Raw genomic sequence first — 56,297 nt, 5'->3', positions numbered from 1 at the left:
AGGTACTTCAGCTTGATTTCTTCCGACTTCTTCTTTACCTTGGTAATTGAGCTGGTGAAGGCACCCTCTATAGCTGCTTGGAGCTCTTTTAACAGCTCTTCGTTGGAGGGGAACGCCGCGCTCATCATGCCACCCTCCTGCTCTGCAACTTACTCCTTATCAACTTCAACCTCACGAACTCCTCTCTATGTTGGTCGTCTAATGCTCTCTTGATGAACTTTATGTTGTTCTCTATTTCCGGTAGTATGGAGTACTTGACTGCGTTTATGAGCCTTTGCGTCCTCCTTAGCTCATCTCCGATTCTGTATATACTCATTTCCGAATTTATAGCCTTGTTCAAGTACTTCATCGCTTCTTCGAATTCTTTGGACGCTTTGTCAATGTAAGGTGAAGAGTAGATGTTGGATACAGCCCCGCTCTTGACTTCCGTTCTGGAGAACTCCACAACAGGAATTTTGACTCCGAAGGCCGTGCGGGCGTAGATCTTCGCGCTCAAGTCCTCCGGCACGTAAGCTACTTCTTGTTTTGTCGTGGCCTCGCCGCTCTGAACTTCGGCCATGAGTAGGTAGCTGTAAGCCCTCTCCAAGTGCTCGGAGTAGGCGTCGTAGTACTTCTGGTAGTCCGAGACGGCTTTGCGCAAGTACATTAGGAGGATGTCTCTCTTATCTTCCAAAAGCTTCCTTATCTTTTCTACTACCTTCTTCCTTTGCTTCAAGCGGATGAGGTTTATTTTGGTTGGTAAAACCCTCCTACTTCCCGGAAAGCTCAAAGCTTCACACCTCGCATCACTTTGTGGTCTTCGTCCTGTACTTGGGGTGGTACTTCTTTATGTACTCCGGCCTTATTTTAGTTAGTTCCTCTTCCGGTAATATCGAGAGGACTTCCCACGCCAAGTCCAGCGTCTGTTCTATAGTCCTCCTCTCGTGATAGTCTTGTTTCAAGAACTTCTGCTCGAACGCCTCGCCGAACCTCAAGTATTTGCGGTCTACCTCGCTTAGGCTCTCCTCACCAACTATAGCGGCCAGTCCCCTTAGTTCGACTGCCCTCGAGTAGGCCGCGAACAACTGGTTGGCTACGTCTGGGTGGTCTTCTCTCGTCTTACCCTTACCTATTCCGTCCCTCATTAATCTAGACAAGCTCATTAGTACGTTTATTGGCGGGTAGATGCCTTTGTTGTGCAAGTCCCTCGAGAGGACTATCTGGCCTTCAGTTATGTAGCCCGTGAGGTCAGGTATGGGGTGGGTTATGTCGTCGTTAGGCATAGTCAATATGGGCATTTGAGTTATCGAACCCTTACTCCCCTTTACCCTTCCGGCCCTCTCGTAAATCGTTGCTAGGTCGGTGTACATGTAGCCAGGGTAACCCTGCCTGCTCGGTACCTCTTCCCTGCTCGCGGAGATCTCCCTCAAGGCCTCACAGTAGTTAGTCATGTCAGTTATTATTACTAGCACGTGCATATCCTTCTGGAAGGCTAGGTACTCCGCGAGTGTGAGGGCTGCCCTGGGGGTCACTATCTTCATCATAGCGGGTTCGTTGGCCAAGCTGACGAACATCGCAGTCCTAGATATGGCGCCGGTCTCCTCGAACGCCTTCTTGAAGAACAAGAGCTCGTCATATTGGATGCCCACAGCGGCGAAGACTACGGCGAAGGACTCCTCTTCCCCTCTCACGGTAGCTTGTCTAGCTATCTGGGCTGCTAGCTTATTGTGGGGAAGTCCGGAACCGGAGAATATCGGCAGTTTCTGACCCCTGACCAAAGAGTTCATGCCGTCTATCGCGCTTATTCCGGTTTCAATGAACTCATCTGGATACTCCCTAGCATAGGGATTGATAGGCTCCCCCCACACGTTCCTTTTTTCTACTACCTTTATCGGCGCCCCTCCGTCTATTGGTTCCCCCAGGGCGTTCATTATTCGGCCCAACATGTCTTCGGAAATGCCCATCTCGAGTATCCTGCCAGTGAAGCGGACCTTCGTGCCGGCGGGCGATATGCCGGTGGTCCCCTCGAAGACTTGAACTACCGCCAACCCCTTTCCGGTCTCTAGGACTATTCCTCTCCTCTTCTCGCCGTTGGGCATCTCTATGTCTACGAGCTCGCCGTATCCGGCGTCGTTCACGCCCTCGACTACCAGCAGCTGGCCCCTGATTTCGTTTACGGACTCGTACTCTTTGCCCTTAACCGACGGTACTGCCAAAGTGACTCCTCCCTTGAAGAGACGAGGAGGAGTGCTTAAATTTTGAATTTTGGTGCGCGGCGCAGCTATTTCAAGAGCCCTTCTAGCTTAGCTTTAGCTTTATCTGAAATCTCCTTGTACAAGCTTCTTCCGTGCGAGTCCATAGCCACTATTAGCGGTCCAAACTTTTCTACTTCGAAGACCCACATCGCCTCGGGCACTCCGAGCTCCTCCAACCAGTACACGCCTTTAATCGCCTTTATCGCCCTGGCTGCCAAGAGGGCTGCGCCTCCTGGAAACGACAAGTAAGCGGCTCCGAACTTCTTGAAGAAATCCAAGAGCTCGTCCTTCATACCTCCCTTGCCTATAACGAACCTGGCGCCGGTCTTCTCCAACACTTGGGCTTGGAGGGCGTTCATCCTTGCGCTGGTGGTGGGACCTGCGGCCACCACTTTCCATTCGCCTCCTTCCTTCGTCACGACTGGGCCGCAGTGGTATATGGCCAGCCCCTTGAGGTCGAGCGGGGCCCCTTCTTCTATTATTTTTTTGTGCGCCTCGTCCCTCGCGGTGACCACCGTTCCGGTTAGGTAAACTACGTCCCCGGCCTTCAACTTTCTTACTTCTTCCTCTTCAACTGGGAGCCTTATTTCAATACCTTCTTCTGCCTCCAGAGGAGGGGTTCTCAAGTCATTGAGTGTCACGTTATCACTCACGAACTCCCAGTTCCCGTCGGATTCAACCCTTATCGCCGCTTCTCTGGCAGCCCAACAGTTAAACCTAACCGCTACCGGGAAGGACGCTGGGTGTCTGTATGCGTAATCTACCTTAACGGCGAGCGCAGTGGGTCCTCCGCCCAAGCCCATGGGGCCTAGGCCTAGGGAGTTCACTCCTTTCAATAGTTCCTCTTCAATTTTTGCCACCCTCTCCTCTTCATGACTTCCCGGTCTGTAAAGTGCCTCCTTCGCGAGCTTAACGGCCTCTTCTACGGTCCCCCCGAAGCCAACCCCGACTATTCCGGGGGGACAAGGCTTCCCCCCGGCCTCCAAAACGGCTCTTAGCACGCACTCCCTAACCCCGTCCAACCCTCTCGACGGAGGGATCATGCACAACTTAGAGGGGTACTCGCTCCCGCCGCCCTTCGGCCTTACTTTTATCAAGAGCGCGTCGCCCGGGACCACCTTTATGTCAGTAACGGGGACCCCCTTCCCCACGTTGTCTCCGGGGTTGTGCCCGCTGAGCGGGTCTACGCTGTTGGGCCTTATTGGAACCTCTCGCGTCGCCCTCTTTACGGCCTCGTTCAACAGTTCCTCAATTTCGTACGGTTTTAAGGGGAATTCGTCGCCTACGATCACTTCAAAAGTCATTAACCCAGTGTCTTGACACATAGGCTTCTTCTCTTTGACGGCCAATTCTATGTTGTTCAGTATTGCTGTCAGTTGAGCCTTCCCCAAGCCTTCGGAACGTTCGTACGCCTCTAACAATTTATTGTAAACCCACTTAGGCAATGAAGTCTCGGCCAGTCTTATGGCCTCCACCACAGCATTTATGATTTCATCCCTAAGCAAGCTGTGTACACCCAAGGAGGTCGTGAGGGATCGTTAATAACTTGCCAAAAGTCGCGCGTCCGGTGAGGCTTGAGGTGGCAAAGCTCGAGTTCAAGGTAGTAGTTAACGACCCGGGGGCCGAGCCCCGTCCCCTCGGAATAAAGGTAAAGGTCGTTGGTAAGGAAGACATCCCATTTGATAAAGAAGCCGAGCTCGACCGAAAGGTCCGCCTCCCGGTGGCCCGCGCCGGCCAAGGGCTGCTGGAGGCGGCGAAGGCGGAGTACAAGATAGTCACAATAAGGAGGAAAGTGAAAGAAGGCGACGAAATAAAGAAAAAAACTGTTCACGTCCTTGTCACCGTCGATAATAACGTCCCCGACGGCGAAATATGGATAAACAAGGACCTAGCGACGAATGTCTTCGGCGAGGAAAGCTTCGAGGGAGAGGTCTTCAGAACAAAGGCCTTCCAGATAACAATTGAGGGAGACAGCGCGAGGAAGTTTGTTGGCAGAAAGATAGGGGAGAGGGTCCCGGCCTCCGTGTTGGGCGTAGAGACCCTTAAGGGCCTTCAATTAGAGATAAGAGGGGGCTCGGACGAGAGCGGGTTCCCGATGAGGCCCGACATACCGGGCCCGGTCAAGAAGAGGGCTCTGTTAAGCGGACCTCCGGGGTTCTGGCCTCGCGAAAAGGGAGAGAGGAGGAGGAAGACTGTAAGGGGCAACACTATAAGCGAGGATATAGTTCAGATAAATACCAAAATAGTCAAGGAGTAAACTGCAGGAACCCGGTGGGGCACATTTAACCTTCGCTCGCCGTTCTCGCAGTGGTGTCGCGTTGGCAAAGAGGAAAGGTGCTCGAAGAGAAAAGAGCAAGGAGCTCGTCCTGCCGGGCGAAGGCGAGGTACTCTGCGTGGTAGAGAGGATAGTGTGCGCGGACCACGCGTTAATACGTTGCTTGGACGACCCCGAGCTGGTGAGGGACGGCAGGATACCGGGCAAGATGAGGAGGAGGGTGTGGATAAGAGAGGGGGATATAGTAATTGCAACAGTTTGGGACTTCCAGCCGAAGAAGGCAGATATAGTATACAGGTACTCCAGGGACGAGTTAAAGAGGTTGATCGTCAAGGGTCTGCTGCCCAAGGAGGTCGCGGAGCTGGCGGGCATAACTGAAGAAGAAATAGCCTTGACCGCCCAGCAGATGGCTCAAGAGGAGGCGGAGGGTGAGGAGGCATGAGCGAAGAGAAAGCCAGCAACGTCGAAAAGGTAGTAGAAGATGTTATGAAGAAGGTGGAGGAGGAAGTTAAGGCCCCTCAGAAGGAAGAGGTCGAGGAGCAGTTAGAGGAAGAAGAGATCGAAATCGAAGAGGAGGAAGTAGAGGAAGTGGAAGAGCCGTTACCAAAGGAGGTAGTACAGAGGAGGAAGTATTTGAAGAGGTACAAGGATAAAGACTTGTTCGAGACCGTAGAAGAAGTATTTGACATGGCCACACAGATGGCAGTGTACGAACTTGTCAGGAGGGGGGTCATAGGGGAGCTAAAGGGCGTCATATCAGCTGGCAAGGAGGCTAGGGTCTACTGTGGCAAGAGCCCTCAAGGCGAGGACGTGGCGGTCAAGATCTACCTAACTACCACCGCTGAGTTCCGCAAGAGCATAAGGAAGTACATTATAGGCGACCCCCGATTCGAGCAGATAGCCAACAGAGGGCTCCGCCACTTAATTTACGCGTGGGCGAGGAAAGAGTTCAGGAACTTGAAGAGGTTGGAACAAGCAGAGGTGAGGGTACCCTCCCCCATCGCAGTGTACAGGAACGTATTAGTTATGGAATTTATAGGCGAAAACTGCAAGAGAGCGCCCTTGCTGGTCGAGCTAGCGAAACCCGTCAACCAGCTAGACACAGAGGAGTGGAAGAAGGTATTTGAGAGAGTGTATGATTACATGGTTAAAATGTATCAGAAAGCCAGACTCGTCCACGCGGACCTCAACGAATACAACATAATGTACTGGAAAGGCGAGCCAGTGATAATAGACGTGAGCCAAGCAGTCCCGGTGAACCATCCCTACGCCTACGACTTCCTGATGCACGACATACGTCAGATACGCCGGTTCTTCTCCTCGGTGGGCGTGGAAGTGCCGAGCGTGGCCGAGATGTACACCCGCATAACCGGCTTGGAGTGACGGTCGACCCCTCCCTTCCGGCAAAGCGGCGCTTCGGCCGGCGCGGACCCAGTAGAAATTTTATTATTCCTCTCGCGCACGCGCGTGAAGAGTGCCTTTGCCCGCGAGGAGGATCATCGTCAAAGGCCTCGTTCAAGGTGTAGGCTTCAGACCCCAAGTCGCCCGCGCAGCTCGCAAGTTAGGGTTAAGGGGGTACGTGAAGAACGTCGCGGGCGGCGCAGCGGAGATATACGTTATCGGTGATGAATCTAAGATTTCCAAATTTGTCCATTTGATCAAGAACCTTCCTCCCCCCATAAGGGTAGATGGCGTTCAAGTGAGTGAGGCCGAGGAGAGGGAGTTTGACGACTTCGTAATTTTGAAGAGCGACAAGAGTTCGCACAAATACTCCCAGATACCCCCGGACTTGGGGTTGTGTGACGACTGCTTGAGGGAGATGCTTAACCCGTTTTCAAGGAGATATAAATACCCTCTGATTTCCTGCGCCAAGTGCGGCCCCAGGTTCTCCATGCTTCGTTCTTTGCCCTACGACAGGGAAAACACGTCCATGGCAGACTTCCCGCTCTGCGCGGAGTGCGAGCGGGAGTACGGAGACCCTCAAGACCCTAGGTACCACGTGCAAGGCTTCGCTTGCGCCAAGTGCGGCCCCAAGGTCAAGCTCTTAGACTCGGAAGGCCGTACGGTGTTGGTCAGAGATCCCATTAAAGAAGCTGCCAAGCTGCTCGACGAAGGCTTCATAATAGCGATCAAAGGTATGGGTGGTTACCACTTGGCCGCCAAGGCTACGGACGACGAAGTCGTGGCGACCTTGCGTAAGAGGAAGGAGAGACCAAGGAAGCCGTTCGCACTGATGGCCCTTAATTCGGAAGTGGCAAACAGAATTGTCGTAGTTGAGGACGATGACCTCTTTAACTCGCCGGAAGCTCCCATAGTCCTCTTCCCCAAAAGGGAGAACAGCCCCTTAAGCGAGTTGGTGGCGCCGGGCCACGCGCTCGTGGGCGTCATGAGGGCCTACACGGGCCTCCACTACTTGCTGCTCAACTACACGTCGGAGAAGTTCTCTATTATGACTTCTGCGAACTCTTCCGGGAAGCCGACGTGCATAACGAAGGAATGTGCTTTAAAGCTGGCTGACTACGTCTTGGATCATGATAGGGAAATAGTCCATCGGGTAGATGACAGCGTTGTCAGGAGGAGCGCGGGGACGACACTCTTCTTGAGGAGGAGCAGGGGCTACGCCCCGGCGTGGCTGGAAGCGGACGAGAAGCTCGCCAACGGCGTCGCCGTGGGCGCGGAGCTCCAGAACGCGGGAGGGGTTTCGTTCTCAAACAAAGCGGTGTTGACACAGTACATAGGCGATACGGACGAATACGACAACTTGAGGTTTATGGAGGAAGAGCTGAGGTGGTTAATGGAACAGTACTCGGTGACTCCGGAGTTCGTAGCGGCGGACCTCCACCCCCGGTACAGCAGCAAGGTCTTGGCCTCGAGATTAGCTGAGGAGTTCGGGGCACAGCTCGTCGAGGTCCAACACCACCACGCCCACGCAGTCTCCGTCATGGCGGAGGCCCGCTTGGAGGAGGCCGCGGCCGTTGTGGTGGACGGCACAGGTTACGGCTTGGACGGGAACTCGTGGGGAGGGGAAGTATTGAGGGTCACCAGAGAAGGGTTCGAGAGGTTGGCGCACATAGAGTACTTCCCCTTGCCCGGCGGGGACAGAGCGGTCAAGTACCCAGCGAGGGCTCTAATGGGACTGTTGTACGCAGCTGGTGAGGACTTAGAGAGGTGGAAGGGCGCCCTCGCCAAGGCCCTTCCGGGCGGAGGGGTCGAGTTCGAGGTGGCGCGTAAGAGTATAGGAAACAGCGTCTTGACCTCCTCGTTAGGGAGGACCTTGGACGCCTTCGCCGTACTTCTCGGAGTGGCTTACGAGAGAAGTTACGAGGGCGAGCCGGCCATGCTCCTCGAAGCCTCTTCCTTCGGGGGCGAACCCTTAGCGAAGCTCGAGATAATTGAGGGTAGCGTCATTAAAGTGACAGAGCTCCTAAGATGGGCTCTCGAGGCTCTCGAGGACGGCAAAAACTTGAGGGACGTTGCGTTCACGATTCAATACAACTTGGGCTATAATATGGCCCTCAAGGCGACGGAGATGGGCCTTCCGGTACTCGTCTCCGGCGGCGCGGCGGTGAACGAACCGTTCTTGTTGGGGGTCAAAGAGGTCGTGGAGCCCGTTTTGCCGCGAAAGGTCCCTCCGGGCGACGGCGGAATAGCCTTAGGGCAGCTGGTCATAGCTTCTAGGAGGCTAAAGTAGTTTTACCGTCCACTTAGTAAAGAAAGTCATTATAGCGGTCAAAACGAGCGAGGGGCAGGAGTGAGGCTTTGTCAGAGCACGTGGTCTTCTTGGGCGGGGGGGTGTCGGCCCTCGTCGCGCTGAGGCGGCTCCGCGAGGGGCCGCCAGAGATACAAGATAAGCTCAAAATAACGATAATAAACAAGGATGAGTGGCACTACATGCCTCCCCTCTTCGCGGACTTCGCCTTGGGCGAGGTGAGGGAAGACCAGCTCAAGGCCCCCGTCGCGAACATAGCCAAGAGGTACGGCGCCGACCTCGTCATTGACGAGGTCGTGGACGTGGACCCCTCAAGGCAACAGCTCAAGACGAAGGGCGGGAAGACAATAGAGTACGATTACTTGTTCATCGGTTCTGGCGTCAGTTACGACTACGAGGTCGTCCCAGGGCTCAGTCGCTACGGCTACCACAACTACAGCTTAGAAGGAGCTAAGAGGATGAGGAAGGCCCTCAGCGAGTTCAAGGGCGGTAGGGTCGTTATGTTGGTTCCGGGCCTCCCCTTCCGGTGCGGCTGCTATCCCTTCGAGATGGTCGGCAAATTGAAGTATTTCGCTATGAGGAAGGACCCGCGTTCGGAGGTCCACCTAGTCACCACGTTCGACGAAAGGCAAGTGGCACAGATGTTCAAGGACGTCTTTAGACAGTTCAAGAGGCTACACGAAAAGCTGGGCATAGTCTACCACATGGGTAAGGAGGCTAAGGAAGTTAGGGAGAATGAGATAGTGTTTAAGGACGGTAGCACGCTCAAGTACGATTTACTTATATACGTCCCCCCGGTCAAGGTGCCAGAGTTCGCAAAGGACAGGCCGGAGCTGATCTGTCCGAACAACAAGAAAGCGTTGGCAACCACTTATCCGGAGTTCCGCAACCCGAAGTACAAGAACATATTTGTGCCGACCGACGCCGCCATGCCTTGCGTCAATTTCCCCATAGCCGGCATCTTCTCCCACGCCGCGGCCGTCTCGGCGGCCGACGCGCTCATATCTGACCTAACCGGCGTGAGAGGCACTGTGCTCTTCCCCGACGAGATAGTGGCGGTCGCGGACTTCGGCCCCACCGGCATGATGGTTACCTTCGACATAAATCACAACGGCCCATCCCAGAAGATGTATGTAACTGTCCAGAACCCCATGATAAAATTCATGAAGCTAGCATTTTACTTGGGTTGGATAGATGCCTTGAGGTGATGAACATGAGCGGGGAATTGAGTAAAGTTTTGGAAAAGTTGGAAGCTGAAAAAGTAGAAGAGCTGGCGAGGGCAGTAGAGAGGCTGGCGGACGCGATCGCCAAACTACAAGAAACCGGCCTTCTAGGAATACTGATCGCCTTGGCAGAAAAGGGCGAGGAGGTGCTAGAGCTGGGGGCTAACGACAGGAGGCTTCACCACGCCATGGCGGCGGCAGACGGCGCGTTGAACGCACTCGAGGACGTTGACCCAATAGTATTCAAGGAAAACATCGAAGCTATGTCAGAATGTACAATGAAGGCGTTGAACTCTCCCGACTTCTTAAAGCACGCGAAGCCCGTCGGCCTCTTGGGCCTCCTAAAAGTTATGAAGGATCCCGACATAACGGCCGGGCTAGGAGTTATGCTGTACCTAGCTAAGGTTATGGGATCTTGCCTGAGACAAAAGATGGAACGGAGCTGATCTTTCGGTAAGAAGCATAATATTATTTTTTCCGCGCGCTGTGGGCCCAGGTGCCCCACGTGGAGGTAGTGGTCGTGGGCGGCGGGGCGGCGGGCATGAGCGCCGCCTCCCGCGTGAAGAGGATTCACAAGGACTGGACGGTTAGAGTTTTTGAAGCCTCCGGCTACGTCTCTTACGCGCCTTGTGGTCTCCCTTACTTCATTGTCAACAAAGTTAAGGAGCCCGACGACTTGGTCTACTACCCGGTGGAGGTCTTCAGAGAGAAGAGGGGCATAGACGTTCACACCCACGCCAAGGTAGTGGACGCCGACTACGACAAGAGGACCGTAACTGTCGTCGAGAACGGCGAGAGGAAGGAGTACAAGTGGGACAAGCTCATATTAGCTACGGGTGCCAAGCCCAAGAGCTTGGGCGTGGAGGGCGAAGACCTCAAGGGAGTAATAAAGTTACACACGGTCGAGAGCGGGATAGCGGCTAAGAGGGAGCTCGAGAACGCGAAGGAAGTGGTCGTGGTGGGCGCGGGCTTCACCGGCGTTGAGGTCGCGGCCGAGCTCAGAGACTCTGGCCGCGAGGTACACTTGGTGGTACGTTCGCGCGCCTTGAGGAGGAGCTTAGATCCGGAGATGAGCGAGTTAGTAGAGGATCACCTGAGCAAGATAGGAATAAAGCTCCACAAGGGCGTCACGGTGACCAAGGTCCTCGGGAGGGAGAGGGTCGAGGGGGTGGAGCTGAGCGACGGAGAGGTGATAAGGGCCCAAGCGGTAGTAGTCGCAATAGGCGTCGAGCCGAACGTGGACCTGGCCAAGAAGCTCGGCGTGAAGCTGGGGAAGTTCGGAGGGATCAAAGTAAACGAGTACATGGAGACCAACTTGCCCGACGTTTACGCGGCCGGGGACGTGGCCGAGAGCTGGTTCGTCCATACCGGGCACGAGGTTTGGTGTCCCTTCGCTCCCCCCGCCAACAAGATGGGGTTGGTCGCAGGCTTGAGCGCCTCCGGCAAGAAGGTTCCTTTCCCCGGAGTCGCTTGCACCGGAATAACCGTCGCCTCGGGGCTGGAGATAGGTCGGACCGGACTCACCGAAGAGGAGGCTAAGTCCTTGGGCCTCAAGGTTAAGAGCTCTTTTATAAAGGCGAGGACGAGGGCACACTATTACCCCGGCTCACAGTTCATCCACGTCAAGCTGGTGGCCGCGGAGGACGGGACGGTGCTGGGAGTACAAGCGGTAGGCCCCGAGGGGGTTAAGGGGAGGGTAGACGCGGTCGCTGCCTTGTTGAGTAATAAGGGCACCGTTAAGGACTTGTTCTTCTCTGATATAGGTTACGTACCTCCCTTGGCCCCCGTCTGGGACCCGCTGGTCACCGCAGCTAGGGTGCTCTACTCGGACTTGAGGTGACTCCGGGCGCGACTTCTGCCTCTCAGAACAACCCCCTACCTTAAAACTTACACTTCGTTGCCGTTACCGAGAGAGTGAGAGCGTGAAGATCGCGAGGAAGGGCGTGTCCCCCGTAATAGCGACCTTGTTGCTGATACTGATCGCCGTCGCTGCTGCGGTGCTCCTCTACACTTGGGTCAGCGGGCTGAGCGCCAACGTAGCTGGGAGCCAAGTCACCGGCAAGAGCCTGACGCTCATCCAAGCCACTTGGGCCAGGCCGGCGACAAACGCTACCGCAATAGACAAGGAATCTTTCGACAGAGCTAAGGCCGTGCTCATACTCAGCTTCCAGCCGCCGGCCCAAGTGCTCCAAGGAGGCCAAGCCATCACCATAGACGCCATCGATGTGATATATCAAGGCAGAGTGGTGTGCCACTACGACAGCTTCCTCATGACTGCCGACGACAAGTACCACATAGGACAGACCATAGGCGGACAGACAGCCAACGGTTTGCAGTTCTGGGGCTTCGCCGGCAACTACACTGGAGACTATGACTCCGACGACTTGTTAGTGCCCGGCGGCATTATTCACGGCAAGACCAGTGATGAAAATGCGCATGCCGCCGCGGGACAGCTGACATCTGGTCATAGTCCTGCTGGTAGTACTCTAATAGCGTTTGACAACCCGTTCGCCACCGTACTCGCCGGAACTTGGGAGGTCAACTACGTCAGCACTAACTACGTCGAGACCAACTTCGCCGAGACCAAAGCTGTAATAAAGTTTGACAGGTTCGTGAACACCCACTACAATGGCGATGTCCCGATATTCGACGTCGCCAGCGCCAGCCAGAGCAACTTCGCCGTCGTAATATGGTGCCCCAACGTGAACCCCAACGTCATGCAGAGCGTCGACGTTAAGATGGTCTTCAGTGACGGCAGCACGTGGGAGGCCAGCGTGCCTCTCAGCATAACGTAAAGTTTTTTCATTCCACACTTGTACGCGCTAGACGCGCTTTACTTCCATCATCTTTTACAGTCGACGCCTTACAGACCACACGCTTTAACCTCTTTTTTACTAACCCTTCTCCTCTCCAACCCCGGGGACACTAGTAATGATATATCTGGCAATAATAATCTCGTTCTTATTGAACTTCGTAGCATTCTCGTTCCCGCCCTTGAGATTAATGGCGCTTTCGAGCTTCCTCCCCGCAGCGGGGACGCTATACGAGTTCCTCAGCTGTAAGCCCTTCAGCCTAGAGGGTTGGTACTGGGCGAACTGCGGCCTTCCAGAGGTTCAAAGGATAATAGCGGCCCTCACAACTCCCTTCTTCACCATATCGTTGTTCTCTACAATATTGGTCTTAGTTGGACTTAAAGAGAACGATAAGAGGTTCTTCGCGTTTTCGTCGCTCTCCTTACTTTCGTTGTTGTTCCTCTGGTCCAATTACTTAAACTTGAACTACCCGCTCTCCTCGCCCCCTCCTCGGCTCCCCCCGTTGGGCTTCTCCGTACTCAGGGGGCAGTGGTTCTTCGTATTCTATCCTCTTTTGGCGACAGTAGCAGCACTGGTATTGGCATATTTTATGACGTTAAAGGATATATATGCCAAACTCAGCACCCTCTTCAGCTTCGCCGTCGCTCTATCCTCCGCGGCCCACGCTCAAGCGGCCTACGGCCTCCCTTTACCTCCGGACTCCTTCCACCTCTCGCTCGCCCTCCTCCCGGCCTCTGCAACGTTACTCTTCCACGCTGACGACAATGCCTCGAAGCTAACGGCCTTCTTCAACGTATTTGTAGCGTTCTCCCTCTTCCGCTTGTACCCGTTGCCTATCGGCAACGTGCCCAGCCCCTACTTTGGGATCCAAACTTCAACCGCGTTGGTCATGATCGCCATTTACGTGTACTCGTTGAAACGCGCGTTGAAGGGGCCCTTTCTGGACAAGCGCTTCTCTTTACATTACGTTTCGGTGGCCTTACTGACCGTCGCCTCTCTTTTAGACTTCGTCGACAATTACTTGTTCTTAAACGTTGTGACGCCGGAGGCCCTCTTGTGGGCTTTCTTAGCTGTACAGCTCTTGAGTGCCCTTAACTTCTCCTTGATAGTTTATATAAAGAATAAGGATAAACTGGGACTGCTAGGCCCTCTAATGCTCCTCGCGCCGGAGTCAGCGACTTTGGCGCCGGCGGTGCTAGCTGTCATAGACTTATTCAAGACGAAGAAAGCGTTTAGCGCTATTATGGTGTTAACGTCGGTTACTTTCGCAGTTGCGCTCCTCCACGCCTCTTGGCTGGAAGCGCGCTTCTACCAGCCCGTCGGGGAGGCGAAGTGGTTGGGGACCAAGACCGTTTCCACTTACTCGTATCGGGGTAACCTAACTGCTTATGAGCTGATCTCGACATTTGAGGTGAACGATACGCGGTACGAGGTCAAGAGTATAGTGAACGTCTTTATGGGTAAGTACGTACCCCCTAACGAGCCTGCCTTCTTCAGCTGGTCCGTGCCGCGCTGGGAGGGCTTGGGGAGCTGTGCCTTTAGCTTGAGGCCCTTGCCCCTGGGACAGCTGCGCTGTGCCCCGCTCGCGGCCTTCGCTTATCTGTACCCGGCTTTCGGGCTCTTGACGCTGTTGTTAGCTTATATTCTCCCTAACAAGCGGAGCTCACCCGGAGGAGCTGGTGAGGGGACAGAGCTCCATAGTGTCTGAACTAATATTGATAGCCATATCGATGGCGTTAGTAGCCACCGTGCTGGGCGTCGTCAACAAGGCCTTGGGAAACCTCGTCAGTCTTAAATTCCCTCTGAGGCCCCCGACGACCTTAGGCGTTTACGAACTGTTGCCGGGTTATGACTCGGCCAAAGGAAAGCTCATAGCCATCATCCTTATCGTTAGACAACCTATAACCATAACGGCAGTTCAAGTCTATTACGGCAAGGACGCGGTCTGTACGTTCGACTCGTTCGTGCTCTCCTCTTCCGTCGAGGCCAGCAGTTACGGCTGTAGGGCCCTCGTCCCCGCCGGCTACTACGGCCAAGAGAGTAAAGACGCGGACGATTACGACGCCCTCTGCCCCGGCGCTCTCTACTTCAAGGTAGGCTGTGACCCCCCAGTCAAGGCCGTAAGCGTCTTGGACGTTGACAACGGCTGGTACTCCCCAGAGGGGGCCCCTGGGTGGGCCACTGTAGGGACCTTCACTCCCTCCTTCGTCCCTCTCGGGAATTTAAAGTGTGAGACGTACTTAGCCAACACCAGCGGCACCTTAGAGTTCGTGCGTAGGATAGGTCTGCTACAAAAGGTCCTTTACAACGGCACTGATTGGCTCTACGCGGTCTCCTTCAAGGCAGTGAGACTTTACAAGGGCACGTTCACCGTGCTGTTGTGGTGTCCCTCGTTGGATCTACCCTTAGATGACTTGAAAGTGGTCCTCAGCACGGACGCGGGCGACCTCACCGTTCGCCCGCCCAAGGGCGGGCTCATCTGATAACTTCCTACGGCGACGAACGACTATACATTGCCCCTCTCCGACACCTAACATCACCCGCACGACAGTAGGGGCTCGCGGCTTGAGGTCGGCGCGGGCTCAGTAAAAACAAAGTGAGACGAGAGTTCGTATCACGACCGTCGCTCCAGTCCCCGCTCAGACGGTCATCAGCTTGGTAGGGCTGGGCGGACACAGAGACTAAAATAAAGTTAGTGTTACGTACCTAACTCAAGGCCCGCGCGTCTGCTGAACCAACCTTGGTGGGAGAAACTCGGTGTTGGAACAAAGCTATCGGTAGTGTTCCGAACCAAATGCTGCCTCCGCTTCAGCTTGGTGAAGGAGGTTCGGGCTTCTGGAGGGGAAGTTTTATGGAGAAATGAATTGAAAGCAGTCGGGCGCGGGACGGTAACACGCCCCTCGAAGGTCGAGCAGATCGCATGGTTTACCCCGGTAAGTCGGGCGATGGGAGAGTTAACTGGCCGTTAACTCCACGCCCGGTAGAGTTAACCCGAACTAAGTGAGGCGCCCGGCGGGCCCGGAGATCCACTTCGCTACGAAGAACGCCCGCCGGCCTCGCGAACGTAAATTCATATATAGGTTTCTGGGCCCGGGCCCTCCCCGGGAAAACCCCGGCGCCCGGGCGGCCGCCAAGGGCCCCTTTAGCCGTGCCTTGGCACGTCCCTCAAGACGCGCCCAGTTAAGCCCACTCCCCAACGAACGCCGCGGTCTCACAGAGGGGCTCGCCCTGGTGGACGTGATGGTTGCCGCGTACTGGTGGGACTTGAACCTCGAACGCTTTTAGCGCCCTTCTCGCAAGGACGGCATTTCCTCAAGCAGGCCCCTCTGGCAACGGCCTAGGACGGGGACGAACTTCTCGTCTAGGAACTATAGCGTCGTCAAAGCCACTCAAAGCCTCACAGCCTCGTTCGCCAAACTCGTCTAGGACACAAGCCTTCGGGCCCTTCCCAATATCGTTGTCGAGGGAAGGAACCAGCGACGTATTTAATGACTTTAAGCTCTTAGCGACGAAGGCCTTATCCACGTAACTGCTGAGCGCCACCAAGTTACCACAGCGCTTAACCTTGTTTATAAAGTTGGCCAGCGCGCTGTCCACCCTAGCGACGAGCGCCGTGAGCAGCTCGGAGACCCCTCGGGCGATACGCACGTCCATCCTCATAATTGAGTAATACTTCAATATCTTCTTCATTTTTTAATAAGTTGAGCGCGGCCCCTCTGCACGCAAGTTCCTCCTCGGGCTACCTCCCCTAGCTTTTCTGCAACCTTCTTCGCTACGAAAGAGTGACACACCTCATCTAACACGACTGCTAGGGTCACGAAATACATCTTCAACTCCAACGCCACGTTGGTATCGCCGTCGACGAGAGCGGCGAACAACGATCATCTCCCACCCTAGTAACCCCCCGGGACGTCGTAGAAATTACTGGGGGCGCTCGGACTAGGCCCTCCGCAACCCTAGTCCCCTCCGGGACGCAAGATGAAGATCACGGGGACCAAGGTATAGTAGTACGCAAGCTTAGGCGGGCATCCGAGATGAACCTCCCCTCTGGGGGAGGGGAATTACAAAAAGGCTTAAGGCCTCGTCACTGGCGTAGTCGCTCATCGCTCGCGTGGGTCGGGCTCACAACTCATCGGCCGAGGGAGCTCGAGCGACGGCCCTCTCTACCTCCGGCCAGACCTTCTTCTTGTACATGTTTACACAACGAGAGAAGGTGGCTTTCGCCGTCTTTAAGCCAGTGTACTCCTTGCCCAAGTACTGTTTAGCCCTATCTAAGGTCTCTTTTATCTTCTGCTCTATGGTGGCTAGGTCAACGGAGCCGCTCTTGAGCAACTCCGCCATTTCTTCCCTCCCCTTCTTGACCTCTTCGAGCGCTCTTGCTATCGCCTCCTTCAACCTCTCAGCGTCGTCGACCTTCTGCAAGTTCTTGGTTTCTATGTCTTTGAGTTTACTTTCCATGCGGTCATATATGGACATGACGAGCTCTTCCAGTCCCAACGCCGCCTCCCCACTCGGCGGGTCGAGTAGTACTGGAGCTTTTACGACGGTTAGAACGCACCTAAAGTGTCTTCACGACTCTCGTGTTAAGAAAACTAACAGGCGAGCGGCCGTCCTTAAAACCAGTGGTATGTGAATGCTCATTATTCATAATATTTTTAGCTAACAGTACGGACAACGTCGTGGGAGACGTTTTGGAGTGCTCTACCCACGTACTGAGCGTGGGCACCAGCACCCTCAGGAACTTCCAGAGGGTGTGCACCAACCAGAGCCTGGCAACGGCGCTGCTCAAGCTGGAGCGGGGGGAGCTCGAGCTTCGAGACCTAGAGAGGGTCTTGTCCGCTTCCGGCCTGTCGTTGGACGACTTAGTTGATAATATAGTAGGGTTCATCAAGAACGACCCAGTCCAAGCGTCGGCCGAGCTTAACGCTTTAATAAAGAAGGCCGAGAACCTCTCGGACCTCAATGTTGTACTCCTTTGTAGCGACACACACGCGGGCCAGCTGGTTTGTAAGGCTCTGAAGGTTTACTTAGAGGGAGAAGGGGCTGAGGCGTCGGCATACGTCATAAAAGGTTTGGGCAAACACGGGACTTTCTACGAAGGGTTGGTGAACCTAATGTGTGCGTATAAAAAGATATTGGACAAGGAAGTGGGCGACTGCAGCCGTTGCGTCTGCGTGAACCCCACCGGGGGCTTCAAGCCGGAGTCTGCGGTAACGTACATCCTAGCTTTAACCGACAAGAGGACCGCAGACATCTATTACATCCATGAAGCCTTTAGAGATGTAGTATCCTTACCCATATTCCCGTTAGTCCCTCTGAAGACGCTGCTCTCCGAGGCCAGGTGGCTCGAAGGCCATTTGAAGGTCTTGAAGGAGTGTCTGGAAGGTAAGTCTTACTACCCTTGGAAGCCCTTGGAATTATAATCGGGGCCTCTGAAAAACCTCCCGTGAGCCGACACAAGGGGCGCTAATGCTGGCGTTCGAAGTGCTAAAGAGGATAGTTTCAGTCTACTCGCCCAGCGGCGAGGAGGGCGAGGCGGCGGAGGCGTTGGCGGAAGCCTTGCGGGAGCTAAGCGGCGGGACCTTGGAGGTCTGGAGGGACGGCGCCGGTAACGTCTTGGCCGCTCCCAAGCGGAAGTCAGAGTACTCGCTAGCCTTGATATCTCACATAGATACCGTTCCCGGGTTCTGGGAACCCAAAGTTACGGAGAACTCCGTAAGCGGGAGGGGGGCAGTGGACGCCAAGGGACCCCTGTCGGCCATGAGCGAAGCCCTAATCAAATTGGCCGAAGAGGGTAAGGACGTGCTGTTGGGAGCGATGGTCGGCGAGGAGGACGACAGCCGCGGGGCTAAGTACTTAAGGGATCACGGTCCGAAGTTAAAGTACGTGATAATAGGTGAGCCCTCGAATACGCGCGACGTGGTTATTGGTTACAGGGGCTATGCGTGGTTGGAAGTGAAGTGCAAGGCTAAGGGAGGCCACGCCTCGTCCCCCGAGGTCGGGGAGAACGCCGTGGAGAAGCTCTGGGACCTATATCAGTTAGCTAAGGAGAAGCTCAGCCCAGCTACTGTGAGCCTTACATCAATTAAGAGTTGGAACGCGTTCAACGTCCTCCCGACCGAGGTCGTAGCGCGTTTTGACGTGAGGTTTCCGGCATCCGTGAAGCTGGAGGACATTCTGGACACTTTTTCGGAGTGTGAAGTGAGCTTGAAGGACTGGTTGGGCCCCGTGGAGGTGAAGCCGACCTCCCCCGTACCAAGGGCTCTTAGGAGGGCTCTGTTGCGACAAGGCTTGAAGGGGAGGTTCGTGAAGAAGAGGGGAACGAGCGACATGAACGTCCTGGGTAGTTCCGTGGAGAGCATCGCGGCTTACGGCCCAGGCGCAAGCGAGCTCTCACATACTGAGAAAGAAGTCATAACCAAGGAGGAGCTCGAAACTGCAGTAAAGACTTACGTAGCGGCCGGAAGGGAGCTCGCCGATGACCTATGAGGAGGAGCTCCAGAAGGTTTACTCGAGGAAGGAGTTACTCTCTTCGTATCTATTGAAGTTGAGGGTGAGGAAAGGAGGATTCGAGAGGGTCTTGAAGAGGCCGGCGGCGTGCTACTACTTGTACAAGGGCGCTTTGGTCGACCCCTACGACACTTACATCCCCTTACACAGGCTCGCCGGCCTCGAGCGCTCGGAGGGCGCTTGCGAAGCCTTCGACCTAGCCTGGACGTGGGCTGTCGTCTGCGACTGCGGAGGGGGGCGGGCGGTTAGGGGACCTAGGGGCTACGCCCCGGTCTTCGCTCTGGGCGGCCCGCCCTACCCCTTGGTCAGCGGCGGCGAGGTCGTGGCGTGTTTTCCGGAGGAAGAGTGTTCGGGAACCTTGATCAAGAGGGGCCTCTGGTACTGGTATTACTAAGTTTGGACTGAAGAGGGTCCCGTCCGGGCGGGACCTTTAGCCCCCGCGTCCCGACCCTTCCGGGTGAAGGGTACGAGGTTCGTCCACGACACCGGCTCCCTCTTGGCCGGAATGCCGTCGCTGATGCCCGGAGAGAACTACACCACCCCGCTCAACGTGAAGGAAGTGAAGGACAGAGAGTCCAAGGAAGCCTTGAAGCTTTACGAGGCTAAGTTAAAGGTCTTGGAACCCGGCCGCGCGTACGTGGCAAAAGTTAGGAGGAGGTGCGAGGAGCTGGGCGAGAGGCTCAGCGAGGCGGACGTGGCGGTAGTGGCCCTCGCCCTCCAGCTGGGCGCTACCTTGTTGAGCGACGACTACGGGGCGTTAAACGTAGCTAAGAGCTTCGGCTTAAAGGTAAGGAGCGTGAGGACCAGGGGTATAAGAGGGGTAATCAAGTGGGTCAACTACTGCCCCTTTTGCAAGAGGGAGTACCCGCCTTGGGTGGGGGTCTGCCCCGACTGCGGCTCAGTTTTGAGGAGGCGCCCCTCGAACCTCAGGCCCCGAAGGGGGTAAGGGAAGGTCCCGTGAAGTACTTCGTGACGGCCTTCTCGAGCGTTATGGGTATAGGTTTGATGTTGAGCGTTGTTTACCAGAACCCGTTAGTCTTGGGAGTCTATTTCTTTGCCGCTTTGGTTGCCGGCTCCATGGCGGAGCTCGTGGGGAGGCTCTTGGGGGCCGCGGCTCCCGGACCCTAAAAACGTCCTTTTGGCCACAAGCTTCGGCGGACCCGTTGAAGGTCTGTTTGGTCGGGTACGGTAAGTTGGGATCCTCCGTAGCCAAGGGGTTGAGGAACGCCGGCGTGGAGGTAATAGTCTCTACGTTGCCTCCCACCGACGGGCTGGCACGCGAGGAAGGCTTTCCGGTAGTCCCCCTCAGCGCGTGCCCGGAAGGAGCTGAGCTGGTCATAGTCGCCGTCCCGCCCCCCGCGGTACCGTCGGTGATGGAAGGGCTGCGGGGCGCCGACGTCCCGATAACCTCCACGGCCGCTCTAGTGAAGTTAGAGGAGCTCAAGAAGTACGCCGATAAGGTGTACAGAGTCATGCCCTCGGTAACTGTAGAAGTCAACGAGTCTCCGGTGCTGGTCGCCGAGAGGGGAGGCGGCGCGGACTCGGCCGTCGAGGCCGTCTGGGGCAGGCTGGGCGAGGTCTACTGGGTAGAAGAGAGGACTCTAGACGCGGCCTTGCCCGTGGTGGGCTCGGGGCCGGCGTTACACGCCGAGTACTTCCGCTCGACGGTCGAGGCCTTAGTGGCGTCCGGCGTCGAGAGGTCATTGGCAGAGGAGTTGGCCAGAGAGTCCATACTAGGGGCGATAAAAATGCTGGAGAAGTACGATCCCTACGAGCTGCGCTCCAAGGTCGAAACTCCGGGGGGCATAACCGTTGAGATGCTCATGAAACTCGAGGAGGGGGGCGTTTTCGGTAAAATAGCTAGGGTTTTGGGCGAGAAGGGGAGGGAGCTCAGTCGATGAGCTCTTCGTCCTCGTCTTCCAGCTCCCTAACCCAGAGCTCCCTCCTGAGGAGCTCTCTGATAGCTACCCTGATAGCCTCGCTCCTAGAGGTGAACCTCCCCTTCTTGACCAGCTCATCTATGGCTTCTACGTAGGCTTCGGGCATCTTAACCGTTACCAGCCTCACGCCCTCACCCGGTGACTGCGTAGTATTGGGGTGTAGCTAAAAAGGGGGTGCGGGGAAGACGCGGGTATCATCTGAGGACTGTTTCTATAAACTCTTCTTCGAGCGGGTGAAGCTTGGGCGAGGGGAACACGAGCAAGTGCGGGGGACCGCCCAAGTCGTCGCTTGCGAGCTCCTCTACTGTGCTCACCCTTATAGCCTCGTCGTCCCAGCAAAGGCGAGCCATGGCAATTACCCTCCGCTCGCACAGCTCTCCGTACTCGCAGAGGAGCTTGGCCGCCTCCGGGGCGGTCATGTTCCTCCCGTAGCCAGTTTCCAACAAAACTATTGTGTGTAGATTCATTGCGTCGTTATCTTTTATGACTTTGTAAACCGACTCGGTGAACGTGATTCCGTCCTTAGGGTACATCAAAGTGACCGTCTTGCCAAAGCGGTACTGGGAGAGGCCGCTCTTGCTCCTTGCGGCTTGTAGCGCAGAGACGTTTGAAATTATCCGGATCTCATAGCCTCTCTTCTTCGCTTCCAACAAGAGCGCCGAGTGTGTGGTAGCCGCCATGGGGTCGCCGGGGACTACTAGCGCCACGCTCTTTGAGAACCTGAAGGAACCTTCCAGGACGTCTCTGTTTGCTTCCAGGGCGTCTTTCCTGAACCTCTTCACGCAGTTGAGCAGCCCTCCGGGAAAGGGACTCGTGTAAGTGTCTACCCAAACCTCTTCGGCCTCTAGAACAGCCCTTCTGACCATTTCGTTTAAGTGTTCGCACCGCAGGCCGGCCCCGACCAGCGCAACCCTCACCCCTTCACCACCTTCAACGACCTCTTGCACAAGTACAGCCCAACTCCTACGCCCACCACAGCCGCTACCGCGACGCCTATCATGGCGGCGATGAACATGGTTACGTCGGACGAGCAAATATTTATTGCTGTTGAATTGATATTTTGCGCGAAGGCTATGATCGCTTCCACCGTGCGACGGCTATAAGGGAGCCTCTTTAAAGCGGCACGAGCCCGTTTCCTCGCAACCTAAAAACTCGCACTTCAACCCGTCTCGGGAGAGGGCATTGAGCTCTATAGAAAAGTACTTCGGTAGGGAGCGTATGATCATAACTATAGACGAGGAGGCCACCATAGGCGAGGCGGTGGAGCTCATGCACGAGAACGGCATAGGAGCGCTCTTAGTCACCAGAGAGGAGGGAGGCGGAACGGCCGCTGCGGGGCTGCTCACAGAACGCGACGTGATAGCAGCTCTCGCCTTAGGCGCGGACCCCAACAGGGCTAAGGTTAAATATTACATGACGCCGTGGAAGGACGTAATTACCGTAACCCCAGAGACCCCCGTGAAAGACGCCCTCAGAATAATGGTAGAGAACGGAATAAGGCACTTAGTGGTCGTCGACGGGGAGAAGGTGTTGGGAATAATCAGTATGCGCGACCTCTGCGCAGCGCTGCTAGTTTAAACTTTATACCTTGGATTAACCTCAGCCTCAACCTAACTACATTTATCATTAAGCCCGCCCCTATTCCTACGAAGATCGGTTCGCTTAGCTTTATCATGGGGCCGTTCGGACAGAGCTTAGAGACCAAGTCCAGCAACGGGGCTGTGGCGAGGCCTACCAAGAATCCCAGCGCCGGCGCGACGCTGCCTCCTAAGTGGAGTAAGGGGAGGTAGCTAAAGGCCAACGCAACCTCCGCGGGAACGCTTGCCACCACGCTGGACGGGTAACCCCCGAAGAGGGGACTGGCCAGAGGCACCCCCGCGACCGCAACCAAGGCGAACGGGAGAGGCGCGAAGGCGATGGCGGGGTCGACGTAGAGAGCTGCCAAAAATGGGCCGATTGCCAGAGGGGGAATATAGAAGTACGCGCCCAAGAAGGCCGCGCCGGCGCTCGGGAGCGCGAACCAAGCCCACAACCGCTTCCAACAGTACCCAATTAACAAAGATATGACGACGGCTGCTGAGCCGGCCACCGGGTCCATTATAAGCACCGCTAGGGCCGCCAAGCCGTACGCCGCGGGGGGACGCTCCACGGCACGCCCCTTACTTCGCCCCTCTCCTTGAGGGCTTTTTCTGCCATTAGGTACTCCTTCAGCACCTCCTCCCTTACTAGCTCTAGCGCCTCAAAGCCTTCGATCTCTGGGAGGCACACGAGGGGGTTCAAGAGCAAGTAGAGTTCGGCCTCTCCTTTACCTCCAGGAGCTACAACGGCCACGTCCGCGCGTCCGACAACCCGCTTCATTCCGACGCCGTCCAAGTACTTAGCCAAGTTTTCTGCAAAAGCCTTCATGCAGGAGTTCTCCTTCCAATTCCCGATGTCTAGCGTGTAAGTGGTTATGCCCCTCTTCAGCCCCACCACCTCAGTGACCTTCTTGAGATCCTTCACTCTGAGCCCTCCCGGGCTGTACAAGGTCTTCCAGACCACCAACCGGGGGTCGTCCCCGGGGACGTACTCCCGGACGCCCTCAACCTCGGGGACTGCGAACTCCCCACCCTCAACCTCCACGGGCTCTCCTAACCCAAGGCCCTCCAAGCTCCACGAGGAGACTACCTCGTTGAGGGATAAGAAGGCTGTGCACTCGCACTGCCCCTCCCTTACCTTAAAGTACGTTCCCGGCCAAAAGACAAACGGGTTCAAGTCTAAATCTATTACGTAGGTTACCTTCTCGGAGCCCTCTGGGTTCCCGCTCAAGGGAGGGGCAGAGGGGTAATCTTTAATATAGGATCCGGGAGGGGCGCTCACGGTTACGAGAACCCTCTTCTCCTTGATAATAACTTCCCTCTTTACAGTTATTTTCTTCTCTTTGTTACAAGCTAAGATCTGGAAGGATGAGGCGAAGAGCGCCGCCGAAGGGAGTAACACCGCCTCTAGCCACGGGCTCAAGAGCAGGGCAGCCGCCGTGCCCAGGGCGGCCGAGAGGGTTACTCTCCTCCAAGCCTCCCCGACGCGGCAGCTCGCTCGGACCTCGTACTTCATTTATTACTCCCCCAGCGAGCCGAGAGGGGCGTAGGATGGCCGGTAAAAAGAAGTTCAGCGTGTTGGATCACGTCCTCGTCCCTCAGCATGTGAAGTTAACCCCAGAGGAGGCGGTAGAGGAGCTCAGGAAGTGGGGCCTCAGAGTAGAACAGTTGCCAATAATGAAGGCGAGTGACCCGGTAGCTAGGGAGCTCGACCTAAAGCCGGGAGACATAGTGAAAATAATTAGGAAGAGTGAGAACGCCGAGGAGGTAGTCGTATTTAGGTACGTAGTTGCAGGGTGATGGGCTTGTCTAGCGCGAGCACTTTTCCGACCCCGGAGGACCGTTGGGTCATAATGCGCGCCTACTTTAAGGAGAAGGCGCTGGTCAGTCAGCAGCTGGAGTCCTACAATAAGTTCGTCATGGAGACTATGCAGAAATTAATAGAAGAGCTAGGCGAGGTAGAACCCTTCGAGAGCGGGTACAAGCTAGAGTTCATCAAGGTTAGGTACGGAGAACCAATCATAAAGGAGAAGAGTGGGGGCACCAGGAGCGTGACCCCCACTGAGTGTCGGATACGCGACTTGACCTACGCGGCGCCGATATACGTTTACATGAGGCTCAAGAATCCGAAGGGCGAGGTTAAGGACGAGGGATGGGTAGAAATAGGGATGATGCCGATCATGGTTAGGTCGATCTTGGACCCCCTCTCTAAGAAGAGCCCCGAGGAGCTCGTGGAGGCCGGCGAGGACCCGAGGGACCCGGGGGGCTACTTCATAGTCGACGGCAGCGAGAAGGTAATAGTGACCCAAGAGGACTTGGCCCTCAATAAGGTGTTAGTAGACAAGGGCGGGCCTCAGAGCACCGTAACCCACACCGCGAAGGTGCTCTCAACCACCTTAGGTTACCGCGTACAAGTCATCGTGGAGAGACAAAAGGACGGCACCCTCCACGCGATCTTCCCGCCGTTGCCCGGCAAGATACCCTTAGTTATACTAATAAGGGCGCTCGGCGTCGAGTCGGACAAGGACATAACCTCCCTGGTGAGCTTAGATCCAGAGGTCCAGCAAGAGCTGTTGCCGAGCATAGAGCAAGCGGCCTCCGTGCCCACCGTAGAGGACGCGCTGGACTTCATAGGGGCCAGGATAGCGATAGGCATGCCCAGAGACAAGAGGATCGAGAGGGCAAAGCAAGTCCTCGACAACAACTTGCTTCCGCACTTAGGCAAGAAGCCGGAGGACAGGATAAAGAAAGCTATATTCCTAACACACATGGCCCGAAAACTCTTAGAAGTGTACTTGGAGAAGAGAGAGCCGGACGACAAAGATCATTACGCAAACAGGAGGCTCAAGCTGGCCGGCGACATGTTAGCGGCCTTGTTCCGGACGCACTTGAGGGGACTGTTGAACGACATAGGTTATCAGTTGGAGAGGTCAGTCCTCAAGGGGGAGGAGAGGCTCAAGCTTAGGATACTCATTCGTTCCAATTACCTAACCGATAAGGTGCGCCAAGCGCTGGCCACGGGCAACTGGGTCGGTAACAGGACCGGGGTCTCCCAGCTCTTGGACCGCACCAACTGGCTCAGCACGCTCTCTCACTTGAGGAGGGTAGTCTCCCCGCTGGCCAGGAACCAGCCCCACTACGAGGCGAGAGAGCTCCACATGACTCAGTGGGGAAGGATCTGTCCGTTCGAGACGCCGGAGGGACCCAACATCGGACTGGTGAAGAACCTAGCCCTCTCCGCTCACATCTCAGTAGGAGTTCCCGAAGAGGAAGTTGAGAAGGTGTTGGATGAGCTCGGTATGATAAGGATAGAGGAGGTGTTGGAGAAGGTCAAGAACGACGAGCCCGTTCCGGAGGAGGCCGTCAGCGGCGCGAGGGTGTTCTTGAACGGGAGGCCGGTGGGCTACTACAGGGACGCTCACGAGCTGGCCCAGAGGATAAGGCGCTTGAGGAGACAAGGGAAGCTTCACTACGAGGTCAGCGTCGGCGTTTACGAGAACGACGACGGGTCGATCAAAGAGGTTTACATAAACACCGATCCCGGAAGGGTGATGAGGCCCGTATTCGTGGTTGAGAACGGCGAACTGAAGCTCAAGCCAGAGCACGTAGAGAAGGTAAAGAAAGGCGAGTGGACGTTCAAGGATTTGTTAGTGAGGGGCATCGTAGAGCTCTTGGACGCGGACGAAGAAGAGAACGCACTGATAGCTATAGAACCAGAGGACATCACTCCGAAGCACACACACATGGAGATATGGGTGCCGGCGATATTCGGGGCCGTCGCGTCCACGATACCTTACTTGGAACACAACCAGAGCCCGAGGAACAGTTACCAGAGCGCCATGGCAAAGCAAGCGCTCGGCTTGTATGCCGCCAATTTCATGCTCAGAACGGACACGAGGGGGTACTTGCTCCACTACCCAGAGAAGCCCTTGGCTCAGACTAAACACCTTGAAGTAATAGGTTACAACAAAAGGCCCGCCGGACAGAACGCGGTAGCGGCGATCCTCAGCTACACCGGTTATAACATAGAGGACGCGATAATAATGAACAAATCCAGCATAGATAGGGGATTCATGAGAGCCACGTTCATGAGGCTTTACCAGACTGAAGAGCAGAAGTACCCCGGCGGCGCGGAGGACATAATAGAGAAGCCCAAGCCCGACCAAAGACTCGTCGGGATGAGAGAACCCAAAGCTTATGAGAAGTTGGACGAGGACGGTATAGTTGAACCGGAGACGTACGTGGCCGGCGGAGACGTGCTGATAGGCAAGTCCTCCCCACCCAGGTTTACCGAGGAGTACAAGGAAATGGGCATTCTGGAGACCAGGCGGAGGGACGCCTCCGTCGCAGTCAGACACGGTGAGGAGGGGGTGGTCGACACCGTAATTTTGACTGAGAATATAGACGGTATAAAGATGGTTAAGGTGAGGGTAAGGAGCTTAAGGATTCCAGAGATAGGCGACAAGTTCGCCTCGCGCCACGGTCAGAAGGGAGTCGTAGGCATGGTCCTCCCCCACTACGACATGCCTTACAGCGAGTTCGGCCTAGTGCCGGACATAATACTGAACCCCCACGCCTTCCCCTCCAGGATGACGCTGGGACAACTGATAGAGAGCATAGCTGCCAAGGCAGCTACCTTCCGCGGGAAGGAGGTCGACGCGACGCCGTTCTATAAGGAGCCTCTGGACAACTTGAGGAAGATATTGGTAGAGAGGGGCTTCCCGCCAGACGGCACGGAAGTTATGTTCGACGGCAGGACGGGCGAGATGATCGCCAGACCAGTATTCATAGGAGTAGTCTTCTACCAGAGGCTATACCATATGGTGAGCGACAAGATCCACGCCCGGGCCCGCGGCCCCGTTCAGATACTGACCAGGCAGCCTACCGAAGGGCGCACGAGGAAGGGAGGTTTGAGGTTCGGTGAGATGGAGAGGGACGTGTTGGTCGCGCACGGGGCGTCACAGCTGCTGGTTGAGAGGCTCCTAAAGTCTAGCGACGCCACCAAGGTCTGGGTGTGCGCCAAGTGCGGCCACATAGGCTGGTGGGACGCAAACAAGGGCAAGCCGGTCTGCCCGATCCACGGCGAAAGGGGAGAGATGTACCAAGTGGAACTCAGCTACGCGTTCAAGCTCTTGGTCCAAGAGATACTCAGCATGGGTATAGCGGCCAGGCTGAGGCTGGGCGACAAGTTCAGCAGGGTGTGACTTTTGAGGAAAAACTTAGCTTTTAAGCTAGGCCTCTGTCCCGTGGTACTCGCGTTAGAGCACATGGATCACGAGGCCAAGCGCCGGTACGCAAAACTTTACGACTCCTTGAGCGACACCCTCATCGAATTGGAGCTTCCATACAGCATATACCTATTGAGCGACATCAAAGGCCAGCGCGAGTGTTGGGAGGACGCTTTGAGGGAGTTAGGCGTCGAGTGGAACTGTCCCCACGCGCGGGAGTGCCCGGTAAAGAGGCGTCAGGCTTATCAAAGGCAAGAGCAGAGCAGCTGACGCCCGGGTATCGGGCGCGGAGGGAGCCGCAGAGCTCTCGATGAGAGCGCCTATCCGGTCTGGTCCCCCAAGAGCTCTTTCAAGGTCCTCACTACAGTCACCCCTTCGGGGACCTCCTTAGGGGGTTCGCGCGTCACGCCTGTGAGCACTAGGATTCCCTTGGCCCCGTTCTCCAAGGCCATCTTCATGTCAGTCTCCATCTTATCTCCTATTACCACCACTTCCCTCTCGCCGCCGCTCGCCACCTCGAACGCCTTCTTGCTCGGCTTACCAACAATTATAGGTTCCTTTCCGCTGGCAACCCTTATGGCCTCCACCACGCTCCCCGCGCCGGGCACGAGGCCCCTCTCCGTTGGGTAAGTCTTGTCGGCGTTGGTTGCGACGAAAAGGGCTCCCTTCCTTATCATTGAGACCGCTCTCGCCACCTTGTCGTAAGTCAAGAAGACGTCCAACCCCGCCACTACGGCTTGTGCGAGGTCTTCGTTTTCCGTCAAGTGTATACCGGCCGACGCCAGTTCCTCTGCCAGTCCCAAGGGACCGACGGCGAAGGCGGTCTCAACCCCCTTCTCCTTAAGGAACTGGGACGCTATGTAGGCCGAGGTGACCACCTCCCCCTCCAAGCCTAGCTCCTTCAACCTTTTAGAAACCTCCCAGCGAGAGGTGGCCTTGTTCGTTAAGAACACTTTTTTACCCTTTAACTTTTTTATCACATCTACGTTATCCCAGATTATTTCCCTATCCCTCCATACCACGCCGTCCAGATCTATTATCCACCTCAAGGAGGCTTCCCAAACTAAAATATTTGTCAAAGGCCTTATCTCTCGAGAGAGCCTTGATAGATCCGAATGCTCCAGTAAAGTACTTCGCCAAGATGGGTTGGGTAAAAGTGGTGAAAGCTGACGAGCCGTTGAGGAACGCGGCAAAAATGATGATAGAAAACGGAATAAGGCACTTGCCGGTGGTCGAGGGCGACAACCTAGTGGGCTTCATGTCTATAAGGGACGTGATGGAGGTTATAGGCAGTTATAACTCAAAAGAACTGCTCGAGAAGGATGTATACAACTTCATGAGTAAGAAGGTCATAGCTGCGGCTGCCGACGACCCCCTCTGGGAAGTGCTGAAGGCTATGGCGGAGGCGGACGTGGGCGCGGTTCCTTTGCTCGAAAACGACGGAAAGGTGGTAGGTATATTCACGGAGAGGGACGTCGTCCTCAGCGTAGCTCCGGAGCTGGAGTGGGAGGACAAAGCAATGAAGTACGCTACCAAGAACTTGAAGGTAGTGGAGCGCGGGACTCCCCTTGCAGACGCCCTAGAGATAATGAATGAAATGAAAATAAGGCACTTACCGGTTGTCGAGGACAGCAAGATCATGGGGCCCGCCTTGGGCGTACTCACGGCGTTCGACGTCGTAAACTACGCCCTCCGCCACAAAAACGAGCTCCCGGAGGCCCTCGAGGAGGCCTCGGCCGAAGAGGTCATGAGCGCGTTGAGCTACGTCGTGGAGGAAGCCGAGATGAGGGAGGCCCTCGAGGCCCTCGGCATGTCGCCGACGGACTCTTTGTTGCTCTTGGGTGATGACAAGGTAGTGAAGGGCATAATTACGGATAGGGACGTAATGTTAGCGACGGCGCGCTACGTAGAGAGGTTGGCGATGCCCTAAAGAACTCCGTTAAGGAATTTTCTTGGGACCTCTCAGAGATGAGCGACCTCCCTATGGTAGTGAAGTACCGACCAGTACCAATAAAGGAACTCCTCCGCAAGATGAAGGACGAGGTCAGCATAGCCCTCGACATGGCTTTCTATTCGCTAATCTACGAAGACAAAGACGTGGCCCAAGAGGTGGAGAAGATTGACGTCGACGTGGATAACGACTTCAACTTGTTGGCCCTACAATTGATGGTGGCCGCGAGGGACCCCGAGGACGCGGAGAAGCTTTTGCCTGCCCTCAAGTTGGGTATGTCGATGGACTTAGCCACGGAGGCTGCTTCAGACATTGCGACGACCGTCCTTAAAGGATACAAGGTACCGAAAGTAGTTAAGGCGGCCTTAGAGATAACTGAGGAAATATATGTAAAGCTCGTAGTTAATGAGAAGCTCGTGGGCACGAAGGTAAAGGAACTCAAGGAGAAGTACGGGCTCATAGACGTTATTGTGCTGAGGAGGGGCGGCGTGATGATAGTTAACCCTCCGGAGGAGGCGGGGTTAGAGTTGGGAGATATAATAATCATAAGGGGTGATAGGGAAGACGTTAAGAAGCTCATGAAGGATATCGACATGGAGTTGGTGGTCCCCGAAGAGAAGTTTACTGAGAAGGAGAAGGAAGTCGCGTTCAGGATAGCGCTACTTAAGAATATGACTGAAATAGCTTTTGATCTAGCGGTCTACTCGATGCTGTACCAAGATCCGAGGGCGGCAGAGGAGGTGTTAGAAATAGAAAGCTTCATGGACGAGGAGTCGGCGAAGCTAGAGATGGAAATAATTAAGAACACTGCGGAAAGTCAAGAGATATACACCAGCACAGTACTGGTGAGATCTCTAGAAAAGATGACTGACGCGGCCACCAGCATGGCTCAGATGGCGTTGGTAGAGAACGAGGTACATCCCATACTCAAGGAGGTGGCCGAAGAAGGGGAGGAAAGGATACTAGTGCTCCAAGTGGTTAAGGAGTGTGAGGCGACTGTAGGACAGTTGGAGGAAATAGCCGACGGCACAGCCTTGGCGATTTATCTTGACGGTATTTGGATTCCCTTGCCCAACGCTTCTACAGAACTTAAGAAGGGCATGAAGGTGCTATTGAAGGTTTTCAACAAAGAGTTGGAATTCCCCGAGTGCATAAGGGTGCTTTAAGGGCCTATATAGAAGCACCTCTTATCTCTATAGTCGTGGATGAACCTGTCGGCAAGCGTGTACAAGTACCGTGCACTACGGGACTTATGCTTTAAGGGGCTCACGGAGACGCTCACCAAACTCTTCAACTCGCCTATTCCGGCCTCATACAAGGGGACGTCGAACGGCAAGACCACGAAGTTATCGGCCTCTATCCTCTCGCACACGGGCGTGAACACGCTCTTGGCCCAGTTGACTGCATCCATAGCCGGCCTCACCATGTTTACCACTAGCGCGCCCACGCGCAAGCCCTTTAACTTCGGGTGAATGAGGTTAGAATTTAATAGTTCTGCGCTCCACGGAGAGGGATCCACAACCATTACTAAGTTCCCCGCCGTCGCCCTTACGTGGTTTATGGACAGGGAGAGAGGACCGAGGGCTACCCAAGTTATGGCTGGGTAATCGTTCATTATGTATTCGTACTCGGTTTTGAGGGCGGCTACGAGCTCCCTGCACCTTTTGATGTATTCCTCTGGCTTTTCATACATGAGGTTGAAGTATTCGTCCACTATCCCTTTGTCTATGTCCTCGTAGCTCAACGCGGGAAGCACGTCTATTTTCGACGTGGGGCTTAAACTAACCGAGTGTAAGGATATGTTTTTTAAAGCCTTTTTAAAATCTTTACTGGTTATTACCTTAACCAATGTTTGCCCCCTCAAGGGTAAGCTCTTAAAGGCCCTCTGAGTTAGACGGGGGTTGATGACGTCCCAGTCGACTACTGCTACTCGAGCTTCTTTAATGAAAGCTATGAGGCTGGCGATTTCGATGGTCATCGTCGTCCTGCCCGCGCCCCCTTTGGTAGATCCAAAGCCTATTACCTTGTAGTCGTCCCAGGGTTCTTCCAGCCACTCTTTCTTCTTGAACAACGGCAGCACGTCGCCGGCACCCTCTTCCCACTGAGCCTAGGCCTATGGGAAATTAAGATTGGGTATATATTGCTCTCTAACCCCTCGGTGAAGGACCGCACACCTCACCTTCTCAGCAGAGTAGGGGCCTCCTCATTGGAGGTCTTGAGCAACATGATTTTCTTCTTGATCAAATAGTACTCAATGCCATCCATAATTGCCTTCACGCTGGCCTCTATTATGTTCCTCGACACGGCGGTCGTGGTCCAGAACTCCTTACCGTCGGTAAAAGTTATCTCGACCCTTACGTCGCTCTCTGTATGCTTGGACGCCTTGGGCAAGTGAACCCTGTAATCTATTAGCTTCACGTGGGAGGCCTCCGGGGCCAGCTTGTCCAAGGCCTTTCTCAACGCCTTGTCTATGGTCTCCACGGGACCGACGCCCTCGGCGGCTTCCATGTGGACTTCCGCATTTGAGAGCTTCACCACCCCCCAACTTCGGGAGCTCTCCTCGTCGCCCTCGCTCACCACCTTCCACTCCTCTAGTTTGAACGGCTTGCCTCTAAGCCCCATCTCCTCGAGCAGTATCAGCAGTGCCGACGCGAAGGCGTTGTCGAAGCTATATCCCTTGTTTTCTAACTCCTTTATCCTCTTCAATGCCCTCCTTAGAGCGATGTCGTTTTTACTTATTACTATCCCCAGCTCTCTCTTAGCCCACCCTATCAAGTTAGCCGCACCGCTGAGCTCTGATATGGCTAACCTCCTCTCGTTGCCCACGCTTTCGGGAGGGACGTGTTCGTAGGCTCTCGGATTCTTGAGGACGGCGTCTACGTGTACGCCGGCCTTGTGCGCAAAGGCGTTGTCGCCCACGTAGGGCTGGTAAGGGTTAGGTGGCAGGCCAGCGAGGTCGTACACCATTTTAGACAAGTGTTTCAACATCCTCAGCCCTTCTGGGTTCTTCAAGGCCTTTATGCCCATCTTCAACTCTAGGTCTGGCACTACCACACACAAGTCTGCGTTGCCTGTCCTCTCTCCTATACCGTTAACGGTAACGTGGACGTGTTGGGCCCCGGCGAGTACCCCCATAATGGTGTTTGCTACGGCACAGCCGCTGTCGTTGTGCATGTGCACGCCTAGGGGCCTCCTAATGACTTCTTTCACTTTACTGACTATTGTGTAAACTTCGTGGGGCAACGATCCCCCGTTGGTGTCGGCCAGCACTATTCTGTCGGCTCCAGCTTCTTCTGCAGCCTTCAACACTTGGAGCGCGTATTCCTCGTTTTCCTTAAATCCGTCGAAGAAGTGCTCAGCATCGAAGATGACCATCCTGCCGTTCTCTTTAAGGAACTTTATAGTGTCATAAACCATTTCTAAGTTCTCTTCTAACGAAGTTTTAAGTACGTCTTTGACGTGTAGGTCCCAACTCTTCCCGAAGACTGTTACCCACCTAGTGTCGGCGTCGAGGACCTTCTGGAGGAGCGGGTCGCTGGAGGCCTTGAAGCTCTTCCTCCTCGTAGATGTGAACGCGACTATTTCGGAGTTCACGAGTTCGTACTTCTTTATCTCTTTGAAGAACATCTCGTCCTTGGGGTTGCTGCCCGGCCAGCCGGCCTCTATGAAGTGCACGCCTACTCTGTCTAACTCTAAAGCTACCCTTATCTTAGCCTGTAGGTCGAAGTTTATCCCCCTCGCTTGTGCTCCGTCCCTCAAAGTGGTGTCAAGGACCTCTACTTCTTTAGGGACATGAGTTTCGAAGAATTTTACAACCACCCATTTCTCCTGCCCAGCGGGCCTCGCGAGGGGGTAATTAAGGGCTGAGGCTATCAAATATAGAACTTGAGGAGAATTAAGCCTCGGGAGTAGACTTAATGAGCGTAATAATATGTACCAGCTTGAGCGAGTGTCTGGAGCGACTGGACAAGGAACTAAACGACGCAGAAAGGGAGGCTGAACTGATCGCTGGCTTGTTGGAAAGCTTGGACGAGAAGGAGGCAACCTTCGAAGAGTTCGTCAAAAGGTTCGGAGGGAGTGAGAGTGAGGCGTTCTACCACACAAAGGTAGATTCGTTCGAGATATACGTTCAACCGCACCCCTCTAAAATGAGAGAGGAGTTATCCAAAAAGGCTAAGGAACTAAGCGATCTAATAGAAAAGTTAAGGGCCTTGAAGGAACTAATAGAGAAAATAATCGAAACGCTTAGCGGTCTCGAAGCGGAGGCAACGATACTGATCGATAAGGAGACGGTCAAGGTCTTCATAAACATAAGGTGGGGGTGATGAGTGATGGACTTAGCCGCTACTTCGAGAATTTTTATAGACGTTGCTAGCAAGCTGAGCCTCTTGTACTATGCCAAGAGAGTTGGTAGGACCACGCTTACGATTTCCGAGCTCGCCCGTTTGAGCGCGGAGAAGTCCAAGGAAGGCCTCTGCGTTCTGTTCAGGCCCCACACTGTAGGCGGCTACGTACTGGCTTGTAACGGCCAAGTGGTAGCTATAGCGATAAGGGAGCCGCCGAGGGTCGGCAACAAGGCCTTGGAAGCGGTAGACGACAACCCCCTTCCGGGCGACCTCTACGTTATTCCCAAGGAAGCCCTTACGGACGCTTTGAATAAGATGTTTGCGAATAAGAGGATAGCTGAGAAGAGCACTCAACTATTAACGACGCTTAGCGAGATAGCCCAGAAGCTTTTGGAGGCGAAGTTGGAGAAGGAAATGAGTGTGGAGGAACTCGCACGGAGCTTCGACGTCAAGGAGTTGGAAATATTTGACCTAATAGATACCATTACCCTTACCGACGAGATCGCCTACTACTTAGAAAAAATGGGGTACACCGTGGAGACCGGTACTCCAGAAGAACTCGGAGGACACTACGTAGTGGTGGTCAAGGTTCACGACGAAGTACCCATTGAAAGGTTGGCCAAGGATTTAATGGATGTTGCCACAAGGTGTGACGCTAGGTCCTTGATAAAGTTGATAGACAAGGACGGTAAGGAGTACTATTTCGACCCTATGTTCTTCAAGAACATAAGCAAGCTTCTCGAGAAATTGCCCATAGATCTGAAATACATGTACATTAAGGCGCTGGGTCCTGACGAGGCCGAGTTTAACTTGATTCTCTCTTCCGATGTGACCACCATATCTATGGGGAAGTTTATAGGCTTGTTAGAGAAACTAACTAAGAAGAGGAAGTTACCTTGGAAGAAGGTAAAGATATCCATATACACCCCTACTAACGTCTACAAGTCGCCCGACTAACCTCCAAAAATCTTCTTAATTTTGTAGATGAGCACCTTTATGAAGGAGGGTTTCTGACCGTCGTAGCTCACTAGGTTGCCGCAGTAGGGACACTCCTTCAACGTCAAGTCGGCCCCACAGTTCCAGCACTTGGGCTCAGTGAACGGGAGCCTCTCCCCACACTTCGGGCACTTTACGACGTCGAAACTCAAGTCCTTCTTACAATAGGGGCACTTTACTTCGACGTTGTTCAACAAATTATCTACAAGAGCTTCGATCAATCTATCTATAGCGAAATCGTACTTTATCGCTACCACGAGTCCGTTATTTTTGAACATTAGCATGTGATAGTCCTCCGGGTAATAGATTTTGCTTTTCTTTTCTTCGCCCAAATTCAACTTGAGGGTGAGCTCATTTATCCTGTCATGAAGCGAGGAGGCCACGGCTGCTATGTATTCGGCGTTTTCTTTTTCCGTGCCCTTTATTAAGTACGGCAGACCTTCCGAGCTTACGGCTACGTAACTGACGTCTTTGAAAGAGCCGACCTTCTCAACGAACGTTTTGAGCCTGTCGTTGCTCAAAACTGTCTACCGTGGTAGCGTCTAGGCTGAAGGTTTTAAAGAAATTAAATCGTCCACCTCTCTGGGTTCGGTTAAATGATTGGTGAATTGATGAGAAGGGTGGCTGAACTGAAGAGGCGCCGCAGAGCGTTCATCATAGCCCATAACTATCAACTCCCAGAGGTTCAAGAAGTGGCAGATTTCGTCGGAGACAGTCTTGAAATGGCTATGAAGGCCGAGGAGGTGGACGCGGATGTGATAGTCGTTGCTGGAGTCAAGTTCATGGCGGAAGTGGCCAAGCTCCTCAATCCAGACAAGGTCGTTCTGCACCCAGAGCCCCGGGCTGGTTGTCCTCTGGCGGACCACATGACGCCAGAAATAATTAGACGGTTCAGGGAGAACTATCCGAACGCCCCGCTCGTGACCTACGTCAACTCCAGCGTTGAAGCCAAGGCTTTGAGCGACTACGTAGTTACGAGCGCTTCTGCAGTCAAAGTAGTCTCTAAGTTAGAGGACGAGACAGTATTGTTTGGGCCTGACAAGAACTTGGCCAAGTTCGTTGCTCACAAGACAAATAAAGAAATAATAGCAGTGCCCCCGTGGGGCCACTGCCCGGTCCACGAGTTCTTGGTCTCCCCCTACTATTTGACAAAGGCAAAGGAAGAACACCCCCTGTGCAAGCTTTTGGTTCACCCCGAGGCGCCATGGGAGAGCCAGAAGATGGCCGACTTCGTGGGGAGTACGAGCCAGATGCTGAGGGCGATAGGCCAGCTAGGCGCTAAATGTTACATACTAGGGACCGAAGAGGGTTTGAGCTACCGGGCAAAGAAGATGTACCCGGACGTAGAGGTTCACCCTCCTGACGCGCGCACAATATGCATAGATATGAAAAAGGTAACGTTAGATAAGATAGTTAGAGCGTTGGAGACCTTGAAACCCCGAGTGGAGATAGACGAGAGGGTGGCCGAAAGGGCGCGAGAGGCGGTCGTCAGAGGCCTCGAGTTGGCGAGGTCTTGAGCCTCCTCTTGCCCTCCTCCCTAACCTCCTCGAGGCTCACCTTGTCCAAACCGCCCTTGGCCACTACGTCCCTTTCTAAGTCTAACTCGGTGTAGACGCCCAGCTCTCTCAGCGCGTTGTTGGCTTCTTCGAGATCCGTGCTCCCCCTTACGGCCTTAGCCATAACGCTGTCTATCGAAGCGGAATCCAAGAAGAACGTAGTTGCCGTCAGAGGACTTAGGAAGAGCGTCCTCGAACCCCTACGTATTTTCTTCTCTCCGAATTCGCCCAAGGCTGCTAATATGCCCATTTTCGACGCCTCGGTGTGCATTTCATTAACTACCCTCAGGCAATCCTCAGCCTCTTCCTTGGACAGGACGAACCCTCCTTTGTTGCCTCCCGCCCTCCAGACCTCGGCCACTCTCTCAAGTACCTTTCGGGGAGGTAGCTCGCCGTCGCAGCCCGGACCGAACACGGCGACCCAGCTCTCTATTTCTATTTCCTTTACGGCTGCCAAGCAGACCGAATCGGCGAGCGGGCTCCAGACCTCTTCGTCTTCTGGACGGGCTAAGACGTCCCCTCCGGCGTCTACGGCTATAAGTAAGTCGGCTCCGGTGAGCTCGATTGCCTCCTTTAACCCTTGCTTTACTCCTTCGACACCCCTGTTTAGGTCTACCAAATAAACCTTCCTCCCAGTTGCCCTAGCGAGTATGGACGCTTGAGGGACGACCACCACGCCATTCCTAACCGCGTACTCGTCGCCGTCCGCGACCCACAAGTTATTGCCGACGAGTTCAGCGTTCTCCAACTCGTCCAAGGGCAGGGGGCCGGGCAGGGGGTCTCTGACTAGACGTTCCCAGACGACGCTTCCCAAGAACGCCTTCCCCCCGACGCTCTCGACCCACTTGCTGACGCAGTAAGCGGCGGCCACGTCGCCCCCGCCGCCTATCCCTACGACCATCACCTTCTTTCCGCGTAAGGGGCATTCCAAGAGCGCGTCCCCCTCTTTGGCTGCGCCGAACGTTATTACGACGCCCCGAGAACTTCCGCTCGCGCGTGAGCGGGCAGGGACGATCTGAGCCAAGCTCCCGGCGATGATGCCTTTGGTGGAGCGAAGGCGACGCCAACTCCTCCTTAAAGACCGCCGGCCCTAGCCTTACCCGGGTAGTACTATATGAGGAGACTCGCTGCGCTCCTAATGCTAATGACAGCCCTAGCGTTGGCAGCAAAGGTAGACGTAAGGATAGTTACCAGTTCTAACCCTGAGAATTCAGAGGCGTACGTTGCCCTCGTCAGCTTCGTGAAGACTTGGCCGGAAGCTTTGAAGTACTTACCCAACCCTTCCGACTGGTCCGTGGGGATGGGTCTAACCAGCCCACCGAACCCGAAGACGTTTTCTGGGATACTCTTGGTATTTGATAACAACGCCTCTACTGGAAACATAACAAGGGACAAAGAACTAGCCAATGCCTACATAAACAACGTAATATTGCCAGCAATAAGGGACAAGCTGAGGATAGGGATCATCGTAGGCCCGAAGAGCACTCTAGGTCAGCTTGTGCTGTATAGGCTCGGGCTGTTAATACCGACGGTCCCCAAGAACGTAAGCGGCCGGCTGGTGGCCGTCCCTGCGTGCGCGGAGAACGTGAAGCCGTTGAGGCCGACCGGCGTGCACCCGATATATTCTAACGTGAGTGCCTTGCCCTCATCTTGTTGCATGGTCTCCCTAGTACCCGACCTAGTCGCTCCCGAGAGCATAGCTTCCGACAACAAGTATTGTGTAGTTATAAGGACTAATAAGATATCAGACGAAATGATTATATTGTCTTGGGCTGACATATTTAGGGACGTGGCCGGCAACCCCAACGTTCAAAAACTCTTGCTCAATGTAGTAAAGTACTTGGCCAAGGAAGAGTCCGCTAAGTACCCCTATCAGCCCCTCACCGTAACTGTCACGAGTACCGTAACCCTTACCGAGTTTGAGACCCTCACTCACAACGTAACCATTATAGTAACCAGTCCGCTCACCCTCACTACAACTGTTACGGTCAGCAACACAGTTACGGTAACTAAAGCCGTTATAAACAACGTAACCGTAATAAAAACCGTAACCACGACGGTGTACGAAACCGTGACCTCGTTGCTGACAGTTACCAGCACTTTATTAAAGAACATAACGAGTACCTATTCAGTAACAACCACGGTTACCAGCGAAGTACTGAGGACCGTAACCAGTACTATAAACAAAACAATAATGACCACAATAACGAACATAAAGAAAGTTGTAGACGCTGCGACTTTGGGAGCCGCCTTAGTCCTTGGCATAGTCGTTGGTATAATAGTTATGCTAGTGACCCTTCGCAGAGGGGAGAGAGGCCGTGGTAAGAGCGTGTTAGAAGAGTGGTAGGGTCGACGCACTTTTTAGCTCCAGTAACTCTTCCCTGAACAAGATTTGGTCCCCCACTACCACGAGTTCCGCCTCCTCGTGGCCTACCCACAGCGCCGCCCTAGCTCCCACGGCCAGCTTAGGCCCCTCCTCGCCCAAGAAACCCCAGCACGAGGCGTCGTCGTGCTTGGCCCTCAACCCCTCGTTCCAGTAGTGGGACCTCATCAAGAGGGTCGCCACGGATTCCAGCGCGTCGGGGCCCCAGCGCCCCGTAAGGGGGCTCAGTATAGCTTTTCGGAGCTCTGGCGGGATGGGACTGGATGCGCCTAACATCGCGTACTCCGGCATGAACGATGCCAACTTAATTTTCTTCGCTTCCCAAGTAGTTACCCAAAAGGGGTTGAGCATTATGTTGTTTGACACTTTGTCTTCCAGGTCCTCCACAGGCCACTTGCCGTACTTGAGTTTGTAACCGTACGAGGAATCGGCGTCCAAGCTTCTGACCACCACGGCCCCTCTATCCGGGACCTCCTCGGGAGGGGCTAGGGGGTCCAATACGAACGGCCTCTCCTTCACCTCGACCAAGGCTGCCTTCGTCCCCTTGGGGGCAATTACTGTTCCAACTCCCTTCGTTAAGAGGGAGTCCACCCACTCGGGCCTCGGAACGGGGTCCTCAAGGAGCTCTTCCCATCTTTTGAACGGTTTGAGAACCACCGTACACTTGAGCGTCTTCACGGGCAAGCCCTTGCAGTCGAACAGCTCCCCGCCCTCTCCTCCTTCAATTCTTCCACTCCTCACGTGAAGGGTCTCCTTGTTTGCACAATTTATCAAGGTAATTTCAGTCATCGCGTTTGCCCGACTTTTAAGCCGGTGAGGGAGGAAAAGCGTGCTGATGAGGAGTGTCGCCCCCTGAGTTCCGGGTTGATGAAGAAGGCGTTGAATGCCGAGGCGATGAGCGGGGTGGTGTGTGGTGAGGCGGTGATCGCAGCTAACGCGAGCGAGCCCTTACTCGTACTCTATGGTCGCCGGAGGCTTGGGCGTTACGTCGTATACTACCCTTTTGATCTTCGGGCTGAGTTGCATTATCTTTTCCGCAATCTTCTCTAACGTGTCTTTATCTAATCTGAGTACGTCCGCCGTCATGAAGTTATCTGTCAGGATCGCTCTAATTGAGACTGTGTATTTTCCTCCTTCGCGTTCGTTGACCTCGGCGACGACGTGCGTTACTTCTTTATCCTTATGAATTATCTCCTTCCAATACTCGAAGACTTCGTTCCAGTCAAAGCTCTTGAGGAGGGCCACCGGGCCGTATGCCCGTATGTCGCCCTTGACTCCGGTAGCCTTCACGCCCTCAAACAAGTAAGCCTCTGGGTTGTCAGAAACCTTAGGTCCGATTCGGTCCTCCCATATGGCTGCGAAGTACTGGCTGGGCTCGAACTTCTCCAGCTCTCTTTCTACTACCTCTGTAACGTCCTTGAGAAGCTTCAGCTTCTCCTCGGTGACGGGGCCCGGTATCCGTACCAACAAGCCCGGGCCCGGGAAGGGTTGGCGGGAGGCTATCTCCTCCGGGAGCCCTAACGCCCTGGCCACGGCCCTTACTTCGTCTTTGTAGAGGTCTACTAGGGGCTCTAACAACTTGAAGCCCCACTTCTCCCTAACGTTTATCCCCAGCTGTTCCAAGACGTTGTGTTGGGTCTTGATCCCCCCGGTGGTTTCTATCCAATCCGGGGCCGTGGTACCTTGTACTAGCCAGCTGGCCCCCCACCTCTTGGCCTCCTCTGAGAGCACTTGATAAAACACCTCTCTGAACGTCTTTCTCTTTTCTTCTGCGTCGCTTAATCCCTCTACCGCTTTGAAGAAGCGCTCTTTGGCGTCAATTATTTCTATAGGCATGACGTCTTTGAGGACTCCTTTGACCCATTCCGGCTCGTTTTTGCGCATGAACCCGGTATCAATGAATATTACCTTTATCTGTTCTGGACCTAGAGCTTTGTAGGCGAGGGCTGCAGCAGTCGTTGAGTCCACGCCCCCGCTGACTGCTGCTAAAACCTTTTCGTTTCCAACGAGTTTCCTTATTTCTTCTGTCTTTTTCTTGATAAAGTCTTTCGCGTTGAACACGAACTTCCCTTCGAAGCTGCTCTGGGAGGGAGCTATGAGCCTTACTGTACCGCTCTTAAGCAAGCGTTACTAGTCGCTAACGCGCGAGCGGGCGGGGAAAGTTGATAGCCAGTGTGGACGTGACCCTACAAGTAACAGAGTTAAAGAAAATTAGGGTCTGGAAAGGCGTGTTCGCGGCGAAGATAGTCTTCGACGCGTTCAAGAGCGTTGACGTAGACCCGGACTTTCCCTTCCACGTGATCCCCCCAGAAAAGCTCAGCACGGAGGTCAAGCCGGGCTCTCAAATTTCCTTCAAGGTGAACTTCTGGGGCGAGGGCGTTAACGCCCCCGCCAAGCTGGCCGAAGGGCTGCTGAATTTAGAATACACAACACCAGTAAAAGTGGACGTAAAAACTGTGGAAGTGGAGCCCCCTCCTAAGGGGATCGAAGAGCCCGTCGCGATATTCTTCCGGGTGACCCACGGTCCCACGCTTTACCGCTTCCACGGAGCGTGGGTCCCCTTGCCTTCAGCCCCCCGCGCAGTGTACTCTTTGTTTAAGAAGATGAGCGAAGTTACTGGCTCGAACTTGAAGGATTTTGCGGACTCTGCTTCTTCCAAACTGGAAGTGGTTGGAGGTCGCCCCCGCTTCTCTATGTTTAAGATACACAAGGGCGACGAGATCCCCGCGTTCTCGGGTAACGTTAGTTACTACGGCATTATGGAGGAAGACTTGGCGCTCAAACTGCTGTGGGCGCTCAAGTACTCTCGATACTTCGGGCTAGGTTCCAACGCCAGCTTGGGTTTCGGAGAGGTTAAAGAAGTTAGGGTGGAGAAGCCTCCGTTCGAAGATCCGATAAAGAGATACCTTACTTCAAGTACCTTCTCCTAAAGCTGATTATGCTGTCCATGAGCCAAGCGTCTATGAATCCTCTGGCCATCTCGTCGCTGGGGAACCACTCGCTTTCGTAACTGCTTATGGCCTTATCGTATATTGCGTTGGGACTCCTCCGCCCTACTACGCGCATGGTGCCTTTGTACAACTTCACCCTGACGTCTCCGTTAACATTCTTACTCAACTCACTTAGCGTACTGTCGAGGGCGATCCTTATGGGGTCAAACCAGAGCCCCTCGTAAACTAGGTCCGCCCAGTAGGAGTCCAGAGCCCTCTTGACTCTGTACTCCCTCTTGTTGAGGACTAACTTCTCTAAATCCTTCTTGGAATTTATTATTGTAAGGGCAGCCGGCGCCTCGTAAACTTCTCTGCTTTTAAGCCCTACTATTCTGTTCTCCATGTGGTCGACACGTCCGTACCCGTGTCCTCCAGCCAACTTGTTAAGAGTATCTACTATCTCAATCAAGTTCATCTTCTTGCCGTCTAAGGCAACTGGGATACCTTCCTCAAATGTAATCGTTAGGTACGTGGGCTCTTCCGGAGCCCTCTCGGGAGCCACGGTCCACTCGAAGGCCTCCTCTGCCGGCTCTTGCCAAGGGTCCTCCAGCTCGCCGCCCTCTATACTCCTAGACCACAAATTCTCGTCGATACTGTATTTCTTTGACTCATCGCTTATCGGAATCCCTTTCTTCTTTGCGAAATCGTACTCCTCCTTTCTATTCATACCCCACATCCTTATTGGAGCTATTATCTTTATGTCGGGAGCCAGCGCCTTGAAAGCTGCTTCGAACCTTACTTGATCGTTACCCTTGCTAGTGGCTCCATGTGCTACCGCATCTGCCCCCTCCTTCCTAGCTATTTCTATCACTTTTTCTCCTATTAGTGGCCTGGCCAGCGCGGTACCTAAGGGGTATACCTCCTCGTACAAAGCGTTCGCTATTATTGCCGGCCTTATATACTTGTTAACGAACTCCTCCTTCGCGTCAATTAGGTAATGCTTCGAAGCGCCGGCCTTATACGCTCTCTCTTCTATCTCTTTAAAGTTTTCCTTCTGGCCGACATCCACGGTTACTGTTATTACTTCAGCCCCGAACCTCTCTTTCAACCAAGCCACGGCCACTGAAGTGTCTAGCCCTCCTGAATAAGCTAGCACAATTTTGGATATACTCCCCTTCACGAGTTGACGCCCTTAACAGATCCTCTAGTATGGATTATATAGTATGCCGAGGATTCTTTTGTAGGCTGCTCAAAGAATTGGTAGCGCAGGGACCACCACGACGTTGAAGCTGTTCCTCTTCAGTAGCAGCGCGGCGGCGTTCGCGTTATAGTATGGGGGCCCGGACCTCGTGAACAACGTGTACACACGGTTGTTGTGGGATACCGCGAACCCGTCTACCGCAGTGTGGCCCCTTACGATGTACTTTGAATCGAGCCTCTCTAGGAACTCTCTAGTCAAGCCCGCCCCCCAGACTGCTCCGGCGCCTCGAGGGTTGCCCCCCACGCAACGCTTGGGAGGGTCGTCCCACGAACAGAGCCTCCCGTCCACCAGCTCGTCCGGGTCGCTCCACAACACCTCTTCCAAGCTCCTCCGGTCAAACCCCTTGACGCACTCCTCGCCCTCACAGCCCTCTAATACCTTCGACACGGGAGGACCCCCGTGAAGGGCCACCACGTCGTCTATCAGAGCCAATACCGGCATGGCGTTGAACAGATCTAGGGCTACCTTGTATATTTCGTTTCCCTTTGTAGGACCGCACCTAGAGGCGAGCACGTCAGGGAAGTCGTGGGGGAAGGGCGGTAACCACTCCGGCGGCTCATGGTTCCCCCTCAACACTACTACTTCTTCGGGCCTCATTGCCTTTAGGGCCAAGACCAATGTTAAGGCTTCGAGCTGGTGCTCGCCTCTGTCTACGTAATCCCCCAAGAAAACCAGCTTGAGTTTGTCTAGAACCTTTTCTATACCTATTTGGTCCCATATCCTGTACAACGTATCTACGTCGCCGTGGACGTCTCCGTGGAAGACCACGCCCCCTACGGAGTCCATGACCTCTTCGTCCCTACCGAAGTACCGCTTTGCCTCTTCGATTAGATTCCGTATTTCATCGCAACTCAACGACCCGACGAAGTTCTTCAGCTCTTCAGGGTCGTGGAGGGGTACCTCTTCTAGCATCTCTATCACCAAAGCCCAGATAACTTCCAGCCTTTCAAAAATGGCCGGGGGAGAGAGGATGTACAGAGTTCCGCTAAAGACGTTCAACTGGTTCTTGGAAGTCCAGTCGCCGTGTTCCATGCACGCGCACGGCCTTGTAGAAACGCTATACGTGGGTAAGAGTAAGTACCAAGAGATAGTCGTCGCAAGGTTGTGCAACGTTGGTAAAGCGTTAATACTGGACGGGAAGATCCAGTCGAGCGAATCGGACGAGTGGATCTATCACGAGTCTTTGGTCCACCCGGTCATGTTAGCTCATCCGAGCCCCTCGGAAGTCCTCATACTGGGGGGCGGAGAGGGGGCCACCTTGAGGGAGGTATTAAAACACAAGGAAGTCAAAAAGGTGACTATGGTGGACTTGGACGAAGAAGTCATAAAGGTGAGCAAGCAGTACCTACCCGAGTGGCACCAAGGGGCGTTCGACGACCCTAGGGTTGAACTAGTCGTAGAGGACGGCCGCAAGTTCTTGGAGAAGAGCCCCGAGAGCACGTACGACGTCGTAATAATAGACCTCGTAGACCCAACGGAAGGAGCCCCGGCGGCTAAGCTCTACACCAAGGAGTTTTACGAGTTAGTGAGGAAGGTCCTCAAAGACGGCGGGATAATGGTTACGCAAGCCACCTCGACCTCATACACCTTGGACGTGTTTACGGTGGTTTATAGAACAGTCAAGGAGGTCTACGAGAAGGCCGGGGGTTATCATTCGTTCGTACAAGCCTTTGACGCCACTTGGGGTTTCGTCTGGGGTTCCAAGGGCCCAGACCCGAGCTCGTTGGAGCCCCACGAGGTCGACCAACTCATAAAGGAAAGGATAGAGGGGGAGCTCAAGTACTATGACGGGATCACGCACCTAGGGATGTTCTCCTTACCCAAGCACGTGAGAAAGGCCATGGCAAAACAAACCGTAGTCAGCACCGACGAAAAGCCTTACCTAGCATTAGTCTAACACCAGCTTTCTCGCCCTTTCCAACAAGTTCGGGTTTGTTTCTAATGTACCTCTAACCGCTTCGGTAATCATTTCTACGTCCGGGTCCTCTACGCCCCTAACAGCTACACAAGAGTGCTTCGCCCTAACCAAAACGTAAACTCCCCTGGCCCCCGCCTTCATTATTTCGTCTGCTATCATGGCAGTGAACCTCTCTTGTAACACTGGTCTCTTGGCCAACCACTTTACTATTCTAGGTATTTTGCTCAGCCCGATGACTTCGTCCCTCTTAGGGTGGTACACGATGGAGGCCCTACCCAATATCGGGAGTAAGTGGTGTTCGCACAAAGAACTGAAGGATACGTTCTTAACTACTATTAAGTCGTGCTCCCCGAGGGGGTACTCGGTCTTAAACGTCTTTACGTCGGGCTTCGGCGACCCTAGACCTTTGAAGAGCTCCTTTAGGGCCCTCACGTACCTCTCAGGGGTCTCGTTCAGACCGGGTCTGTTCGGGTCCTCGCCCATTTCTTCTAAGAACTTCTTGATAGCAACCTCTAAGAAGTTATCTTCCAACACCTAACTCCCCTTCGGGTTGTCCGAGACAGCATAAAAGCTGTAAAACCAAGGGCTCCGAGGGCGGACGCTTGAGCAGAGAAGAATTCATAAAACAACCGATAGAGGACGTGAGAGTAAGCGAGAGTGATACAGTAGCCGATTTAATAGAAAAGTACTGCAAAGTCCACGGCTTTACGGCGGCTGACGTTTGTAATGCGGTCGAAGTTCTGAGCGAAGGACTGAAGAACAGCGACTTGAGGTTCTTATCATTCACTGCAAATTTAGTGGCCACGGGACTTCGGGGGCTGTTGGCACAGATGGTGCGCTCAGGATACTTCGACGTCGTTATTACTACTTGCGGCGCTCTGGACCACGACGTCGCCAGGTCCTTGGGACACAAGTACTACAAAGGTTTCTTTGAGGCCGATGACGTCGTGTTAGCGAAGCTTGAGATACACCGTTTGGGTAACGTCTTTATACCGGTAGAGAACTACGGGCCTCCTGTGGAGAAGTTCGTTAAGGGCGTGCTGAGAGAGCTGGGAAAGACGAGAGTGGCCCCTCACGAACTGATATGGGAAGTTGGAAGGAGGTTGAGAGACGAAAACTCCATATTGAGGGCGGCGTGGGAGCGTAAGGTCCCAATGATAGTTCCGGGCATAACCGACGGGGCCTTCGGGACCTCGATCTTCACTTATTCAGAAGAACTCAAGTTACAAGGAAAGGACTTCTGCATCGACGTGTTAGCCGACGAAAAGTTGTTGTCGGATATGGTCTTCCGTAGCAAGAGGTCTGCGGCCCTCATAATCGGGGGCGGAATAAGCAAACACCACGTAATTTGGTGGAATCAGTTTAAGGGAGGTCTTGACTACGCCGTCTACTTAACTACTGCGCAGGAGTTCGACGGTAGCTTAAGCGGCGCGCGGCCCCGGGAGGCTATAACTTGGGGCAAGCTGAAGCCCGAGGGGAAGAGCGTAGTAGTGTATGGGGACGCTACAGTTCTGTTGCCGATAATTTGGGGCGGCGTTCTGGCCAAGGCGTAAAACTGGCATATTTAAGTGTGCATACACTGAGTACGCTTGGGTTTTACGAGTTGATACCGGTAACCACTATGGTTGTCGGAAGGGGGACCGTCTCTACGAAAATAAAAGGCGTGTACCACCGAAAGAAGCCCTCCCAGTTCACCGATTACTTCCGTCCCCTCGTGTTCTGGAACCTTACGTACCAATGTAACTTGCGCTGTCTTCACTGCTACATAAGGGCTAAGGCGCGCCAAGATCCCAACGAACTCACTACAGAAGAGGCTAAGCGCTTGAGCGAGGAAATGGTTGAAATGAGGATACCACTGGTCATCCTTTCCGGAGGTGAGCCCCTAATCCGGAAAGACTTCTGGGAAATAATAGAACCTATGGCCAAAGCTCCTTTCCCCAAATTATCCTTAAGCACCAATGGAACTCTCATAACAAAGGATGTAGCTAGGATGCTGAAGGATTACAACTTCTCCTATGTAGGTATTTCAATAGATTCGATAGTTCCGGCCTACCACGACAAGTTCAGAGGCGTCCCTGGGGCCTTCAAGGCAACCTTAGAGGGGATAAAGAACAGCATAGAGGCAGGCCTAGACGTGGGGATAAGGACTACCATAACCCGCTACAACGTGAAGGAAGTACCTGACATAGTTAGGTGGAGCGCAGAGAACGGTATAAAGAGGGTGTCATTCTACTTATTGGACACTATCGGGAGGGGCGAAGAGATAAAGGATTGGTTGCCGACCAAGGAACAACTTAAGTGGATGGCGGATACGGTCATCGACTTGGCCCGTGAGTACGCTGACCAACTTGAAATACTTATAGTCAGAGGAAACTTCATGGGAATATACATAGCCAAGAAGTTAGCTAAGGACGAGGAAGAGTTTAAAGAATACCTCAAGATGCTCCAAGCTCAAGGCGACTGTGGGAGGAAGAGCGTCAGCATTTACCCCAACGGAGAGGTCAAGCCTTGTCAATTCATAGACTGGGTCTCGTTAGGCAACGTAAGGGAGAAGAGCCTAAGAGAAATATTAAGGAAGGATAACCCTAGTCTCGAACCGTTCTTAAACATTGGACGCTACCTTAAGGGTAAGTGCGGCAACTGTCCTTACAAAGATGTCTGTGGCGGCGGTAGTAGGGGAAGGGCCTACGCGATGTTCGGAGACCCGTGGGCCGAGGACCCCTTGTGTTTCGTAGAACCCGAAACTCTCACAAAAGAGTTTTTGACTGTTTGACGTCCCCGAGAAGGGCGTCGTAGGTTATGGACAAATCCAATACGTTTACACTAATTATATTGATCGTGGTTGTAGCTTATCTAATCTTAATGGCCCTTACGTGGCTCACGCCGCCCGAGACTTTCTTGACTTTATTGAGGGTTTACTTAACGGTGGTTAACTCAACAATAGCCGTTCTGATATTATGGGCGGTCGTTACGGTTAGCAAGAGGCCCAGGCCGGTGCCCCTTCCCGAGCTCGAGAAGAAGTTCGAAGAAGAGCTTGAGCGGTTGATGAAAGAGTGGAAGAAGGTGGAGGGCAATGAAAGCGGTAGTAATTAAGGGGTCTAAGGTAGTCGTGGAGGAAGTTCCTCCTCCCCGCGTAGGGGACAATTCGGTCCTAGTGGCGACGGCCTACTCGGCCATAAGCGCCGGCACCGAGCTGGCCTCCTTGAGGGCCAAGAGAGCCAAGGACGGTTGGTTTCTCGACAAGCTTCCCTTGCCAAAGCCGGTGAGGATGGTCTTGGAGAACCCCTACTACGCACGTTTGGCTTTACAAAAGATGCGTGAGGGGGGCTTGAAGGAGCTGCTTAAGTACTATCAAAAGGCAAAGGAGATAGCCGTAAAGGGGAGGTTCAGTGGCTACAGCGCCAGCGGCTACGTGATAGGAAAGGGGAGCGGAGTTATGGACATCAACAAGGGAGACGCAGTTGCTATAGCCGGAGTCGGCTTTGCGAGCCACGCGGAACTGAACGCGACTCCGAGGAGACTCGCGGTGAGGCTTCCAGAAGGCTTGAACTTGAAAGAAGCCTCGACCGTAGCCCTCGGGTCCATAGCGCTTCAGGGCGTCAGGAGGGCCGAGCTCCACCAAGGGGATACAGTGGCTATAATCGGTCTAGGCCTTATAGGTAACTTAGCGGCTCAGATAGCCAAGTCCTACAACTTAAAAGTCGTAGGGTTTGATATAAACGACAAGAGGGTGGAGCTGGCAAAGTCCAAGGGCGTCCGGGCGTTCAACAGCACCTCGGTGAACCCCGTAGAGAAGGTACTAGAACTAACAGAAGGCTTCGGGGCGGACGCCGTGATCATTGCGGCCTCCTCGGACAAGCCGGGATTGATAGACTTAGCCTTGGACATGTTGAGACACAGGGGTAAGGTCGTAGTGTTGGGAGCCTTCCCGATGCAGTTCGATCGGACACGGATGTACTTGAAGGACGCGGAGATCAAGATATCCGTGTCCTACGGCCCCGGTAGGTACGACCCAGTTTACGAGCTGGGCGGGGTAGACTACCCTATAGGCTATGTCCGTTGGACTGAGGAGAGGAACATGAAAGAGTACTTGAGGTTGTTGGCCGAGGGTTACGTTGATCTGGAGGGGGTCATAGGAGCCGTGTACCCGATCGACGACGCCCCGAGAGCCTATCAAGATCTCCTAGATGGTAAGGTCAACGGCTTGACTGCCTTGATCTCCTATGACTACGAGAAGTACCTAAAGGAGAGCAGAATAACGTCCCTCATCGAATTAACCGAAGGCGCTTCCGTGGCGGTCGTGAGGAAGACGTCTAAGCCTACAGCGTCGTTCATAGGGTTTGGGAGCTTTGCGTCTAACGTCCTATACCCAATAGTCAAGGAAGTTTTCGAGCTAAACGGAGTCGCCGTGACTGACCCCCTCAAGGCAAAGGAACTGCTCAAGAAGGGCTTCAAGTTCTCTACGACGAATTATAAAGACGTCTTGGAGAGGGAAGAAAACCTAATAATCATTGCTACCCGTCACAGCCAGCACTACCCAATACTCAAGGACGCTCTATTGAACTCCAAAGCCTCTGTGATATACGTTGAGAAGCCTCCGGTGTTGACCCTTGATCAGTTGGAAGAGGTAAACGAGCTCGTGAAAGAGAGCGGGAAAGAAGTAGTGGTTGGCTTTAACAGGAGGTGTTCTCCGGTAACGCAGTTGCTCAAGGAAATCGTTGGCGACAAGGCCGCTTCGCTCACCTATCGAGTGGCCGCCGGGAAGTTGCCCAAGGACCACTGGGTCTATTCGCCCGAGGAGGGCGGGAGGTACCTGGGCGAGGGCTGTCACTTCGTAGACTACTCCTTGGCCATCTTTGAAGACAGACAAGTGCTTAAGGGGTCTGCAATCTTTGTCCCGCCCGACAACGCAAGCTTGTACGACACTGACGTGTGGTCAGCCTCTATAGCTTTCGAGCGGGGTCTCTCGAGCATAGTTTACACTTCTTTAAACTCAAAGGACGTCGAAAAAGAGTTAATTGAAGTTTTCGTCGGCGGCGAAGTCGGCGTTAGGGTGTACGACTTCAAGCGCGTCGAGCTTTATGGAGAGTCCGCTCGGTGGGCGAAGAGGTGCGAGGAACTCTGCTCTCGCTACTCGCCGACGGTCGAGGGCAATCGCATAACTCTGAGCGAGCCGGCGAAGGGGTGGAGGGAGGAGGTAGAAATGCTCAAGGAGTTGTTGACCTCTGGGAAGGCAGGTTGTCTCGCTACCTGGAACAAGGCGTACCGGAGCATGAAGGTCCTCTTCTCTTTCTACTACTGAGCCCTCTCGCCCCAAAGGGCAAAAGCCCCAGGAGGCTGCCGGAGGGCAGCCCTACCTCTATTCTCTTAGTGCTCGTTGAGGAGCTCAAAGTTACGGTCTCGCGGATTGTTTTGACGGAGGTGACCGTGATTATGGATTGAACCGTGCCTTTGGGGTCCTTCACGACCTTCTTCTGTGGCCACTTCTCAGTAGAAACGAGCTCGAAACTCAAGGAGGGCAGCCCCAGCAGCGTCCTCAAAGCAGAGAGCGCTTCGGCTTTCCGAGGCCACGCTCCGTCATTCGTTATTATGTAAGACTCCAACAACCACTCTGCTACCTTCCTCGCGTAATTGGACTTAAGGTGACCAAAGACGGCACAAGTCAACGAGGCGTCGATCAATAGGGAGGTCGACTGCGCGTCCAAGTTAACCGGAGTCAAGTTGGTGTACGAGTAATATATTTTCTTAAAGTAGGTCTGGTTGAGGATTTCGCAAATATCAGCTCTAAGTTTTTCGCTATAGCCCATGGCGAGCAAAGACAGCCAAGCGACGACGTAATCTTTGCGGAGGCGGGCATTTATTTCTCCTCTTAGATACCTTTCCAAATACGTCCAGAAGTCGGGGTCTAGCACGGAGTTTAACTTCTCAAAGTCTAAGTTTTTGTCAACAACCTCGCTCTTCTTAGCTATTGTCAGCGCTAAGAGGGTGGACATTAGGTCGTACGGTATCTTGCCGAAATAGTTCTGATAATAGAGGGGAAGACTTATTTTTAAACCTTTAGGACCGAAGTTTTTGTTTATTATGTTCTCTACGGCGATTACAAAGTCGTTACTTCTGTTGGAACTAAGCAGCGCCAGCGCGTTGAATAAGGGCCACCACGTGTATATCTTGTTGTGGGGGTCCAGAAGTTCCCAGAGGTCATACTCGTTCAAGTAGACGTCCTTCACGAAGACCTCTGCTGCATCTAATGCCAAGGGGTTTTCTGGGCTGAGGTAGTAAGCTGCGAGCGCGTCGCTGCGGTAGTAATTAGCATTACAATCAAAAAATCCTCCGCATGGTTGTTGAGCCTTGATGAAGTAGTCCACAATGCTTCGGTAACCGAGCTTTATGGTTTCGTTAGTCAAGGCGAAAGCGAGGGCTACGGAAGCGAGCAAAGCTAACACATGCCTCATGTAACTTACCCGTAAAAGACCCAAGCTGGGTATAGCCGGGGTCGCCGCGTTGAGAATTACGCTTCTCTACTCCGCCGGTTCGCGGGACTCCCCTCCGGCCCTGAGGATGAAGTACTTGAAGGACGCCCTAATAGAAGAGGGATTTGAAGTAAAGGAGATGAATTTACCGAAGAGTAGGCTAACATACTTGAGTCCCCAAAAGATAATTGACGACGTCGTGCTCTATAGCACCCCTCCCGCCTACGTCGCACTCGCCGCCGGGGGCGTTCGGCTGGTAGGCGACTTGAGGGACCCTTGGGACGTCTATGCTGAAGAGGGGGGCCCCTTGAAGAGGTTGACGACGCTCCCAGTGGTTGCTTTGTACCTACGAAAGCTGAGGCGAAGCCGCTTGTTGGTCGCCACCACTCAGAGCATAGCAGAACACTATGAGAGGCTTACGGGCAAGAGGGTTTTGGTCGTGGAGAACGGGACGGATCCGGAGCTCCTCAAGTGCGAGGGCGGCGAGAGACGCCTTGGGGCCGTGCTCTTCGCGGATTTTTCCAACCCTTACTTGCCCCTAAGGCCGTTCTTAAGCGTTGCTAGGGAGGTGGGCTTGAAGCTCACCGCGGTGGGCCCCGGCTCAGAGAAGTATGGCGGAATCGGGAGGGTGTCGTACGAGCGTTTGAAGGAGGTGGGGTGCAAACGCTCGATAGGCATAATACCAAGGCCTTGGAGGGGGAGGACCTATGAGATGACGATACCTCTCAAGACCTACGATTACATGGCTCTGGGGCTCTGCATTTTCGCCTACGGCCCGCCGAGGGGAGAGCTGAAGCGGTTGGTGGAGGAGGAGGGCATAGGCGTTTACGCGGGCTCTCCGGACGAGCTTGGAGAGAAGTTGAAGGAGTGTTTGGAGGTCTGCTCGGAGGCGGGGGCGAGGGCCCGGAGGCTTGCGGAGGAGAAGTACAACCGGAGGCTTCTCAGCCGTCGCTACGCGAGCTACTTGGCCTCTTCGCTGTAAAGCTCCCTCCAGAAACGAGTTATCGGGCCCTCTCCTAACTCATAGTCGCATTCCGGCCCAGCCTTTAGAACCTCTATCATTGCTTCCCCCAAACTGACGGGGTCCCCGCTCTTTACGAACCTTATACAGTCCCACCCACTCTTCAAGTTCGCCTCTATAGTTTCCCGTATGCTTGGTAGATCCGAAACCACCAAGGGTTTCCTTGAGCCCAGAGCGTCCACTACCTTTGTGGGGGAGCCGAAAAACGGCACGGGGGTGCTGTCCTTGTGTGGAGACACTATTGCCTTACATTGGGAGTAGGCCTTTACGAGCTCCTTAACTCCGTTCGCAGTCACGCTCTTCAACCCGCTGACGTTACTTTTACCTATTAACAATACATGATCTTTGAGGCCGTACAACTTTACGGCCCTTAAGAACACGTCTAAGCCTTGGTAGCTGTAGTAATATGAGGAAGGGAAGCACAAGTACTTGCCTTTTCCAACCCTCTCTCCCATGCCGGGTAGAGGCTGGTTAGGAACGACCTTCGGCTCGACCATCGTTTCCCTTTTCAATAATTTGGCCGCGATAGAACTAACCGTAATCACTCTTTTAGACCTCATTATCATCATCCTAACCAATATGTCCCTAATAATTGAGGCTAGGAATTTAAGCATACCTTTGTTGCCCGTAGCCCCCTCGGCCGCGAGCCACATAGGCATAGAATTAACCTCTATTACGTCAATGTTCTTTATGTTCTTAAAGTACTTAAAGTCGCTCCTTATATCCGAGGGACGTAAGTACACCAGCCCCCTTACCTCGTCGGTCTCTTCGACCTCGACGTCGAAACCCAAAAACTTCAAGTCCTCTTTTACGTACTTGGATATCCCCGTGCGAGGGAAGATCCTTACCGCGAACCCCGCTCTGTAAGCACTCAAGACGTTGTTTAACAAATGCACATAAGCTCCACCGAACGGCTTAGGAACGTTGTAGGCGAGAGTTACTTCCAAATTCTCACCCAATATACCAGCATTATGAGAAGGCCGTAGAAGAGGTTTACGTCAGCTAGGGCGAACGACAACAGAGAGCAAGGGAGAGCAGTAATTAGGAATGCCAAGAGCCGCCCAAAGTTCCCCTCAAAGGGTCCGAGCAGCATTATGCGGGAGTAAAAATACCACGCCGCTAAGAAGCCCAGGACCGCTTCTAAGTAAGGGGGCAGCAAGCTGATCACAAAAAGTACGGATGTCTCCAGTATCACAGCCTTTCCAACTTCACCGTAACGCTCCCTCTCCTCGGGTCTGGGCACCTCAACAACCCGTCCTCGAACCCCATCTCCTCGGGGTTTATCCCTTTTAACATAGCGTACACCACGTGTAAGGCGGAGGCCAGCAAGTGCAAGCAAACGGGCTTTGTGAATCGAACTAGCTTGAAGTCCTCGAAACATATTTCATCTCCGACCTCGTAGCCTGCGGCACATTCGCCCTCAACGTTCACGACGCGCATACACACCTTCACGACGCGACCCTCTCTAAGACATCCACTATCCTCTTACCAGCTTTGCCGTCCCCGAAGGGCGAGGTTTCTGGAAGGGGAGCGCTCTCGCTGAGCGCCCTCTCCAGAGTGGCCAGCACTACGACCGGGTTTGTCCCCACCACGTAAGCGAACCCGCTCTTTATGGCCTCCGGCCTCTCGGTGGACGTCCTCAGAACTATTATTCGTTTACGAATCTTAGGGTGAGTTACTTCCTCTTGCAGCCCTCCGGAGTCCGACAAGACTATTTTGGCGTTCTTTAATAAGCCTATGAACTCTAAGTAACCTAGGGGGTCTGTGATCACCAAGTGGGATATGCTCCTTACCCTTTCCCACAAGCCGAACTCGAGTAACCTCTTCTTAGTTCTTGGGTGAACGGGATATACCAGAGGTATGGGAGACCTCTCGAGTATCCTAACGAAATCCTTTAACGTTTGAGGGTTATCCACGTTTTCGGCTCTGTGAAACGTGACTATACCGAACTCGTCGAACGGAATATTTTCCAACAAGCTCTTTGACTTCCTCTCTACCAAATCCATATACTTATCCAACGCGTCAATTACAGTGTTACCGGTTACGTAAATTTCGCCGTAGACCACTTCCTCTTCCAAGTTTTTCTTGGCGTCTTCGGTAGGAGCGAAGAGGTATTTGGATACGTGGTCTATCATCCTCCTGTTGTGTTCTTCTGGCATTCTCCAGTCGTAGCTCCTGAGCCCAGCCTCGACGTGGGCCACCTCCGCTCCTACTTTCAGCGCTGCTATAGCGGCGGCGACCATACTGTTTGTGTCTCCTTGGACAGCCACAACCTTGGGCTTTTTCTTTTGCGATATTTTGTCGAGATGGATTATCATTTCGCCTATTTGTTCGCCGGGCGTAGAACCCTTTAGCTCGAAGCTGTAGTGGGGCTCAGGCAGTCCCAACTCCTCTATGAATATTTTTGACATTTCGTAGTCGTAGTGCTGGCCCGTATGGACGAATGTGTATTCGATCCCTCTCTCTTCCAACTCCAAGACGATGGGGGCCATCTTTATTATTTCTGGCCGCGTGCCGACGACTACAGTTATCAAGTGCCCACTCCCAGCGCCTTGTAAACGAAACCAAATTTCAACACTTCTTCCTTAGGTACTACGTTCCTGCCGTCCAGTATCTTCTTTTCCTTGACTACCTTTGCTATCTCGCCCCAGTCCACCTCCTTGTAGTCTGGATGGTCAGTGACCACGGCTATCAAACTGGCGCCTTTGACTGCACTCAAGAGGTCGTTAGTAAATGGTATAGGTGCCTCCTTAACGTAGGGGTCGTGAACGACGACCTCGTAGTCATCTTTGAGGATTTCATATATCTTCAGAGTAGGGCTTTCTCGGATATCGTCGACCCCACCTTTGTAGGCTAGCCCCAGCAGCGCCACCTTCTCCCCTGGTTTTGTCATATTTTTGACGAGTTCTGCGAAGTGATATGGCATACTCTCGTTTATTTTCCTTGCTGTGATTATCAGGTTTTTTGAAATTTCTTCCATAGATTCTGCCAACATATATGGATCTTTCGTCAAGCACGGCCCTCCCACGCCAGGTCCGGGTAGGTGTATGTTTACTCTGGGATGAGTGTTCGCCAGCCTTATCACTTCCCACACGTCCGCTCCAAGCTTCTCGGCCAACAGGGCGAGGGCGTTTGCAAAAGCTATGTTGAGGTCCCGAAAGGTGTTTTCGGCAAGCTTGCTAATTTCTGCATTTATCGCCGTAGTGATTATTACGCCTCCCTCGGTCAGTTTAGAGTAGATGGCCGCCGCTCTCTTGGAGTCTTCTTCCGTCAAACCTCCCACAAGTTTGGGTACCTTGAAGAGCTCATCCATGGCTCTTCCGGGCGCTAGCCTCTCGGGGGCGTGGGCCAAGTAGAAGTCGCCGTGTTCTAGGCCACTCGCCTCTTCCAAGACCCTCTTCGCCAGCCCTTGGGTGGTACCCGGAGGGATGGTCGACTCTATCACTACCAGGTAGCCTTCCTTCATCCTCTTACCGATTTCCTTAAGTGCAGACTCCAAGTAGTTTAGGTCTGCCCTCCCCTCCTTCACGGGCGTAGGGACTGCTATTATTGCAGCTTCGGTTTCTTGTATAACGTCGTAGTTAGTTGTAGCCTTCAACAGTCCTTTCGAGACCACGTCTTTTAACAATTCCGGCAGCTTGGGCTCCTCTATTGGGGCTATGCCTTTGTTTATCTTTTCTACCTTTTTCTCATCGATGTCTATCCCTACTACTTTGAATCCTCTAGCGGCGAGCGCTGTCGCTAGGGGCAAGCCTACGTAGCCCAAACCTACGACTGCTAACTTCAAGCCTCGGGGTCCCCGCTAGAGGGTAGAAGGGGGAGGTAAAGTTGTAGGAGCCCGTGCTGCTGTGTGGCGGGCCCGCCGGGATTTGAACCCGGGACTTCCGCGGCGGGAAACGGGCCAAGCCCCGCCTCTACGGGTTAAGAGCCCGCCGCTCTACCAGGCTGAGCTACGG

At 54.0% G+C, this 56,297-nt stretch carries 61 protein-coding genes (1 of these 61 running past the window's edge); 33 read left to right on the top strand and 28 right to left on the bottom strand.

Features of this window, described 5'->3' with window-relative positions; translation table 11 throughout:
* The 4 genes from AC1HCZ_RS06800 to AC1HCZ_RS06785 form a co-directional block, all read right to left on the bottom strand.
* Nucleotides 1–128 carry the 5' portion of a hypothetical protein gene (locus AC1HCZ_RS06800; protein ID WP_479462787.1) on the bottom strand. 40 nt of this gene lie to the left of the window's left edge, so 128 of the gene's 168 nt are visible here — the first part of the coding sequence; the start codon lies at nucleotides 126–128; the stop codon falls past the left edge of the window.
* Entirely contained in the window at nucleotides 125–769 is a 645-nt protein-coding gene (locus AC1HCZ_RS06795) for a V-type ATP synthase subunit D (RefSeq protein WP_479462786.1), read from the bottom strand. Before AC1HCZ_RS06795 ends, AC1HCZ_RS06800 begins: the two co-directional genes overlap by 4 nt.
* A gap of 16 nt (nucleotides 770–785) precedes the next feature.
* Nucleotides 786–2,195 carry a V-type ATP synthase subunit B gene (locus tag AC1HCZ_RS06790; RefSeq protein WP_479462785.1) on the bottom strand — a complete coding sequence of 470 codons (1,410 nt, stop codon included), beginning with the start codon at nucleotides 2,193–2,195 and terminating at the stop codon, nucleotides 786–788.
* Nucleotides 2,196–2,260: 65 nt separating this feature from the next.
* Nucleotides 2,261–3,739: a fumarate hydratase gene (locus AC1HCZ_RS06785; protein WP_479462784.1), complete on the bottom strand. Its 1,479-nt coding sequence runs from the start codon at nucleotides 3,737–3,739 to the stop codon at nucleotides 2,261–2,263.
* Between the two features lie 62 nt (nucleotides 3,740–3,801).
* On the opposite strand from AC1HCZ_RS06785, the gene AC1HCZ_RS06780 reads away from it, so the two are divergent.
* The 10 genes from AC1HCZ_RS06780 to AC1HCZ_RS06735 all read left to right on the top strand — a co-directional run bounded on the left by AC1HCZ_RS06780 (nucleotide 3,802) and on the right by AC1HCZ_RS06735 (nucleotide 14,737).
* Nucleotides 3,802–4,491, top strand: coding sequence for a 30S ribosomal protein S6e (locus AC1HCZ_RS06780; protein WP_479462783.1), 690 nt, complete (start codon nucleotides 3,802–3,804; stop codon nucleotides 4,489–4,491).
* Nucleotides 4,492–4,552: 61 nt separating this feature from the next.
* Nucleotides 4,553–4,951 (top strand): translation initiation factor aIF-1A, encoded by a 399-nt coding sequence (locus AC1HCZ_RS06775; RefSeq protein WP_479462782.1) that lies wholly within the window; start codon nucleotides 4,553–4,555, stop codon nucleotides 4,949–4,951.
* A complete protein-coding gene (locus tag AC1HCZ_RS06770) occupies nucleotides 4,948–5,892 on the top strand; it encodes a serine protein kinase RIO (protein WP_479462781.1) in 945 nt (314 codons plus the stop codon). Before AC1HCZ_RS06775 ends, AC1HCZ_RS06770 begins: the two co-directional genes overlap by 4 nt.
* Nucleotides 5,893–5,989: 97 nt before the next feature.
* Complete coding sequence (gene hypF, locus AC1HCZ_RS06765) at nucleotides 5,990–8,200, top strand: carbamoyltransferase HypF (protein ID WP_479462780.1); 2,211 nt, start codon at nucleotides 5,990–5,992, stop codon at nucleotides 8,198–8,200.
* 68 nt (nucleotides 8,201–8,268) lie between these two features.
* Complete coding sequence (locus tag AC1HCZ_RS06760) at nucleotides 8,269–9,426, top strand: NAD(P)/FAD-dependent oxidoreductase (RefSeq protein WP_479462779.1); 1,158 nt, start codon at nucleotides 8,269–8,271, stop codon at nucleotides 9,424–9,426.
* Nucleotides 9,427–9,431: 5 nt separating this feature from the next.
* Nucleotides 9,432–9,887, top strand: coding sequence for a helical membrane plugin domain-containing protein (locus tag AC1HCZ_RS06755; protein ID WP_479462778.1), 456 nt, complete (start codon nucleotides 9,432–9,434; stop codon nucleotides 9,885–9,887).
* A gap of 59 nt (nucleotides 9,888–9,946) precedes the next feature.
* A complete protein-coding gene (locus AC1HCZ_RS06750) occupies nucleotides 9,947–11,281 on the top strand; it encodes an FAD-dependent oxidoreductase (protein ID WP_479462777.1) in 1,335 nt (444 codons plus the stop codon).
* Nucleotides 11,282–11,363: 82 nt separating this feature from the next.
* Nucleotides 11,364–12,236, top strand: a complete 873-nt coding sequence (locus tag AC1HCZ_RS06745; protein WP_479462776.1) for an archaellin/type IV pilin N-terminal domain-containing protein — start codon at nucleotides 11,364–11,366, stop codon at nucleotides 12,234–12,236.
* A 136-nt stretch (nucleotides 12,237–12,372) separates the two neighbouring features.
* Nucleotides 12,373–13,962 (top strand): hypothetical protein, encoded by a 1,590-nt coding sequence (locus AC1HCZ_RS06740; protein WP_479462775.1) that lies wholly within the window; start codon nucleotides 12,373–12,375, stop codon nucleotides 13,960–13,962.
* Nucleotides 13,934–14,737 carry a hypothetical protein gene (locus tag AC1HCZ_RS06735; RefSeq protein WP_479462774.1) on the top strand — a complete coding sequence of 268 codons (804 nt, stop codon included), beginning with the start codon at nucleotides 13,934–13,936 and terminating at the stop codon, nucleotides 14,735–14,737. The genes AC1HCZ_RS06740 and AC1HCZ_RS06735 overlap by 29 nt, the downstream gene beginning before the upstream one ends.
* A gap of 829 nt (nucleotides 14,738–15,566) precedes the next feature.
* Here AC1HCZ_RS06735 and AC1HCZ_RS06730 read toward each other — a convergent pair.
* The 3 genes from AC1HCZ_RS06730 to AC1HCZ_RS06720 all read right to left on the bottom strand — a co-directional run bounded on the left by AC1HCZ_RS06730 (nucleotide 15,567) and on the right by AC1HCZ_RS06720 (nucleotide 16,751).
* Nucleotides 15,567–15,944, bottom strand: a complete 378-nt coding sequence (locus AC1HCZ_RS06730; protein ID WP_479462773.1) for a hypothetical protein — start codon at nucleotides 15,942–15,944, stop codon at nucleotides 15,567–15,569.
* Complete coding sequence (locus AC1HCZ_RS06725; protein WP_479462772.1) at nucleotides 15,941–16,132, bottom strand: hypothetical protein; 192 nt, start codon at nucleotides 16,130–16,132, stop codon at nucleotides 15,941–15,943. Before AC1HCZ_RS06725 ends, AC1HCZ_RS06730 begins: the two co-directional genes overlap by 4 nt.
* 244 nt (nucleotides 16,133–16,376) lie before the next feature.
* A complete protein-coding gene (locus AC1HCZ_RS06720) occupies nucleotides 16,377–16,751 on the bottom strand; it encodes a hypothetical protein (protein ID WP_479462771.1) in 375 nt (124 codons plus the stop codon).
* A gap of 125 nt (nucleotides 16,752–16,876) precedes the next feature.
* On the opposite strand from AC1HCZ_RS06720, the gene AC1HCZ_RS06715 reads away from it, so the two are divergent.
* The 6 genes from AC1HCZ_RS06715 to AC1HCZ_RS06690 all read left to right on the top strand — a co-directional run bounded on the left by AC1HCZ_RS06715 (nucleotide 16,877) and on the right by AC1HCZ_RS06690 (nucleotide 20,665).
* Complete coding sequence (locus AC1HCZ_RS06715) at nucleotides 16,877–17,677, top strand: putative CRISPR-associated protein (RefSeq protein ID WP_479462770.1); 801 nt, start codon at nucleotides 16,877–16,879, stop codon at nucleotides 17,675–17,677.
* Between the two features lie 46 nt (nucleotides 17,678–17,723).
* Nucleotides 17,724–18,743 carry an N-acetyl-lysine deacetylase gene (locus AC1HCZ_RS06710; protein WP_479462769.1) on the top strand — a complete coding sequence of 340 codons (1,020 nt, stop codon included), beginning with the start codon at nucleotides 17,724–17,726 and terminating at the stop codon, nucleotides 18,741–18,743.
* Nucleotides 18,733–19,158 carry a hypothetical protein gene (locus AC1HCZ_RS06705; RefSeq protein WP_479462768.1) on the top strand — a complete coding sequence of 142 codons (426 nt, stop codon included), beginning with the start codon at nucleotides 18,733–18,735 and terminating at the stop codon, nucleotides 19,156–19,158. The genes AC1HCZ_RS06710 and AC1HCZ_RS06705 overlap by 11 nt, the downstream gene beginning before the upstream one ends.
* Nucleotides 19,159–19,221: 63 nt before the next feature.
* Nucleotides 19,222–19,710 carry an NOB1 family endonuclease gene (locus tag AC1HCZ_RS06700; protein WP_479462767.1) on the top strand — a complete coding sequence of 163 codons (489 nt, stop codon included), beginning with the start codon at nucleotides 19,222–19,224 and terminating at the stop codon, nucleotides 19,708–19,710.
* Nucleotides 19,711–19,721: 11 nt separating this feature from the next.
* Entirely contained in the window at nucleotides 19,722–19,892 is a 171-nt protein-coding gene (locus AC1HCZ_RS06695) for a hypothetical protein (protein ID WP_479462766.1), read from the top strand.
* Nucleotides 19,893–19,927: 35 nt separating this feature from the next.
* Nucleotides 19,928–20,665 carry a pyrroline-5-carboxylate reductase family protein gene (locus AC1HCZ_RS06690; RefSeq protein WP_479462765.1) on the top strand — a complete coding sequence of 246 codons (738 nt, stop codon included), beginning with the start codon at nucleotides 19,928–19,930 and terminating at the stop codon, nucleotides 20,663–20,665.
* Here AC1HCZ_RS06690 and AC1HCZ_RS06685 read toward each other — a convergent pair.
* The 3 genes from AC1HCZ_RS06685 to AC1HCZ_RS06675 form a co-directional block, all read right to left on the bottom strand.
* Nucleotides 20,655–20,831, bottom strand: coding sequence for a ribbon-helix-helix domain-containing protein (locus tag AC1HCZ_RS06685; protein WP_479462764.1), 177 nt, complete (start codon nucleotides 20,829–20,831; stop codon nucleotides 20,655–20,657). The two genes, AC1HCZ_RS06690 and AC1HCZ_RS06685, sit on opposite strands and share 11 nt — an antisense overlap.
* Before the next feature lie 67 nt (nucleotides 20,832–20,898).
* A complete protein-coding gene (gene dph5 / locus AC1HCZ_RS06680; protein ID WP_479462763.1) occupies nucleotides 20,899–21,621 on the bottom strand; it encodes a diphthine synthase in 723 nt (240 codons plus the stop codon).
* Nucleotides 21,618–21,791: a hypothetical protein gene (locus AC1HCZ_RS06675; RefSeq protein ID WP_479462762.1), complete on the bottom strand. Its 174-nt coding sequence runs from the start codon at nucleotides 21,789–21,791 to the stop codon at nucleotides 21,618–21,620. The genes dph5 and AC1HCZ_RS06675 overlap by 4 nt, the downstream gene beginning before the upstream one ends.
* 95 nt (nucleotides 21,792–21,886) lie before the next feature.
* Here AC1HCZ_RS06675 and AC1HCZ_RS06670 point away from each other — a divergent pair, with 95 nt between their 5' ends.
* Entirely contained in the window at nucleotides 21,887–22,282 is a 396-nt protein-coding gene (locus tag AC1HCZ_RS06670) for a CBS domain-containing protein (protein WP_479462761.1), read from the top strand.
* On the opposite strand, the gene AC1HCZ_RS06665 is transcribed toward AC1HCZ_RS06670, so the two are convergent.
* Nucleotides 22,245–22,853 (bottom strand): hypothetical protein, encoded by a 609-nt coding sequence (locus AC1HCZ_RS06665; protein WP_479462760.1) that lies wholly within the window; start codon nucleotides 22,851–22,853, stop codon nucleotides 22,245–22,247. The two genes, AC1HCZ_RS06670 and AC1HCZ_RS06665, sit on opposite strands and share 38 nt — an antisense overlap.
* Nucleotides 22,814–23,797 (bottom strand): DUF58 domain-containing protein, encoded by a 984-nt coding sequence (locus tag AC1HCZ_RS06660; protein WP_479462759.1) that lies wholly within the window; start codon nucleotides 23,795–23,797, stop codon nucleotides 22,814–22,816. Before AC1HCZ_RS06660 ends, AC1HCZ_RS06665 begins: the two co-directional genes overlap by 40 nt.
* Nucleotides 23,798–23,832: 35 nt before the next feature.
* On the opposite strand from AC1HCZ_RS06660, the gene AC1HCZ_RS06655 reads away from it, so the two are divergent.
* Genes AC1HCZ_RS06655 through AC1HCZ_RS06645 form a run of 3 tightly spaced genes read left to right on the top strand, consistent with a single transcriptional unit; the run spans nucleotide 23,833 to nucleotide 27,779 of the window.
* A complete protein-coding gene (locus AC1HCZ_RS06655) occupies nucleotides 23,833–24,081 on the top strand; it encodes a DNA-directed RNA polymerase subunit H (protein ID WP_479462758.1) in 249 nt (82 codons plus the stop codon).
* Between the two features lie 5 nt (nucleotides 24,082–24,086).
* Complete coding sequence (locus AC1HCZ_RS06650) at nucleotides 24,087–27,485, top strand: DNA-directed RNA polymerase subunit B (protein WP_479462757.1); 3,399 nt, start codon at nucleotides 24,087–24,089, stop codon at nucleotides 27,483–27,485.
* 3 nt (nucleotides 27,486–27,488) lie between these two features.
* Nucleotides 27,489–27,779, top strand: coding sequence for a hypothetical protein (locus tag AC1HCZ_RS06645; protein ID WP_479462756.1), 291 nt, complete (start codon nucleotides 27,489–27,491; stop codon nucleotides 27,777–27,779).
* Between the two features lie 50 nt (nucleotides 27,780–27,829).
* Here the strand turns inward: AC1HCZ_RS06645 and AC1HCZ_RS06640 are convergent, their stop codons facing one another.
* The gene (locus tag AC1HCZ_RS06640; RefSeq protein WP_479462755.1) at nucleotides 27,830–28,558 is read right to left on the bottom strand and encodes an HAD-IIA family hydrolase; all 729 of its coding nucleotides are present in this window, start codon (nucleotides 28,556–28,558) and stop codon (nucleotides 27,830–27,832) included.
* 53 nt (nucleotides 28,559–28,611) lie between these two features.
* Between AC1HCZ_RS06640 and AC1HCZ_RS06635 the strand changes: the two genes are divergently transcribed.
* Both AC1HCZ_RS06635 and AC1HCZ_RS06630 read left to right on the top strand, forming a co-directional pair.
* Nucleotides 28,612–29,439, top strand: a complete 828-nt coding sequence (locus AC1HCZ_RS06635) for a CBS domain-containing protein (RefSeq protein WP_479462754.1) — start codon at nucleotides 28,612–28,614, stop codon at nucleotides 29,437–29,439.
* 38 nt (nucleotides 29,440–29,477) lie between these two features.
* On the top strand, nucleotides 29,478–30,626 hold the full coding sequence (locus tag AC1HCZ_RS06630) for a PhoU domain-containing protein (protein ID WP_479462753.1): 1,149 nt from the start codon (nucleotides 29,478–29,480) through the stop codon (nucleotides 30,624–30,626).
* On the opposite strand, the gene AC1HCZ_RS06625 is transcribed toward AC1HCZ_RS06630, so the two are convergent.
* Nucleotides 30,623–31,540 carry a MinD/ParA family ATP-binding protein gene (locus AC1HCZ_RS06625; protein ID WP_479462752.1) on the bottom strand — a complete coding sequence of 306 codons (918 nt, stop codon included), beginning with the start codon at nucleotides 31,538–31,540 and terminating at the stop codon, nucleotides 30,623–30,625. The two genes, AC1HCZ_RS06630 and AC1HCZ_RS06625, sit on opposite strands and share 4 nt — an antisense overlap.
* 95 nt (nucleotides 31,541–31,635) lie before the next feature.
* Complete coding sequence (gene cimA, locus AC1HCZ_RS06620) at nucleotides 31,636–33,279, bottom strand: citramalate synthase (protein ID WP_479462751.1); 1,644 nt, start codon at nucleotides 33,277–33,279, stop codon at nucleotides 31,636–31,638.
* 98 nt (nucleotides 33,280–33,377) lie between these two features.
* On the opposite strand from cimA, the gene AC1HCZ_RS06615 reads away from it, so the two are divergent.
* Nucleotides 33,378–33,785, top strand: coding sequence for a hypothetical protein (locus AC1HCZ_RS06615; RefSeq protein WP_479462750.1), 408 nt, complete (start codon nucleotides 33,378–33,380; stop codon nucleotides 33,783–33,785).
* Between the two features lie 6 nt (nucleotides 33,786–33,791).
* Complete coding sequence (locus AC1HCZ_RS06610; protein ID WP_479462749.1) at nucleotides 33,792–34,763, top strand: hypothetical protein; 972 nt, start codon at nucleotides 33,792–33,794, stop codon at nucleotides 34,761–34,763.
* On the opposite strand, the gene AC1HCZ_RS06605 is transcribed toward AC1HCZ_RS06610, so the two are convergent.
* Complete coding sequence (locus AC1HCZ_RS06605) at nucleotides 34,760–35,323, bottom strand: zinc ribbon domain-containing protein (protein WP_479462748.1); 564 nt, start codon at nucleotides 35,321–35,323, stop codon at nucleotides 34,760–34,762. The two genes, AC1HCZ_RS06610 and AC1HCZ_RS06605, sit on opposite strands and share 4 nt — an antisense overlap.
* 75 nt (nucleotides 35,324–35,398) lie before the next feature.
* Here AC1HCZ_RS06605 and nadA point away from each other — a divergent pair, with 75 nt between their 5' ends.
* Nucleotides 35,399–36,319: a quinolinate synthase NadA gene (gene nadA / locus AC1HCZ_RS06600; protein ID WP_479462747.1), complete on the top strand. Its 921-nt coding sequence runs from the start codon at nucleotides 35,399–35,401 to the stop codon at nucleotides 36,317–36,319.
* On the opposite strand, the gene AC1HCZ_RS06595 is transcribed toward nadA, so the two are convergent.
* A complete protein-coding gene (locus AC1HCZ_RS06595) occupies nucleotides 36,291–37,382 on the bottom strand; it encodes a DUF1152 domain-containing protein (protein ID WP_479462746.1) in 1,092 nt (363 codons plus the stop codon). The two genes, nadA and AC1HCZ_RS06595, sit on opposite strands and share 29 nt — an antisense overlap.
* Before the next feature lie 90 nt (nucleotides 37,383–37,472).
* Between AC1HCZ_RS06595 and AC1HCZ_RS06590 the strand changes: the two genes are divergently transcribed.
* Nucleotides 37,473–38,705 (top strand): hypothetical protein, encoded by a 1,233-nt coding sequence (locus AC1HCZ_RS06590; protein WP_479462745.1) that lies wholly within the window; start codon nucleotides 37,473–37,475, stop codon nucleotides 38,703–38,705.
* Here AC1HCZ_RS06590 and AC1HCZ_RS06585 read toward each other — a convergent pair.
* Both AC1HCZ_RS06585 and AC1HCZ_RS06580 read right to left on the bottom strand, forming a co-directional pair.
* Complete coding sequence (locus AC1HCZ_RS06585) at nucleotides 38,691–39,530, bottom strand: hypothetical protein (protein WP_479462744.1); 840 nt, start codon at nucleotides 39,528–39,530, stop codon at nucleotides 38,691–38,693. The two genes, AC1HCZ_RS06590 and AC1HCZ_RS06585, sit on opposite strands and share 15 nt — an antisense overlap.
* Nucleotides 39,531–39,689: 159 nt before the next feature.
* Nucleotides 39,690–40,802 (bottom strand): GMP synthase (glutamine-hydrolyzing), encoded by a 1,113-nt coding sequence (locus AC1HCZ_RS06580; RefSeq protein ID WP_479462800.1) that lies wholly within the window; start codon nucleotides 40,800–40,802, stop codon nucleotides 39,690–39,692.
* 101 nt (nucleotides 40,803–40,903) lie between these two features.
* Between AC1HCZ_RS06580 and cas6 the strand changes: the two genes are divergently transcribed.
* Nucleotides 40,904–41,671: a CRISPR system precrRNA processing endoribonuclease RAMP protein Cas6 gene (gene cas6, locus AC1HCZ_RS06575; RefSeq protein WP_479462743.1), complete on the top strand. Its 768-nt coding sequence runs from the start codon at nucleotides 40,904–40,906 to the stop codon at nucleotides 41,669–41,671.
* Here cas6 and AC1HCZ_RS06570 read toward each other — a convergent pair.
* Together AC1HCZ_RS06570 and AC1HCZ_RS06565 are read right to left on the bottom strand one after the other, a co-directional pair.
* Nucleotides 41,649–42,839: an argininosuccinate synthase gene (locus tag AC1HCZ_RS06570; protein ID WP_479462799.1), complete on the bottom strand. Its 1,191-nt coding sequence runs from the start codon at nucleotides 42,837–42,839 to the stop codon at nucleotides 41,649–41,651. The genes cas6 and AC1HCZ_RS06570 overlap by 23 nt on opposite strands.
* Before the next feature lie 81 nt (nucleotides 42,840–42,920).
* The gene (locus AC1HCZ_RS06565) at nucleotides 42,921–43,931 is read right to left on the bottom strand and encodes a metallophosphoesterase family protein (RefSeq protein ID WP_479462742.1); all 1,011 of its coding nucleotides are present in this window, start codon (nucleotides 43,929–43,931) and stop codon (nucleotides 42,921–42,923) included.
* On the opposite strand from AC1HCZ_RS06565, the gene speE reads away from it, so the two are divergent.
* Entirely contained in the window at nucleotides 43,903–44,829 is a 927-nt protein-coding gene (speE, locus tag AC1HCZ_RS06560) for a polyamine aminopropyltransferase (RefSeq protein WP_479462741.1), read from the top strand. The genes AC1HCZ_RS06565 and speE overlap by 29 nt on opposite strands.
* Here the strand turns inward: speE and folE are convergent.
* Nucleotides 44,821–45,381, bottom strand: coding sequence for a GTP cyclohydrolase I (gene folE, locus AC1HCZ_RS06555; RefSeq protein WP_479462740.1), 561 nt, complete (start codon nucleotides 45,379–45,381; stop codon nucleotides 44,821–44,823). The two genes, speE and folE, sit on opposite strands and share 9 nt — an antisense overlap.
* A 71-nt stretch (nucleotides 45,382–45,452) precedes the next feature.
* Here folE and AC1HCZ_RS06550 point away from each other — a divergent pair, with 71 nt between their 5' ends.
* From AC1HCZ_RS06550 to AC1HCZ_RS06535, 4 genes are read left to right on the top strand one after another with little or no spacing between them, the layout of a single operon-like run.
* Nucleotides 45,453–46,403 carry a deoxyhypusine synthase gene (locus AC1HCZ_RS06550; protein ID WP_479462739.1) on the top strand — a complete coding sequence of 317 codons (951 nt, stop codon included), beginning with the start codon at nucleotides 45,453–45,455 and terminating at the stop codon, nucleotides 46,401–46,403.
* Nucleotides 46,404–46,453: 50 nt separating this feature from the next.
* Nucleotides 46,454–47,623 carry a radical SAM protein gene (locus AC1HCZ_RS06545; protein WP_479462738.1) on the top strand — a complete coding sequence of 390 codons (1,170 nt, stop codon included), beginning with the start codon at nucleotides 46,454–46,456 and terminating at the stop codon, nucleotides 47,621–47,623.
* Between the two features lie 26 nt (nucleotides 47,624–47,649).
* Nucleotides 47,650–47,943: a hypothetical protein gene (locus AC1HCZ_RS06540; protein ID WP_479462737.1), complete on the top strand. Its 294-nt coding sequence runs from the start codon at nucleotides 47,650–47,652 to the stop codon at nucleotides 47,941–47,943.
* Nucleotides 47,924–50,152: a bi-domain-containing oxidoreductase gene (locus tag AC1HCZ_RS06535; RefSeq protein WP_479462736.1), complete on the top strand. Its 2,229-nt coding sequence runs from the start codon at nucleotides 47,924–47,926 to the stop codon at nucleotides 50,150–50,152. Before AC1HCZ_RS06540 ends, AC1HCZ_RS06535 begins: the two co-directional genes overlap by 20 nt.
* On the opposite strand, the gene AC1HCZ_RS06530 is transcribed toward AC1HCZ_RS06535, so the two are convergent.
* A complete protein-coding gene (locus tag AC1HCZ_RS06530) occupies nucleotides 50,097–51,302 on the bottom strand; it encodes a hypothetical protein (protein WP_479462735.1) in 1,206 nt (401 codons plus the stop codon). The genes AC1HCZ_RS06535 and AC1HCZ_RS06530 overlap by 56 nt on opposite strands.
* A gap of 49 nt (nucleotides 51,303–51,351) precedes the next feature.
* Here AC1HCZ_RS06530 and AC1HCZ_RS06525 point away from each other — a divergent pair, with 49 nt between their 5' ends.
* Entirely contained in the window at nucleotides 51,352–52,302 is a 951-nt protein-coding gene (locus tag AC1HCZ_RS06525; protein ID WP_479462734.1) for a glycosyltransferase family protein, read from the top strand.
* Here the strand turns inward: AC1HCZ_RS06525 and AC1HCZ_RS06520 are convergent.
* The 5 genes from AC1HCZ_RS06520 to AC1HCZ_RS06500 are packed head-to-tail and all read right to left on the bottom strand — an operon-like array spanning nucleotide 52,281 to nucleotide 56,128.
* Nucleotides 52,281–53,288 carry a glycosyltransferase gene (locus AC1HCZ_RS06520; RefSeq protein WP_479462733.1) on the bottom strand — a complete coding sequence of 336 codons (1,008 nt, stop codon included), beginning with the start codon at nucleotides 53,286–53,288 and terminating at the stop codon, nucleotides 52,281–52,283. The genes AC1HCZ_RS06525 and AC1HCZ_RS06520 overlap by 22 nt on opposite strands.
* Nucleotides 53,279–53,584 carry a hypothetical protein gene (locus AC1HCZ_RS06515; protein ID WP_479462732.1) on the bottom strand — a complete coding sequence of 102 codons (306 nt, stop codon included), beginning with the start codon at nucleotides 53,582–53,584 and terminating at the stop codon, nucleotides 53,279–53,281. Before AC1HCZ_RS06515 ends, AC1HCZ_RS06520 begins: the two co-directional genes overlap by 10 nt.
* On the bottom strand, nucleotides 53,533–53,793 hold the full coding sequence (locus AC1HCZ_RS06510; protein WP_479462731.1) for a TIGR04076 family protein: 261 nt from the start codon (nucleotides 53,791–53,793) through the stop codon (nucleotides 53,533–53,535). The genes AC1HCZ_RS06515 and AC1HCZ_RS06510 overlap by 52 nt, the downstream gene beginning before the upstream one ends.
* On the bottom strand, nucleotides 53,790–54,875 hold the full coding sequence (gene wecB / locus AC1HCZ_RS06505) for a non-hydrolyzing UDP-N-acetylglucosamine 2-epimerase (RefSeq protein WP_479462730.1): 1,086 nt from the start codon (nucleotides 54,873–54,875) through the stop codon (nucleotides 53,790–53,792). The genes AC1HCZ_RS06510 and wecB overlap by 4 nt, the downstream gene beginning before the upstream one ends.
* Nucleotides 54,872–56,128 carry a nucleotide sugar dehydrogenase gene (locus AC1HCZ_RS06500; RefSeq protein WP_479462729.1) on the bottom strand — a complete coding sequence of 419 codons (1,257 nt, stop codon included), beginning with the start codon at nucleotides 56,126–56,128 and terminating at the stop codon, nucleotides 54,872–54,874. The genes wecB and AC1HCZ_RS06500 overlap by 4 nt, the downstream gene beginning before the upstream one ends.
* Nucleotides 56,129–56,297: the final 169 nt, after the last annotated feature.

This window comes from Ignicoccus sp. (genome assembly GCF_056435145.1).
This window is presented reverse-complemented; position numbering and strand designations above follow the sequence as displayed.

Bases quoted from the DNA above. Each gene is read 5' to 3' on its own strand.
- AC1HCZ_RS06770 (WP_479462781.1), top strand. From the start codon at position 4,948: ATGAGCGAAGAGAAAGCCAGCAACGTCGAAAAGGTAGTAGAAGATGTT.
- AC1HCZ_RS06755 (WP_479462778.1), top strand. From the start codon at position 9,432: ATGAGCGGGGAATTGAGTAAAGTTTTGGAAAAGTTGGAAGCTGAAAAA.
- AC1HCZ_RS06740 (WP_479462775.1), top strand. From the start codon at position 12,373: ATGATATATCTGGCAATAATAATCTCGTTCTTATTGAACTTCGTAGCA.
- AC1HCZ_RS06730 (WP_479462773.1), bottom strand. From the start codon at position 15,944: ATGAAGAAGATATTGAAGTATTACTCAATTATGAGGATGGACGTGCGT.
- AC1HCZ_RS06710 (WP_479462769.1), top strand. From the start codon at position 17,724: ATGCTGGCGTTCGAAGTGCTAAAGAGGATAGTTTCAGTCTACTCGCCC.
- AC1HCZ_RS06705 (WP_479462768.1), top strand. From the start codon at position 18,733: ATGACCTATGAGGAGGAGCTCCAGAAGGTTTACTCGAGGAAGGAGTTA.
- AC1HCZ_RS06660 (WP_479462759.1), bottom strand. From the start codon at position 23,797: ATGAAGTACGAGGTCCGAGCGAGCTGCCGCGTCGGGGAGGCTTGGAGG.
- AC1HCZ_RS06655 (WP_479462758.1), top strand. From the start codon at position 23,833: ATGGCCGGTAAAAAGAAGTTCAGCGTGTTGGATCACGTCCTCGTCCCT.
- AC1HCZ_RS06630 (WP_479462753.1), top strand. From the start codon at position 29,478: ATGAGCGACCTCCCTATGGTAGTGAAGTACCGACCAGTACCAATAAAG.
- AC1HCZ_RS06615 (WP_479462750.1), top strand. From the start codon at position 33,378: ATGAGCGTAATAATATGTACCAGCTTGAGCGAGTGTCTGGAGCGACTG.
- AC1HCZ_RS06610 (WP_479462749.1), top strand. From the start codon at position 33,792: ATGGACTTAGCCGCTACTTCGAGAATTTTTATAGACGTTGCTAGCAAG.
- nadA (WP_479462747.1), top strand. From the start codon at position 35,399: ATGATTGGTGAATTGATGAGAAGGGTGGCTGAACTGAAGAGGCGCCGC.
- AC1HCZ_RS06590 (WP_479462745.1), top strand. From the start codon at position 37,473: ATGAGGAGACTCGCTGCGCTCCTAATGCTAATGACAGCCCTAGCGTTG.
- AC1HCZ_RS06585 (WP_479462744.1), bottom strand. From the start codon at position 39,530: ATGACTGAAATTACCTTGATAAATTGTGCAAACAAGGAGACCCTTCAC.
- speE (WP_479462741.1), top strand. From the start codon at position 43,903: ATGTACAGAGTTCCGCTAAAGACGTTCAACTGGTTCTTGGAAGTCCAG.
- AC1HCZ_RS06540 (WP_479462737.1), top strand. From the start codon at position 47,650: ATGGACAAATCCAATACGTTTACACTAATTATATTGATCGTGGTTGTA.
- AC1HCZ_RS06535 (WP_479462736.1), top strand. From the start codon at position 47,924: ATGAAAGCGGTAGTAATTAAGGGGTCTAAGGTAGTCGTGGAGGAAGTT.
- AC1HCZ_RS06530 (WP_479462735.1), bottom strand. From the start codon at position 51,302: ATGAGGCATGTGTTAGCTTTGCTCGCTTCCGTAGCCCTCGCTTTCGCC.